This window comes from Streptomyces sp. NPDC053474 (assembly GCF_044544845.1).
Lineage (GTDB): Bacteria > Actinomycetota > Actinomycetes > Streptomycetales > Streptomycetaceae > Streptomyces.
The window spans coordinates 626,584-684,254 of the sequence record NZ_JBITXV010000003.1 but is presented as its reverse complement, the minus strand read 5'-3'; the positions used below and the strand labels follow the sequence as shown (position 1 = coordinate 684,254).

The 57,671-nt window shown below is 73.0% G+C and carries 45 protein-coding genes and 1 other RNA gene (1 of these 46 running past the window's edge); 26 read left to right on the top strand and 20 right to left on the bottom strand.

What is annotated here, in order from left to right:
• The 3 genes from ACIG3E_RS09800 to ACIG3E_RS09790 all read right to left on the bottom strand — a co-directional run.
• Positions 1-314, bottom strand: the 5' end (the start) of a protein-coding gene (locus ACIG3E_RS09800) for a hypothetical protein (RefSeq protein WP_399613452.1). 373 nt of this gene lie to the left of the window's left edge; the window shows 314 of its 687 coding nt (coding positions 1-314); its start codon is at positions 312-314; its stop codon lies off the left edge, out of view.
• A gap of 276 nt (positions 315-590) precedes the next feature.
• Positions 591-1,184 carry a stage II sporulation protein M gene (locus tag ACIG3E_RS09795; RefSeq protein WP_399613450.1) on the bottom strand — a complete coding sequence of 198 codons (594 nt, stop codon included), beginning with the start codon at positions 1,182-1,184 and terminating at the stop codon, positions 591-593.
• Between the two features lie 94 nt (positions 1,185-1,278).
• Positions 1,279-1,560, bottom strand: coding sequence for a hypothetical protein (locus tag ACIG3E_RS09790; RefSeq protein ID WP_399613448.1), 282 nt, complete (start codon positions 1,558-1,560; stop codon positions 1,279-1,281).
• Between the two features lie 327 nt (positions 1,561-1,887).
• On the opposite strand from ACIG3E_RS09790, the gene ACIG3E_RS09785 reads away from it, so the two are divergent.
• Positions 1,888-2,523 (top strand): LuxR C-terminal-related transcriptional regulator, encoded by a 636-nt coding sequence (locus ACIG3E_RS09785; RefSeq protein WP_399613445.1) that lies wholly within the window; start codon positions 1,888-1,890, stop codon positions 2,521-2,523.
• Here the strand turns inward: ACIG3E_RS09785 and ACIG3E_RS09780 are convergent.
• The 8 genes from ACIG3E_RS09780 to ACIG3E_RS09745 form a co-directional block, all read right to left on the bottom strand.
• On the bottom strand, positions 2,520-5,360 hold the full coding sequence (locus tag ACIG3E_RS09780) for a stealth conserved region 3 domain-containing protein (protein WP_399613443.1): 2,841 nt from the start codon (positions 5,358-5,360) through the stop codon (positions 2,520-2,522). The genes ACIG3E_RS09785 and ACIG3E_RS09780 overlap by 4 nt on opposite strands.
• Entirely contained in the window at positions 5,357-6,340 is a 984-nt protein-coding gene (locus ACIG3E_RS09775) for a hypothetical protein (protein WP_399613441.1), read from the bottom strand. Before ACIG3E_RS09775 ends, ACIG3E_RS09780 begins: the two co-directional genes overlap by 4 nt.
• 1,877 nt (positions 6,341-8,217) lie before the next feature.
• Complete coding sequence (locus ACIG3E_RS09770) at positions 8,218-9,123, bottom strand: class I SAM-dependent methyltransferase (protein ID WP_399613439.1); 906 nt, start codon at positions 9,121-9,123, stop codon at positions 8,218-8,220.
• 1 nt (position 9,124) lies between these two features.
• Positions 9,125-11,416: a CDP-glycerol glycerophosphotransferase family protein gene (locus tag ACIG3E_RS09765; RefSeq protein ID WP_399613436.1), complete on the bottom strand. Its 2,292-nt coding sequence runs from the start codon at positions 11,414-11,416 to the stop codon at positions 9,125-9,127.
• Positions 11,417-11,654: 238 nt separating this feature from the next.
• Positions 11,655-12,554, bottom strand: coding sequence for a carbohydrate ABC transporter permease (locus ACIG3E_RS09760; protein ID WP_399613433.1), 900 nt, complete (start codon positions 12,552-12,554; stop codon positions 11,655-11,657).
• Entirely contained in the window at positions 12,551-13,831 is a 1,281-nt protein-coding gene (locus ACIG3E_RS09755) for a carbohydrate ABC transporter permease (RefSeq protein WP_399613541.1), read from the bottom strand. Before ACIG3E_RS09755 ends, ACIG3E_RS09760 begins: the two co-directional genes overlap by 4 nt.
• Positions 13,832-13,940: 109 nt before the next feature.
• Complete coding sequence (locus ACIG3E_RS09750; RefSeq protein ID WP_399613430.1) at positions 13,941-15,320, bottom strand: ABC transporter substrate-binding protein; 1,380 nt, start codon at positions 15,318-15,320, stop codon at positions 13,941-13,943.
• 216 nt (positions 15,321-15,536) lie between these two features.
• On the bottom strand, positions 15,537-18,803 hold the full coding sequence (locus ACIG3E_RS09745) for an FHA domain-containing protein (RefSeq protein WP_399613426.1): 3,267 nt from the start codon (positions 18,801-18,803) through the stop codon (positions 15,537-15,539).
• Between the two features lie 520 nt (positions 18,804-19,323).
• Between ACIG3E_RS09745 and ACIG3E_RS09740 the strand changes: the two genes are divergently transcribed.
• The 4 genes from ACIG3E_RS09740 to ACIG3E_RS09725 all read left to right on the top strand — a co-directional run bounded on the left by ACIG3E_RS09740 (position 19,324) and on the right by ACIG3E_RS09725 (position 25,147).
• Positions 19,324-20,946, top strand: coding sequence for a serine/threonine-protein kinase (locus ACIG3E_RS09740; protein ID WP_399613424.1), 1,623 nt, complete (start codon positions 19,324-19,326; stop codon positions 20,944-20,946).
• A gap of 155 nt (positions 20,947-21,101) precedes the next feature.
• A complete protein-coding gene (locus tag ACIG3E_RS09735) occupies positions 21,102-22,328 on the top strand; it encodes a serine/threonine-protein kinase (RefSeq protein ID WP_399613421.1) in 1,227 nt (408 codons plus the stop codon).
• A gap of 674 nt (positions 22,329-23,002) precedes the next feature.
• The gene (gene prfB, locus ACIG3E_RS09730) at positions 23,003-24,109 is read left to right on the top strand and encodes a peptide chain release factor 2 (protein ID WP_242718657.1); all 1,107 of its coding nucleotides are present in this window, start codon (positions 23,003-23,005) and stop codon (positions 24,107-24,109) included.
• Between the two features lie 360 nt (positions 24,110-24,469).
• A complete protein-coding gene (locus ACIG3E_RS09725) occupies positions 24,470-25,147 on the top strand; it encodes a hypothetical protein (protein ID WP_399613417.1) in 678 nt (225 codons plus the stop codon).
• Between the two features lie 228 nt (positions 25,148-25,375).
• Here ACIG3E_RS09725 and ACIG3E_RS09720 read toward each other — a convergent pair whose 3' ends face one another.
• Complete coding sequence (locus ACIG3E_RS09720) at positions 25,376-25,567, bottom strand: hypothetical protein (RefSeq protein WP_138960010.1); 192 nt, start codon at positions 25,565-25,567, stop codon at positions 25,376-25,378.
• 240 nt (positions 25,568-25,807) lie between these two features.
• Here ACIG3E_RS09720 and ftsE point away from each other — a divergent pair, with 240 nt between their 5' ends.
• The 6 genes from ftsE to dacB all read left to right on the top strand — a co-directional run bounded on the left by ftsE (position 25,808) and on the right by dacB (position 31,603).
• Complete coding sequence (gene ftsE, locus ACIG3E_RS09715) at positions 25,808-26,497, top strand: cell division ATP-binding protein FtsE (protein ID WP_138960009.1); 690 nt, start codon at positions 25,808-25,810, stop codon at positions 26,495-26,497.
• A gap of 96 nt (positions 26,498-26,593) precedes the next feature.
• Entirely contained in the window at positions 26,594-27,511 is a 918-nt protein-coding gene (gene ftsX / locus ACIG3E_RS09710) for a permease-like cell division protein FtsX (protein ID WP_138960008.1), read from the top strand.
• A gap of 100 nt (positions 27,512-27,611) precedes the next feature.
• The gene (locus ACIG3E_RS09705) at positions 27,612-28,811 is read left to right on the top strand and encodes a S41 family peptidase (RefSeq protein ID WP_399613413.1); all 1,200 of its coding nucleotides are present in this window, start codon (positions 27,612-27,614) and stop codon (positions 28,809-28,811) included.
• Positions 28,812-28,829: 18 nt separating this feature from the next.
• Entirely contained in the window at positions 28,830-29,351 is a 522-nt protein-coding gene (gene smpB, locus ACIG3E_RS09700; RefSeq protein ID WP_138960006.1) for an SsrA-binding protein SmpB, read from the top strand.
• 112 nt (positions 29,352-29,463) lie between these two features.
• Positions 29,464-29,834, top strand: a transfer-messenger RNA (tmRNA) gene (ssrA, locus tag ACIG3E_RS09695).
• 167 nt (positions 29,835-30,001) lie between these two features.
• Complete coding sequence (dacB, locus tag ACIG3E_RS09690; protein WP_399613411.1) at positions 30,002-31,603, top strand: D-alanyl-D-alanine carboxypeptidase/D-alanyl-D-alanine-endopeptidase; 1,602 nt, start codon at positions 30,002-30,004, stop codon at positions 31,601-31,603.
• On the opposite strand, the gene ACIG3E_RS09685 is transcribed toward dacB, so the two are convergent.
• On the bottom strand, positions 31,584-32,960 hold the full coding sequence (locus ACIG3E_RS09685; protein ID WP_399613408.1) for an MFS transporter: 1,377 nt from the start codon (positions 32,958-32,960) through the stop codon (positions 31,584-31,586). The genes dacB and ACIG3E_RS09685 overlap by 20 nt on opposite strands.
• An 83-nt stretch (positions 32,961-33,043) precedes the next feature.
• Here ACIG3E_RS09685 and ACIG3E_RS09680 point away from each other — a divergent pair, with 83 nt between their 5' ends.
• The 6 genes from ACIG3E_RS09680 to ACIG3E_RS09655 all read left to right on the top strand — a co-directional run bounded on the left by ACIG3E_RS09680 (position 33,044) and on the right by ACIG3E_RS09655 (position 40,413).
• On the top strand, positions 33,044-34,036 hold the full coding sequence (locus ACIG3E_RS09680) for a LysR family transcriptional regulator (RefSeq protein WP_399613407.1): 993 nt from the start codon (positions 33,044-33,046) through the stop codon (positions 34,034-34,036).
• Positions 34,037-34,462: 426 nt separating this feature from the next.
• Positions 34,463-35,152, top strand: a complete 690-nt coding sequence (locus tag ACIG3E_RS09675; RefSeq protein ID WP_399613404.1) for a hypothetical protein — start codon at positions 34,463-34,465, stop codon at positions 35,150-35,152.
• A 74-nt stretch (positions 35,153-35,226) separates the two neighbouring features.
• Positions 35,227-37,350, top strand: coding sequence for a bifunctional polysaccharide deacetylase/glycosyltransferase family 2 protein (locus ACIG3E_RS09670; protein ID WP_399613539.1), 2,124 nt, complete (start codon positions 35,227-35,229; stop codon positions 37,348-37,350).
• Positions 37,347-38,552 (top strand): acyltransferase, encoded by a 1,206-nt coding sequence (locus ACIG3E_RS09665; RefSeq protein WP_399613401.1) that lies wholly within the window; start codon positions 37,347-37,349, stop codon positions 38,550-38,552. Before ACIG3E_RS09670 ends, ACIG3E_RS09665 begins: the two co-directional genes overlap by 4 nt.
• A gap of 164 nt (positions 38,553-38,716) precedes the next feature.
• The gene (locus ACIG3E_RS09660; RefSeq protein ID WP_399613398.1) at positions 38,717-39,376 is read left to right on the top strand and encodes a hypothetical protein; all 660 of its coding nucleotides are present in this window, start codon (positions 38,717-38,719) and stop codon (positions 39,374-39,376) included.
• A gap of 5 nt (positions 39,377-39,381) precedes the next feature.
• Positions 39,382-40,413 carry a hypothetical protein gene (locus ACIG3E_RS09655; protein ID WP_399613395.1) on the top strand — a complete coding sequence of 344 codons (1,032 nt, stop codon included), beginning with the start codon at positions 39,382-39,384 and terminating at the stop codon, positions 40,411-40,413.
• 76 nt (positions 40,414-40,489) lie between these two features.
• Here ACIG3E_RS09655 and ACIG3E_RS09650 read toward each other — a convergent pair whose 3' ends face one another.
• From ACIG3E_RS09650 to ACIG3E_RS09635, 4 genes are all read right to left on the bottom strand, one after another.
• Entirely contained in the window at positions 40,490-41,089 is a 600-nt protein-coding gene (locus ACIG3E_RS09650; RefSeq protein ID WP_399613392.1) for a hypothetical protein, read from the bottom strand.
• Positions 41,086-41,712: a hypothetical protein gene (locus tag ACIG3E_RS09645; RefSeq protein ID WP_399613389.1), complete on the bottom strand. Its 627-nt coding sequence runs from the start codon at positions 41,710-41,712 to the stop codon at positions 41,086-41,088. The genes ACIG3E_RS09650 and ACIG3E_RS09645 overlap by 4 nt, the downstream gene beginning before the upstream one ends.
• An 82-nt stretch (positions 41,713-41,794) precedes the next feature.
• Positions 41,795-43,060: a hypothetical protein gene (locus ACIG3E_RS09640; RefSeq protein WP_399613386.1), complete on the bottom strand. Its 1,266-nt coding sequence runs from the start codon at positions 43,058-43,060 to the stop codon at positions 41,795-41,797.
• A complete protein-coding gene (locus ACIG3E_RS09635) occupies positions 43,061-43,537 on the bottom strand; it encodes a hypothetical protein (RefSeq protein ID WP_399613383.1) in 477 nt (158 codons plus the stop codon).
• A gap of 231 nt (positions 43,538-43,768) precedes the next feature.
• Here ACIG3E_RS09635 and ACIG3E_RS09630 point away from each other — a divergent pair, with 231 nt between their 5' ends.
• Both ACIG3E_RS09630 and ACIG3E_RS09625 read left to right on the top strand, forming a co-directional pair.
• Positions 43,769-45,115, top strand: a complete 1,347-nt coding sequence (locus ACIG3E_RS09630; protein ID WP_399613381.1) for a nitrate/nitrite transporter — start codon at positions 43,769-43,771, stop codon at positions 45,113-45,115.
• 134 nt (positions 45,116-45,249) lie between these two features.
• Complete coding sequence (locus tag ACIG3E_RS09625; RefSeq protein WP_399613379.1) at positions 45,250-46,389, top strand: uroporphyrinogen-III synthase; 1,140 nt, start codon at positions 45,250-45,252, stop codon at positions 46,387-46,389.
• On the opposite strand, the gene ACIG3E_RS09620 is transcribed toward ACIG3E_RS09625, so the two are convergent.
• A complete protein-coding gene (locus tag ACIG3E_RS09620; protein ID WP_399613376.1) occupies positions 46,341-46,913 on the bottom strand; it encodes a DUF1772 domain-containing protein in 573 nt (190 codons plus the stop codon). The two genes, ACIG3E_RS09625 and ACIG3E_RS09620, sit on opposite strands and share 49 nt — an antisense overlap.
• Positions 46,914-47,166: 253 nt before the next feature.
• On the opposite strand from ACIG3E_RS09620, the gene ACIG3E_RS09615 reads away from it, so the two are divergent.
• From ACIG3E_RS09615 to ACIG3E_RS09590, 6 genes are all read left to right on the top strand, one after another.
• A complete protein-coding gene (locus ACIG3E_RS09615) occupies positions 47,167-47,790 on the top strand; it encodes a CGNR zinc finger domain-containing protein (protein WP_399613373.1) in 624 nt (207 codons plus the stop codon).
• Between the two features lie 223 nt (positions 47,791-48,013).
• The gene (locus ACIG3E_RS09610; RefSeq protein WP_138959997.1) at positions 48,014-48,583 is read left to right on the top strand and encodes a sigma-70 family RNA polymerase sigma factor; all 570 of its coding nucleotides are present in this window, start codon (positions 48,014-48,016) and stop codon (positions 48,581-48,583) included.
• Complete coding sequence (locus tag ACIG3E_RS09605) at positions 48,580-49,494, top strand: zf-HC2 domain-containing protein (protein ID WP_399613369.1); 915 nt, start codon at positions 48,580-48,582, stop codon at positions 49,492-49,494. The genes ACIG3E_RS09610 and ACIG3E_RS09605 overlap by 4 nt, the downstream gene beginning before the upstream one ends.
• A 153-nt stretch (positions 49,495-49,647) precedes the next feature.
• Positions 49,648-52,005 carry a HelD family protein gene (locus tag ACIG3E_RS09600; RefSeq protein WP_399613366.1) on the top strand — a complete coding sequence of 786 codons (2,358 nt, stop codon included), beginning with the start codon at positions 49,648-49,650 and terminating at the stop codon, positions 52,003-52,005.
• 335 nt (positions 52,006-52,340) lie between these two features.
• Positions 52,341-53,762 carry an NAD-dependent malic enzyme gene (locus ACIG3E_RS09595; protein WP_399613363.1) on the top strand — a complete coding sequence of 474 codons (1,422 nt, stop codon included), beginning with the start codon at positions 52,341-52,343 and terminating at the stop codon, positions 53,760-53,762.
• 402 nt (positions 53,763-54,164) lie between these two features.
• Positions 54,165-54,446, top strand: coding sequence for an HU family DNA-binding protein (locus tag ACIG3E_RS09590; protein WP_016645140.1), 282 nt, complete (start codon positions 54,165-54,167; stop codon positions 54,444-54,446).
• 162 nt (positions 54,447-54,608) lie between these two features.
• Here ACIG3E_RS09590 and murA read toward each other — a convergent pair whose 3' ends face one another.
• A complete protein-coding gene (murA, locus tag ACIG3E_RS09585; protein ID WP_399613359.1) occupies positions 54,609-55,946 on the bottom strand; it encodes a UDP-N-acetylglucosamine 1-carboxyvinyltransferase in 1,338 nt (445 codons plus the stop codon).
• Positions 55,947-56,198: 252 nt separating this feature from the next.
• On the opposite strand from murA, the gene ACIG3E_RS09580 reads away from it, so the two are divergent.
• On the top strand, positions 56,199-56,798 hold the full coding sequence (locus ACIG3E_RS09580; RefSeq protein WP_399613356.1) for a YqgE/AlgH family protein: 600 nt from the start codon (positions 56,199-56,201) through the stop codon (positions 56,796-56,798).
• Positions 56,799-56,805: 7 nt separating this feature from the next.
• Here ACIG3E_RS09580 and ACIG3E_RS09575 read toward each other — a convergent pair whose 3' ends face one another.
• Positions 56,806-57,663, bottom strand: a complete 858-nt coding sequence (locus ACIG3E_RS09575) for a LysR family transcriptional regulator (protein ID WP_399613354.1) — start codon at positions 57,661-57,663, stop codon at positions 56,806-56,808.
• Positions 57,664-57,671: the final 8 nt, after the last annotated feature.

The window sequence follows — 57,671 nt, the reverse complement described above, 5'->3', positions numbered from 1 at the left end:
AGGACGTTGGCGAGCAGGCTGGTGCACCAGGCGATGCTGGTGCCGATGCCGATGGCGCCCTCGGACGCGCTGTCGACGCGCTCCACGACCTTGTCGTGGATCTCGCCCCACAGCGGCACGCTGAAGGCGGCCGTGGCGACGACGAGCGCGCTCACGCCGAGGGCGTGGCCGCGCCGGGTCAGCAGGCGCTGTCCGAAGGGGCCGCGCGCGGCCGGGGGCGCGGGGGTCGCGCCGGGGGCGTCGTCCTCGAAGGCGGGCAGCCCTGCCACACCGTTCGTCCTGGTGATGCCGGTCGTCCCGGTAGTCCCGCTCATGCTCCCCATCCCGATCGTGCCGCCCGTCTCAAAAGGTCTCACTGGCACCGCGTGCCCCATCGCCCGCGGCCCCATCGCCCGCGGCCCCATCGCCCGCGGCCCCATCGCCCGCGGCCCCATCGCCCGCGGCCTCACAGGCCGCGGCAGCCCCGCCCGCCGTGGCAGCCGGAGCCTTGTCGCCCGCCGCCGGGGGAGGCCCGGTCGTCGCGAAGCCCTCGGGCATCGCGAAGGCCTCGGCCAAGGCGGAAGCCCCGGTCGTCACGGGCGCCCCCGCCCTCACGTGCTCACCCATGTCTCCACCGCCGCGGCCAGGGTCAGGCCCGCCAGGGACACGCCCCACAGCAGGCACGCGTCCTGGAAGCCGAAGCGGTCCCGTGTGCCGCGCTCTTGTGCGGGCCGTCGCCCGAGTCCGGCGCGCGCCCACGTCACGAGCGGCACCAGACCGGCCGCCGCGGCGAGCGCGAGGCAGGCCAGTTCGAGGGGCATGTGCGGCAGCAGATGGCGTACGACGCCCCGCGTGCCGAGGACCGCGCTGCCCTGGCCCCAGTAGTAGCCCGCGAGCGTGCCGGTCAGGAGCGTGAGCGGGATCGTCATGACGCCGAGCGTGGCGACGCCGAGGAAGAGGGCCGCCGAGACGCCGACGTTGCGCGCGAGGATCTCCGCGAACAGGCCCCAGTCGGCCTGCTTGGGGGCCCGGCTCACCCCGGTCGGGTCCGCGGGCGCGAACCACCAGCCCGCGCCGAACGCGGCGAGCCACAGCAGGGCGCCGCTGACCACGGCGGGCCACTGCCGCCGGAGAAGTGCCGCCCCCGCGGACTTCAAGCCGCCCAAGGCCGTGGGCCGGGCGATCGGCCCGGTCGTCGTATCCATCTGCCCCCGCGTCTCCGCGTCCTGTGGTGTCGCCGGTCGGTCCCGCCGGGACCCCGCGCGTGCGGGGTCCCGGCCGGATGCGCTGCCTCGGGACTTAGGCGATGACGGCCTTCTTGCCGCCCTTCTTGATGGCCTGCTTGACGCCCCAGATGACCACGGAGCCGACGGCCAGGCCGCCGGAGACCAGGCCGATCGCCGAGGCGACGTCCATGCCCGTCATGATCGACTGGTAGACGACGGAGGCGGAGTCCTTGCTCATGTTGAGCACGTTCTTCAGGAAGAACGGGGTGGCCGTGGCGGCCACCATGAAGGCGCCGAAGACCGTGGCGGTGACGGCGGCGGTGGTCAGGGGACGGCGGGTGGCCGAGCGGTTCATGTCGCGTGTTCCTTCGGATCGATTCATTACGATCGGACGCGTGCCCGCCCCGATTGGCGCGGGGCGGGCACGTCCGTTACCGGGCCCGGCGAGAGCGCCGGACCCGGTAACGATCTTGTGGGAGAAGCGGAGCGCGCCCTACTGCCTGTTGACGGGGCCGTTCGGCAGTTACCAATGCGTAGGGGTGTTAAATGCGGACATACGAGCAGGAGTTGATCGGGCTCTCAGGTGAGCGCATCGCCGCACGTCAACGCGGCACCGCTGGGGTAGGTTGAAGCCCGACCACATATTGACGACTTCTTGACTAATGGATCGCTCGGGGGAGCCATGCTGAACGTGACGGTCGCGCACCACCACCCGTTGATCCGCAGGGGGCTCGCGCAGTCCCTCGCGGACGGCGGGGAATTCACGGTCACCTCATACGGAGACGTCGACGGAGTGCTCGCGTGGGTGCGGGCCCAGCCGGACTCGGTCGTCCTGGCGTCGCGGATCCTGCCCGGCATCGACCGGCTGCTCGACGCGGTCAGGGGCGGCGAACTGCCCCGCGTCCCCGTCGCACTGCTCGGCGAGGCCGCCGTCACCCGCCCCACCGTCGTCGGCGTGCCGCCCGGCGTCTCCGGCTACCTCCCGGAGGACGCCGACGTCCGCGCCCTCACGCACGCCGTGCACACCCTCGCCTCCGGAGCCGCCGTGCTGCCCGCCGCGTGGATCCACCGCGCCGGCGCCACCACCGTCCGGGCCGAGTCCCGCGAGGCGTACAGCGGGGCGCCGCTCTCGCTGCGCGAGCGGGAGGTCCTCGCCCTGGTGGGCGAGGGCCTGACGAACCAGCAGATCGGCCGCCGCCTCGGCCTCAGCGCCGGGACCGTCAAGTCCTACATCAGCGCCGTGTACGCGAAGTGCGGCGTGGACAACCGCGTCCAGGCCGCACTCCTCGCCCACGGCATCGAGGTCTCCGCGGCCTAGGCCCCCGAGGCCCGCTCGTACGGCGACGGCACCGGGAAGTACGCCGTGAGGAACGCCCGCAGGGCGAGGGCCGACTCCTCGTCCGACACGTCGCCGCCGGGCGTCTCGCCGATGCAGAACGCGGTCTTGGCGCGGGACTGGAGCAGCTGCCCGAGGCGGGCGTGGTCGGCGCGCTCGGCGATGTCCACGAAGTCGTACGCGAGGGAGCCCGGCACGGCCCGGCCCGTCAGATACGCGTAGTGCTGGAACAGCGACGAGACGACGGAGTGGTCGCCCGCGCCCCGGAAGGGGTTGCGGGCGGTCGCCGCGAGCTCGTCGTCGTACCGCTCGGCCAGCTCCGCGAGGACGTCGCGCCGCAGCGCGTACGGCACGTGCAGCAGGCAGTGCGTCGCGGTGCGGCCGAAGTCGCGGCGCAGCAGCTCCCGGTTGTTCTTCGCGGCGGCCAGATAGCCCTCGTCGGCGGCGGACACCGGCAGGTCGGGCACGGACACCGACGACCAGAAGAACCGGGCGAGCCCCGACGGCAGGAAGAACGTGTCCGGACTCGTGGGGCGGCCCAGGAACATGTCGTCGTTGAAGTACAGGAAGTGCTCCGACAGGCCCTCGATCCGGTGCAGCTGGGTCTCGATGGCGTGCGAGTTGAACGTCGGCAGACAGCCGTCCGGGTCCGCGAACAGGTCGCGGTGGTCCACCACCGTCAGACCCGGGTGGTCCGCGTCCAGCCACGCCGGGACCTGGCCCGCCGTGACCAGGTACACGTGCCGCACCCAGGGCGCGTACATCGCGAGGGACCGCAGGGAGTACCGGAGTTCGTCGCGGTTGCGGAAGCGGACCGCGCCGGTGTCGGCCGACGCGCCGTCGGCCCCGCCGCCCAGGGCGGCGGCGCGGGCCGCGCGCCAGGCCGGGTCGGAGTCGTCGACCCAGGTGTAGACGGCGTCGACGGGGAAGTCGACGTCCTTCATGAGCAGCCGCGCGAACACGTCGAGGCTCGGGTACTCCCGCGCCCCGACCCGCAGCCGTGCCGTGGGCGTCAGGGACGGCAGCTCGGCCCCGGCGAGCGTGCTCCCGAACGGCGCCCGCCACACCCGCCCGCTCCCCTCCGGCTCGCCGGTGCGCGTCCAGAACGCCACCGTGCACGCCTGCTGCACGCCGTGGCGCAGCGAGAGCGTCGTCGTGGTGACCGGCTTGAAGACCTTGACCCCCGCCATCTCGCCGACGCTGTCGAGGCGTTCGGCGAGCACCACGCCGGGCGCGGCGTCACGCGGCGCCACCAGCTCGGCGTACACCGCCCGGCCGTGCAGCGCCTCGGTGAGCGCCTTCAGGGTGGCGTCGCGGTGGTCGTCGGCGACGGCGAGGGTGTACGCGGTCGCGCCGCCGCCCGTCCGCACCAGGACGTACGGCACGTCCCGCGCGTCGAGGGCGGCCGCGGTCAGGTCCAGGTTCCAGGCGGCCATGTCGGCGGTGCGGACGTCGTCGCGCCGTTCGGCGAGCCGCCCCACCGAACGGATCAGACCGTCGTCGGCCGCCAGGATCTCCTCCTCGCGGGCCCGCTCGTCGGCGGGCGCGGGCGCGTCGAGGGTGTGCGGCGTGGTCGGCCGGAAGCCCGGGCCGCCGGACGCGACGCCGAGCGCCACCCGGTCCGCGCGCTCCGCGAGCCGCTCGGGCCGGTCGCGGCCCGCGACGAGCCGCGCGTACAGCTCCTCCCACATCGCGGTCACGCGCTGGGACGAGAAGCGGGCGTACACGCCCTCGCGGGCGGCCCGCGCGTACCCGAGCCGGGTGGCGTCGTCGGACATCAACTCGTCCATGGCGGCGGCGAGGCGCTCGATCTCGCCGGGCGGCACGAGAAGGCCGTCCACGCGGTGCCGCACGATCTCGGCGGGCCCCGTCAGCACGTCGTACGCCACCACCGGCACGCCCGCCGCGAGGGCTTCGAGCAGGACGAGCGGGAACGCCTCGTTGTGGCCCGCCGTCATCAGGGTCAGGCCCGCCTTGGCCCACTCGGCGGCCATGTCCTGGCAGGGGCCGAGGAGTTCGATCCGGTCCTGGAGGCCGAAGGCGTCCACCAGGCGGCGCAGGCTCGGCTCGCGGTGCCCGCCGCCGAAGATCCGCAAGGTCCAGTCCGGGTGCGCGTCCGCGAGCCGCGCGAAGGCGCGGACCGCGTGGTCGACCCGCTTCTCGCCGGTGAGCCGCGCGGCCATCACGATGACCTTGCTGCCGCCGTCGGCGCGCGGCCTGAAGCCGTCGGGGACCGCGTTGGGGATCACCGCGAGCTCCGGCGCCGTCGCGCCCAGGGACTCCGCGATCCACTCCCGGGTCCGCTCCGTCAGCGTCACCAGGGCGTCCAGGCGCGGCGCGAAGAGCAGCAGCGGCTCACCGGACGGGCCGCGGCGCTGGGTCGGCCGGTGCTCCTGGTGCACGGTCACCACGCGCCCCGGCACCAGCCGCACGGCCGCGGCGAGCAGCGCGGGCGTCGTGGTGACCAGGACGTCCGTGTCCAGCTCGGTCAGCGCCGCCGTCAGCTCCACGTCCGCGAGCCGGTCGAACGCCGACTCCCAGGAGCGCGCGATCAGTTCGCTGGGCAGCGCGGCGAGCGCCCGGCAGGCCGCCTCGTCGAGCCGCGAGCCGCGCACCGGCCGCTCCGGCGTCACCGTGCGGTCCACCAGATAGCGCACGGCCAGGCCCCGCGCCTCGGGGAAGAACGGCTCGGTCCGGGTGCGGAAGACCGAGAGGACCTCCACGTCGTGCCGCTCGGCCAGGTGCAGCGCCTGGGTGTACGTGGCGAGTTCGGTGCCGCCCATCTCGTCTCCCCAGCCGAGGAGGTACGTGATCTTCATGAGGTCTCCTTCTGCTCCAGGTCCCGCCCCAGGTCCAGACAGGTCACGGCGAACGCGCCGGACGCGGTGACATGCGGATGGGCCCGCACCAGACCGCCGCCCTCCAGCGCGACGAGCCGGAACGGCGTCGGGAACGCCGACGGCAGATCCCGTACGTCGGTCAGCCAGCGCCCCAGCGGCAGGTCGCCCACGCGGAAGTCCCACACCCACTGGCCGGGCCCCGCCCCGGCCATCGCCGCCAGCGGCAGCGCGAAGCGGAACCGGTCGCCGTCCCACTCGGGCCGCACCGGCACGGCCAGGCCGTCCCGCCGCCGCACCGCACTGACCTGCTGCGCCGCTCGTGCCTTTGGGGCCGCTCGTGCCGTTGGGGTCGCTCGTACCGCGACCATCCGGCCGTGCACCGTGATGCCGTCCCCGCGCGGCTCGAACCGCACCAGCTCCGCGCGCGGCCGCGACCGCGTGACCTGCACCGCGGCCCGCCCGCCCCGGCAGCGCACGAGCCGCAGGAGCGTGCCGGTGCGCGGGTGCGGGGCGTGGGGGAGCGTCGGGCCCGGCGGCCCCGGTACGTCGGCCAGGGCCAGCCCCTGACGGCGTACGCGGCCGTCGGCGCCGGCCGTCTCCACCGTCAGGCGCCACACGCCCTCGCCCAGGACGGGCCCGGCGCCGCCCTCGCCCGCGGTGGCGTCCCGCAGGCTGACGGTCGCCGTGAGCAGCGCCGCCTCCGCTTCGTACGCGAGCGGTACGCGGAAGCGGCGGGGGCCTCGGCTGATCAGGAGCCGCGCGGGGGCCGGGGGCGGGGTCGGGGCGGGTAGGGCGAGGTTGAGGGTGCGGCTGTCCCTGAGCGACAGGTGGACAGGGGCGAGCGGGGCGTCGCCGCCCCGGCGCTGGCGGCCCGCGGTGGCTCGCTCCGCCCGGAACCTGGCCCGGCGTGCGGCCCCCCGCGCCCTCCGGGCAAGCCCCCCGACAAAAAAGGTCTGCATCGCCCCACTTTGCCCCCTCCCCACCCTCCCCCCACGGACCGCCGCGCCTACCCCGGCCCCACGGGCCCGGCCCGCCGCGCTTCCCCTGGCCTCACGGGCCCGGCCCGCCGCGCTTCCCCTGGCTTCACGGGCCCGGCCCGCCGCACTTCCCTCGGCCTCACGGACCCGGCCCGATGTCCCTTCCCCGGCCTCACGGGCCCGGCCCGCTGCGCTTCCCCCGGCCGCACTGGCCCGGGCCGCCCCCCTCCCCGCTGCCGCAGCGGGCTTTCCCACCCGCCCACCCATGCCTGCCCTGCCTTGCCGGGCTCGGCCCCGACGCGTGGCGCTGCGGCCCGCCGGGTGCCACCACCGCTGCCGCGGCGGGTCCTCCCACCCGCCCACCCGGATCTCCCCGGCCTTGGGGGGCCGGACCCCGACGCGTGGCGCTGCGGCCCGCCGGGTGCCACCACCGCTACCGCGGCGGGTCCTCCCACCCGCCCACCCGGATCTCCCCGGCCTTGCGGGGTTGGGCCCCGACGCGTGGCGCTGCGGCCCGGCACCCGCCACTACCGCGGCGGGTTTGCCCACCGGCCCCCCGCCCCTCCCCGGCTTCGCGGGGCAGAACCCCGACGCGTGGCGCCCACGGATCCCCACCGTCGACGGGCCTTTCCCACCCGCCCACCCGAATCTCCCCGGCCTTGCGGAGCCGGACCCCGACGCGTGGCGCTGTGGCCCGGCGCGCCCGCCACCCACCGCTACCGCGGCGGGTTTTCCCACCCGCCCACCCGGATCTCCCCGGCTTCGCGGAGCCGGACCCCGACGCGTGGCGCTTGCGGGTGGCGCCCCACGGATCCCCACCCCCAACCCGGGCGGGGGCGGGTGGCGGGTCCACCCCGCGCTGAGGGGCGTTGCCGTCTCTCGGCCATGCCGGTGCGGGCCCGGTGCCTCAGGGGCGGGGGCCGCCTCGCGTGTTCGGGCGCCCGGAGGTGGGCGGCTGCCGCTCCCCGCTGTGGGCAATCGTCCCGCAGGGTGAGTGGGGCATCCTCTGCTCGGGCGAAGCCGGGAGCTTGGGGCAGGGTGGGCACAGGCATCAGTCGCCGCCCAGCCGTTGTGCCGGGCAGGGCCGTGCCTGTGCCTTGGCTTGCACCGGTGCGGGCCCGGTGCCCCCGGGGCGGGGGCGGGGCACGCCCCGCGCGTTCGGGCGTCGGGCGGTAGGCGGCCGCCCCTCCCCGCTGTGGGCAATCGTCCCGCAGGGCGAGTGGGGCATCCCCTGCTCGAGCGGAGCCGAGAGCTTGGGGAAGGGTGGGTACAGCACCAGGTGCCGCCAGGCCGTTCAACCGGGGCGCAAGCCCAGCTGCCGCGCAGCCATAGCGCAGGGTGCGGCCAGCCCAGCAGATGGGCCTCGGCAGCACCCGCGGCCCCAGCCCCAGCGCATGAGCCAACCCTCACCCGCCGCCCAAGCCCGGAGCGGGGGCCAGCCCTCCCTCCCCCCCCCGGCCCCGGAGCAGGGCCAGCCCTCACCCCCCCGGCCCCAGCCCGGGAGCAGGCGCCGCGCAACTATTCGCGCAGGGCCGAGGCAGGTGCCACGTAGCCATCGCGCAGGGCCGCAACAGATGCCGCGCAACCACCGCACAGGGCCCCACCAGGCGCCGCGCAACTATTCGCGCAGGGCCGGGGGAAGCGCCGCGTAGCCATCGCGCAGGACCGGGGGGAAGGCGCCGCGCAACCATCGCGCAAAGCCGCACCAGGGCGCCCCACGGCCAGAGCGCAAGCCCGCGCCAAGTGGGCCCCGGCCGTGTGCCCGCCCCGCCCCGCCCCGGCGCAGGGGCGCCCGGAAGGGCCACCCCGCCCCAGCCCGGAAGCAGGAGCCAGCCCCCACCCGCGGCCCGCCCCGGGCCTCAGCGCCCGCGCCCCGGCAGGAGCGCCGCCAGGCCCAGGCCCCGGCTGCGGGGGCGGCGGGTGCGGTGGGGGCCCGGGTCGGGCTTGCGAGGCGGGGCCGTGGGGGCGTGCCGGGACCGGGGCTGGGCCGGGGTGCGGGCCTTGCGGCCGCTGATGCGGATCATCGGATGCCCGGCCACGTCCTCCGCCCCGTGCCACATGTCGTCCCGCCCCTTCAGGAGCCGCCTCAACTCCCCGTGCACGGCCTCGTACCGCCCCCACGTCCCGTAGAACTTCGTCGCCGTGATGCACAGCGGCTTCAGCCCCGTCGTGGCGACGGCCCCCCACGTGGCGGCGGCCACGCCGGGACAGTGCTCGGCCCGGAAGTCGTCGAGGACGACGATCCCGTCGGGCGTGAGCAGCTCGCGCGCCGCCGCGATGTCGGCGTGCACGTGCTCGTACAGGTGCGAGGCGTCGATGTGGACGAAGCGGCAGCTCCCCCGGGGCACGTGCGCGGCGATTCCGGCCGAGGGGGCCTGCACGACCTGGGGCAGCTCGTCGTGGAAGGAGCGGTAGTTGGCCTCGAAGGCGCGCCGGGTCAGCGTCGCGTACGAGCGGCCCATCTCCTTGGAGTTCGCGTCGTCGGGCGCGGGCGAGTCGAACAGGTCGCAGACCGTGAAGGTCTCGTCGGGCCGCAGATAGGACCCCATGAAGATCGCGCTCTTGCCCAGGTAGGCGCCGAGTTCGAGCAGGTCGCCCGTTTCGCCGAGGTCCAGCTGACGGCTGAGGAACCAGTCGAAGAGCACTTGGTCGGCCGGGTGGAACCAGCCCTTCACATCGGAGAAGGCGGTGGGCAGGGGAAGGTCGTCCGTCTCCTCGGCGGACGCGGGCGCGGACGTGGGCACGGAAGCGGAGGCTTCGGGCATCTCAGATCCTGGAGTTGGGGGGAGTGCGCTGCGACAGGAGCGCGGCGGTCTGCGCGACCCCGGAGTCCTCGGCCCCGGACACACGGGTGCCCTCGGGCCCCGCCGCCGGCGTGGGGTGCCGCTCCGGGAGCGCCACGACCGAAGGTAGTGGGATCTTCGCCCCGAACACCACCCGCCGCACGACACGCTCCGCGGCACTCCCGTCGTCGTAGGGGCAGAACCGCTCCCGGAAGGCCCGCCGCAGCTGGGCCGAGCGCGAGCCCCGCCAGTGCCCCGAAGCGAAGATGTCGGCCAGCTCGTCCTCGCCGCGCGCCACCGCGCCCGGCGGGAAGGCGCGCACGTCGAAGTAGGTGCCGCGGGCCGCCTCGTACGCCTCCCAGTCGTCGGCGTGCAGGACGATCGGCCGGTCCAGGTTGGCGTAGTCGAACATCAGCGACGAGTAGTCCGTGACCAGCGCGTCCGCGGCCAGGCACAGCCGCCCCGGGTCCGGCTCGCCGGAGGCGTCGACCCACCGCCCGGAGAGGTCGTCGGGCAGCGGCTCCGCGTCGACGTGGGGGGCGTGCACCAGGACCGTGAAGCGGGGGCCGAGGCGGCGGAGCAGCCGCTCCAGGTCGACGCCGAGCCGCTGCGTGCGCCGGTAGTCGCGGTACTCCGGCGCGTACAGGATCGCCGTCGTTCCCGGCCGTACGCCGAGGCTCTCGCGGATCCGCGCCACGTCGGTGGCGGTGGCGCGCTGGTAGCGGTCGTTGCGCGGACAGCCGTACTCCAGCGTCGTGTACGTCGCCGGGTACGCCCGCTCGCCCGCGAGGGTCGCGTGCCGGTTGGGGGACACGACGTAGTCCCAGGTGTCGGCGGAGCGCAGCCGCGCGTCGACGTCCGTGCCGCACGCGGCCGCCGGGCGCTCCAGGAGGTCGGCGCCCTCGTGCCGCAGGGGCGTGCCCGGGTGGGTCCGCACCACGAGCTGCCCGGGGCGCTTGACGAGTCGGCCGTCGAAGTCGGAGTCGCTCACCAGGTACGCGGCGCGCGCCAGGGCCGTCCAGGCCGCGGCCGTGCCGGGCGTGAGCCTGCGGGTCGCGGTCGGCAGCGTGTGGTGGTGCGCGGGCGCGGCCAGCCAGGCGGTGCGCACGTGCGGCGCGAGCTCGCGGAACGCGGCCTCGAGGGCGCCCGGGTCACCGCTGTGCCCCCGCCCGTCGCCCGCCGTGAACACCGCGAGGTCCGCGCGCACCGGCCGCCGCAGCTGGATCCGGTAGTGCAGCCGCAGCAGGGACTCCCGGGCCCGGCCGAGCGCCCCGGCACAGTACCGCGCGGCCGCCCCGCCGAACCGGCGCACCGCCCGCAGGGCCTGGTACGCGCGGTGCGAGCCGAGCCGCACCAGGGCGTGCCGCAGCCGGGCGCCCGCCCGCGGCCGGGAGCCGGGGACGTGGAAGCGGCGGTAGTGGGCGCGCGCCCGGCGCAGGAACTCGGCCCTGCTGCCGTGCGGCAGCCGCTCAGGACGGGAGTAGATGGTCAGGAAGTGGTCGACCATGCGCCGGAAGACCAGCGCCCGCCAGGCCTCCGGCAGCTGGGGGCGCGCGTCGAGGAACGCGAACACCCGCTCGTACTGGTCGAAGACGTCGAAGTGCGCGCGGCTCGCCGTGCCGAGGAGCCCGCCGCGCCGCCGCTGCCGGTAGCGCACGCACACCCGGTCGAGCGTCGCGATGGACTTCGCGGACATCATCAGCGGGTACGTCCACGGCGCGTCCTCGTAGGTGCCGGGCGGGAACGTGAGGCCGGTCCGCTCGACGAACTCGCGGCGGTGCGCCTTGTTCCACGCGACCATGAGCAGCCGCAGCAGGCCGCTCCTGTCGCCGAGTTCGAAGGGGGCGGGGCCGTCCTCGGCGAGGAGGTGCGCGAGCTGGTTGCGGACCCGCTCGCCCGTCCAGTACGTCCGCTCGTAGTCGTAGACCAGGACGTCGGGCTCGCCGGTCTCCTTCAGCCGGTCGGCGATGGCCTGGAGGGAGCCGGGCGCCATGCTGTCGTCGGCGTCGAGGAAGATCAGGTAGTCGCCGGTGGCGTGCTCCATGCCCGCGTTCCGCGCGCGGCCGAGGCCCACGTTCTCCTTCAGGTGGACGGCCCTGACCCGGGCGTCCCGGCCCGCGAACTCGTCGATGATCGCGGCGCAGCCGTCCGGCGAGCGGTCCTCGACCGCGATCAGCTCCCAGTCCGCGAAGCTCTGTTCGAGGACGGACGTGAGGCATTCGTGCAGATAGGCCTGCACCTGGTACGCGGGGACGATGACACTGAACCGGGGCACGGCACATCCATGGGTCGGCGCGGGCACTCTGCCCGGGAACGCCCGGTGGGGTGATCTGGTTACGCTCCGCTCTCCCCATCGGGGGACGCCCGTCAAGCGGACAGAAAGGGGACGGTCCGGTGCCGGACCGCCCCCTTTCGCTCAAGTCACGCCATGCGTAAGGCAGTTGATCATTTCTGCGCCGCCGGGCGCGCGGGCGCGTACGCGTCCTCACTTGACGGCGCCCGCGCTGCCCTCGTTACTTGACCGCGCCCGCCATCACGCCCGACACGAACTGCCGCTGGAACGCGAAGAACACCGCCAGCGGGATCACCATCGAGATGAACGCGCCGGGCGCGAGGATCTGCACGTTGTCCCCGAAGAACCGCACCTGCTGCTGGAGCGCCACCGTGATCGGCGGGCTGCCCGCGTCCGCGAAGATCAGCGCGATCAGCATGTCGTTCCACACCCACAGGAACTGGAAGATGCCGAGCGAGGCGATCGCCGGAGCGCCGAGCGGCATCACCACACGGATGAAGAGCCGCAGCTCACCGGCGCCGTCCAGGCGCGCCGCCTCCAGGAGTTCGCGGGGGATCTCCGCGAAGAAGTTCCGCAGCAGGAAGATCGCGAACGGCAGCCCGAAGGCGGTGTGGAAGAGCACCACGCCCGTCGTCGTCTCGAAGATCCCGATCTTGCCGAAGAGGTCGGAGACCGGGACGAGCGCCACCTGCACCGGCACCACGAGCAGCCCCACCACGCCGAGGAACCACCAGTCGCGGCCCGGGAACTCCATCCACGCGAACGCGTACCCGGCGAGCGAGCCGATCACCACGACCAGCAGCGTCGCCGGGACGGTGATGGACACGCTCGTCAGGATCGAGTCGGTGATCGTCTCGTCCTTCAGGAGGCTGGAGTAGTTCTCGAACGTCAGCTGCGACGGCGCCCCGAAGACCTTCCACCAGCCCGTCGCGCTCATGTCCTCCTTGGTGCGCAGCGAGCCGAGCAGCAGGCCGAGCGTGGGCACCAGCCAGAACAGGCCGACGAGGATCAGGAAGACCCGCACCGCCGTGCCGCCGAGCAGCCCCGCGATCCGCCCGCCGAGCGACTGCCGGGCCTTCACCACGCCCGCCTCCGCGGCGGGCCGCGTGTGCGCGCTCATCGCTTCGCCTCCCGCCGCAGCCGCCGCAAGTTGAACCACATCACCGGGAGTACGAGGACGAAGAGCAGCACCGCGATCGCGCTCGCCACGCCGTCGTTCTGGTCCCCGAAGGCCGAGTTGTAGAGCTGGACGGCGAGGACGTTCGCCTCGTCCTTGGAGGAGCCCGGCGGGATCACGAAGACCAGGTCGAAGATCTTCATCACGTTGATCATCAGCGTGACCAGGACGACCGCGAGGACGGGCGCGAGCAGCGGCACCGTGACCCGGCGGAACACCTGCCACTCGTTGGCGCCGTCCACGCGCGCGGCCTCCAGGAGCTCGCGCGGCACGCTCGCGAGCCCCGCCGCGATGAGGACCATCGCGAACCCGGCCCACATCCACACGTAACTGCCGATGACGGCGGGCGTGATGAGCGAGGGGCCGAGCCAGTTCACGCCGTCGTACGGCTCGCGGAAGTTCGAGGCGGGGTAGCGCAGGAGCGCCCCGTCGGCCTCCTTCGGCAGGGCGAAGGTGCCGTCGTCCGCCGCCGTCGTCGAGGCCACCACCTCGCCGTCCTTGACCGCCTCGATCCTGATGCCCGGGTAGCCGAGCTCGACGGCGTCCGGGGCGTTGACCTCGCCGCGGCCCTTGCCGCGGGTGAAGTCCTGCCAGGCCGTGCCGGTGACCTTGCCGGGGTCGGCCTCGGCGCGCTTCGCCGACGCGGCGTCGTCGGGCATCTTGTTGGGCGGTACGCCGGTCAGGGGCAGGGCCACCGGATGCCCGGCGCGCACGGGTTCACGGGTCACGAAGGCGCCGTCGCCCGCCTCCTTCATGGGGGACCTCGCGGCCGGGTGCCCGCTCGGGAAGTGCGAGGACTCCACGAACGTGTCGTGCACGCCCACCCACACGGCGTTGGCCACCCCGCGGTCGGGGTTCGCCTCGTACACCAGCCGGAAGATGATGCCCGCCGCCAGCATCGAGATCGCCATCGGCATGAAGATCACGATCTTGAACGCCGTGCCCCAGCGCACCCGTTCGGTCAGCACGGCGAAGATCAGACCGAGCGCGGTCGCCACCGCGGGCGCGAACACCACCCAGATCGCCGTGTTCTTGACGGCGGTGCGGATCCCGGAGTCCTCGAACATCGTCTCGTAGTTGTCGACGCCCGCGAAGTCCCCGCTCTTGTCGAAGAAGCTGCGCAGGACCGAGAACCCGATCGGATACAGCACGAGCGCGCCGAGCAGGACCAGGGCGGGCAGCAGGAACAGGGCCGCCACCGCCTTGCGGGTCCCGGTCACGCTCCTGCGGGGACCGGCGCCGCGCGGGCCGGTCGTGGACGTGCGCGCCGTCGGCCTGGCCGGGGGCACCGCGGCGGTGCCCCCGGCGTCCGGAGTCGTCATCGCCCTGTCAGCTCTTCGGGTACGCCTTGGCCGCCGCGTCCTCCAGCGTCCGCTGGGTGCCCGCGACGTCCTTCGGGTTCTTCAGGAAGTCCTGGAGCGCCTTCCACTCGCCCTTGCCCGGCGTGCCGCCGAAGGCCGGGGGCGCCTGGTCGGACATGTCGAAGCGGATGTCGTCACCGGCCGCGATGAGCGCCTTGGCGATGCCGCGCTGCACGTCGTTGGGGTACGCGGCCAGGTCCAGGCTCTTGTTCGGCGACACGAAGCCGCCCGCCTCCGCCCAGATCCGCGCCGCGTCCGGCGAGGCCAGGAACGTGAGCAGGGCCTGCGCGCCTTTGCCGTCCTTCAGCGCGACCGCGGCGTCACCGCCGACGACCGCGGGGGACTCGTCCCCGACCGCCGGGAACGGGAACACCTTCGCGTCCGTGCCGATCTCCGCCTTCGTCTCGGAGATCGAGAGCGACACCATGTCGCCCTCGAAGACCATGCCCGCCTTCGGCTGCTCGCCGCCGACGAACGTCTGCTTCACCGACGCCGGGAACTCCGTCTGCAGCGCGCCGTCCGCGCCCCCGGCGACGAACCCCTTCTTCCCGAAGAGCCCGCCGAGCGTCGTCAGCGCCTTCTTGACGGAGGGGTCCGTCCACTTGATCTTGTGCTGGGCCAGCTGGTCGTACTTCTCGGGGCCCGCCTGCGAGAGGTAGACGTTCTCGAACCAGTCGGTGAGCGTCCAGGCCTCCGCGCCGCCCACGGACACGGGCGCGACCCCGGAGTCGTACACCGTCTGGGCGGTCTTCATGAACGCGTCCCAGGTCTTGGGCTCGTCGACGCCCGCGTTCTCGAAGACCTTGGTGTTGTACCAGACCAACGACTTGTTGGCCGCCTTGAAGTACACGCCGTACTGCTTGCCGTCGACCGTCCCGAGGTCCTTCCAGCCCTGCGCGTAGTTCTTGTCCAGCTCCTTCTGCGCCGCCGCGCCAAGGGGCTTGGCCCACTTCTTCTCCACGGCCTGCTGCACCGCGCCGACCTGCGGCAGCATCGCCACGTCCGGGGGTTGGCCGCCCGCCACCTTCGACGCGAGGAAGCTGATGATCGGCTCCTGCGCGGGCACGAACGACACGTCGGCGCCCGTCCGCTTCTCGAACTCGTCCAGGACCCTGAGGAACACCTTGCGCTCCGCGCCGCCCCACACCGCCGAGACCGACAGCTTCTGCCCGTCCAGCTTGGGCAGGTGAACGGTGGCCGCGGTCTCCTCCTTGCCGCCGCCCTTGCCGTTGCCGTCGTCGTCCTTGTCGTCGTCACCGCCGCACGCGGTGAGGCCAAGGGCGAGGGCGCCCACCGCCGTGGCGGCGACCATCCTGCCGGTCGTGCGTGTACGAAGAGTGCTGCGCATCACTGCCCCGTTCTCTTCCCTGACAGTCCCGTTCCGGCCTGTCTACGCCCGGGGGCGTGGGGCGGCAAGACGGTCTACGGTGTCAACCCGCCGATCGTGATGCCGTTGTAACGGCCCATCACCTCCCCTGACCCCAGTCGTCCCTCACTGGGGGCAATCGTCCCGAAGGGGCCGCGCGAGGCAGGGCGGGCCGCGGCCCCGGGCGCCGCCCGACTGTCAGAGCAGGGACGGCACCTGGTCGGCCGAGACCTCGCGGGCCGCGCGGTCCAGGGCGCTGGCGAGGAGGGCCAAGTCCGTGGGCCCATTGCCCAGTTCGCGGACAGGGCGGCGGGTGGGGGGATCCCCCATGCGGTCCCACTCCAGGGGGACCACGGTGGGCCGCAGCGTCGCCGTACGAGGGATGCGCCCCGTGACCCGCCCCGCCTGGAAGGCGGTGACCCGCCCGTCAGCCCCGCACAACACCCCCCGCCCGGGCGCCGGATCCTCCACCCCGCCCCCAGGCGCGTCCAGCGTGACCCGGAGCCCGGCCCGCCGCCCCACCTCCGTCTCGGCCACGCGCTCCGCCCCCCGCACCGCGGCCACCAGATGCACCCCGAGCCGCTCCCCGTCCCGGGCCACCGCGTCGAGCGCCCGGACGACGGACCCGGCGGCGGGCCGCCCGGGCGAGCCGAGCGCGGGCGCCAGCAAGGAGTCGTAGTCGTCGACGACCACGACGAGCCGCGCGAGCGGCGGCCCCGGCTCGGTCCGTGCCCCGGCCCCGGGCGGCCGCAGCCGCAGCGTGGAGCTGCTCGGCACCTCGATGTCCCCGGCCCCCGCGCCCCCGCCCGCCTCGGCGTCCGGCGCCCCGCGCGGCGCCACGATCCGCCCGGCCACCACCCGCCCCGCGTGCCACTCGGCGAACCCCTGCCGCCCAAGCAGCTCGGCCCGCCGCTTCAGCTCCGCGGTGAGGGACTGCGCGAACTCCCGCATCCGTACGGGGTCGTTGGCGGCGAGGTGGGTGCCGACGTGGGGGAGGTCCGTACAGGCCCGCAGCCCTTCGCCGGGCCGCTCGCCCGCGCCGCCGCCCCCCGTGCCCCCGTCCCGCCCGTCGACCCCGCCGTCGACGAGGACGACGCCGAGCCGGTCGGGCCGCTCGGCGGCGGCGAGGGACGCGGTGACGGACCGCAGCAGCTCCGTGCGCCCGCTGCCGGGCGGCCCCGCCACCAGCAGGTGCGGCCCGTCCGCTGCGAGGTCCACCACGACGGGCCCGCGCGCCCCCGCGCCGAGCACCGCCCAGGCCCGCCCGCCCAGGGCGCCCGCGTCGTCCCCGGCGGCCGCCCACCGCGCCATCAGCGAGGCGGGCGTGGCCCGGGCGAGCCCCAACTCGTCCAGAAGCCGGGCGGCTTGCGGCAGCGGCGCCGCCACGCGCGCGTGGCCGCCGCCCGCGCCGTCGGGCCGCAGCGGGGCGAGCGCCCGCGCGAAGCGCTGCGCCCAGGCCGCCGACACGGCGTCCACCACGGCGACCGTGCCGTGCCCCGCGGGCTGCCCGTCCGCCGTGCGCAGCACCCGCAGGGCCGTCGCCACATCGCCGCTGAGCAGCGCGACCGCCCCGCACGCGCGGAAGGCGGGCGACACCGAACACGCCGCCTCATACGTCTGAGTCACCGGCGACGCGGGCGAGGCCGCGGCCGTCTCGGCCAGGCACACGACGTGGATCCCGGCCCTGCCGCCGTCCCGCGCGAGCCGCACGGCGGCCTCCCGCAGCGCGGCGGAACCGGGGTCGCCGTCGACGACCACCACCGTGCGCGGCCCGGACGCCTCCCGGGCCGTCCGCTCCCGAGCGGGCCCCGGCCCGCCGGGACCCGCGTCGGCGGTCTCCGGCTCGTCCAGGCGGCGCAGCAGCTCGGCCGTGCGCGCCGCCGCCTGCTCGCGGTCGTACGCGAGCAGCAGACGGCAGTCCTGGCCGTGCGCGGGCCGCAGATGCGGCAGCCAGCCGAGCCAGGCCCACTCCGCGGCCCGCTCGCCCGGCGTACGCGCCCGGTCCGTGCTGATCAGCACGATCTCCAGGTCCGCGGGGGAGTGCAGCGCGGCCAGCTGGGCGAGCACCGACCGGGCGAGCCCCGCGAGCCGCTCGCGCGGCCCGGCGAGACCGAGCGCCCCGGTCTCCCCGAGGCTCACCGTCACCGGCACGGCGGGCAGCAGCGCGCTCTGCCCGGGCGCCGCCCGGTCGACCGTGCCGAGGCGCACCGCGAGCGCCTCCGGGTGCCCGGGCCCGCGCTCCCACAGCCGCGTCCCCGGCCCGAGCGCCGTCAGGAGCAGCGCCGCCGCGTCGGGCCACACCTCGGGCACCGGCTCCGGGAGCGGCCCGCCGCCGCCCCACTCCTCGATCGCCTCGGGCCCCCGCGGGCCTTCGTACACCTCGTCGTACGCACCGTGCTCGCGTGCCGTCTCCTCGCCGCGCCCGCCGGTCAGCCGCCGCGCCCACGCGGACAGGCCGCCCCGCTTGCGCACGCCGCGCGGCAGGGGCGTCCCGCGCGCGGGGGTGCCGGTCCGCTGCCGCTCGGCCTCGGGCGCGCCGCCCTGCCGGGGCACCACGGGGGACTCCGCGACCCCGCTCTCCCCGTGCCCGCTGCCTCCGGAGGCACCCCACTCGGCCGTGCCGTACGCGTGCTGCGTCACGCCCTCTGCGGGGGCGACGGGGACGGACGTACCGGACGACGATTCAGGGAAGCCGGGTGCGCCCGAGGGGGGTGCGGAGCCGGGTGCTCCGGGGCCTTCCGCGGCCGGGGTGCCCCAGGCGCCGCGCAGCTCCCCGACGCCCCTCGCCGTGGCCCCGCCCCCGCCTTCCGCGGTGACCCGCACGCGCACGTGCCCCTCGCCGTCCGCCGCGGTGGCGAGCACGCCGCCCATGCCGCTGCCCGTGGTCAGCCGGAGCACGGACTCGCCGATGCGCAGGAGCGAGCCGGAGGCGAGCCGCACCGGCCGGTCGGTGAGCACGCGGCCGTCCACCGCCGTGCCGTTCGTCGAGCCGAGGTCCGTGACCGTGACCCGGCCGTCCTGGTCGAGCGTGACCGCGCAGTGCAGCCGGGACACGTCCGGGTCGTCCAGGGGGACGTCGGCCTGCGCGGAGCGGCCGACGCGGATCTGGCCGCCGTGCAGCAGGTGCACACCGCCCGCGTCGGGCCCGGCGACGACATGGAGCTGGGCGGCGGCGTCCGCGAGCTCGGGCCCCGGCTCGGCCGGGGTGCCCACGCACAGCACCGCGCCGTCGACCAGCGGCGGCTCGCCGAGCGTGCAGCGCTGGAGGTCGAGCCGCTCCGACTCCGCGTACAGGACGGCGGGGCCCTCGCCCGCGGCGACGGCGGCGGCGAGGCCGGAGGCGACGGCGGCGAGCGCGGTCCCGGCGGGCGCGGTGACCAGCACGTCGCAGGACGTCGCGGGGCGTCCCCCCGGCTCTGCGGTCTGGCCGCCACGCGGCCCGAGGACGGTCAGCCGGATCTGCATGCCGTCAGCGGTCCCTTCTGCGCTGGGCGCCCGGCACGGGGACTCGCGCTGTGATTCCCCCCACCGCACACGGGCACGTCGGCCAGTACGGAAGCATCCTCGCACCTGCCACTGACAACACGCCCGCCCCCCACCCGTAAGTGATCTTGATTGGTCGCCTCTGTACGGAAACGTGCCCGGAAAAGTGCGGGAAGCGGGCCAGAAGGAAAATCGTCACCCCCGGAGGGCGCGCGCCCCCGCCGAGCCCCTACGAGAGCCCCCTCCGGAGCCCCTTTCGCACCCTGGTCCGCGGGCGTCGGCAACCAACGGCCCTGGTAGCGCGTCTTCCCTGCGAACAAAGGTCCGCACGAGCGGCCACCACTGGCAAGATCGTCGTCCGGTGGCCCGTCCGGCGGCACTACAGTGGGTCGGAACGCCCATCGCGGCGAGGGCCGACCGGGATCCCCGGGTCACCGGGAGCCCAGGACCACGGATCCACCCGATCCACCAGACCAGTCAGATCCAGCAGGGAGCGCATGACGTGCGGCCGGTAGGCAGCAAGTACCTGCTCGAGGAGCCGCTCGGGCGCGGCGCCACGGGCACCGTCTGGCGAGCCCGCCAGCGGGAGACCGCGGGTGCCGAGGCGGCCGTCCCCGGCCAGCCCGGCGAGACCGTCGCGATCAAGGTCCTCAAGGAGGAGCTCGCGAACGACGCGGACGTCGTGATGCGCTTCCTCAGGGAGCGCTCCGTCCTGCTCCGCCTGACGCACCCGAACATCGTCCGCACCCGCGACCTCGTCGTCGAGGGCGATCTGCTCGCCCTGGTCATGGACCTCATCGAGGGCCCGGACCTGCACAAGTACCTGCGCGAGAACGGCCCGTTCAGCCCGGCCGCCGCCGCCCTGCTCACCGCGCAGATCGCCGACGCGCTGGCCGCGAGCCACGCCGACGGCGTCGTCCACCGCGACCTGAAGCCCGCGAACGTCCTGGTCAAGCAGGACGCCGACGGCATGCACCCGATGCTCACGGACTTCGGCATCGCCCGCCTCGCCGACTCCCCGGGCCTCACCCGCACCCAGGAGTTCGTCGGCACGCCCGCGTACGTCGCGCCGGAGTCCGCCGAGGGCCGCCCGCAGACCAGCGCGGTCGACATCTACGGGGCAGGCATCCTGCTGTACGAGCTGGTCACCGGGCGCCCGCCGTTCGCCGGCGGCTCCGCGCTCGAAGTCCTGCACCAGCACCTGAGCGCCGAACCGCGCCGCCCCTCCACCGTCCCCGACCCCCTGTGGACGGTCATCGAGCGCTGCCTGAGCAAGGACCCGGACCGCCGCCCCAGCGCCGAGAACCTGGCGCGCGCCCTGCGCACCGTCGCCGACGGCATCGGCGTGCACGCCTCCGCCGCGCAGATCGCCGCCGCCGAGGGCGTCGCCGCCCTGCTCGCGCCCGACCCGGCGCCCGCGCCGGTGCCGGGCACCCCCGGCGCGGCCGACCCCACCCAGGTCCTGCCGAACACCTCGGGCGCCCCGGGCGGCTACGACCCGGCCGCGCCCACCAGCGTCATGCCGCACACCGGCGGCCCCCAGGGCGCCGACCCCACGGCCGTCATGCCGCCCGTGGGCCCCGGCCAGGGCCCGGACGACCCGCACCCCTGGCAGAGCCAGATGCGCGCCGCCCGCGACCGCAACGACCAGACGCAGGTGCAGTACCTGGACCCCAGCCAGGACCCGCTGCGCCGCCGTCCGCAGCGCCAGGTCGCCCGCCCCCAGCAGCAGCGACCGCCGCAGCAGCCGCAGCCGTACGCCCCCCAGCACCAGCCGCAGCCGTACCCCCCGCAGCAGCAGTACGCGCCGCAGCACCAGCCCCAGCCCTACGCGCCGCAGCAGCCGCAGCCGTACGCGCCCCCCGCGCCCGCTCCGGCTCCCCAGCCGCCGCAGCCCGAGCCGCCCCGGCAGCGCCGTCAGCGCGGCGCGAACCCGACGAAGATCCCGGGCCTCGGCTGCCTCAAGGGCTGCCTGGTCGTCCTCGTCATCCTGTTCGTCGCGAGCTGGCTGGTCTGGGAGCTGAGCCCGCTCCAGGACTGGATCGGCACGACGAAGGGGTACTGGGACCAGCTCCAGGACGTGTGGGACAAGCTCTCGGAGTGGAGCTCGAAGATCAACGGCTGAGCCCGCGGCCCGGACCCCGTCCGGGCCGCCGTACGGCAACATCCTCGTGACCTAGGGGATTTGTCGACATCTGAGGGGTGATTTCCGCTCCCGGAGTGAAGGTTGGTGTCGCGGACGCGTACTTTTGACGCCAACACACATCCGTAGGAGCAGTCTTGGCACGCAAGATCGGCAGCCGGTACACCGCCCATCAGATCCTGGGCCGTGGCAGCGCCGGCACGGTGTGGCTGGGCGAGGGGCCCGAGGGGCCCGTCGCCATCAAGCTGTTGCGCGAGGACCTGGCCTCCGACCAGGAGCTCGTCGGCCGCTTCGTCCAGGAGCGCACGGCCCTGCTGAGCCTCGACCACGCGCGCGTGGTGGGCGTCCACGACCTGGTGGTCGACGGCAACGACCTCGCCCTCGTCATGGACCTCGTCCGCGGCACGGACCTGCGCACCCGCCTCGAACGCGAGCGCCGCCTCGCCCCCGAGGCCGCCGTGGCCATCGTCGCGGACGTCGCCGACGCCCTGGCCGCCGCGCACGCCGCCGGAATCGTGCACCGCGACGTCAAGCCCGAGAACGTCCTCCTGGACATGCAGGGCCCCCTCGGCCCCGGCGGCTCCCACCCCGCCCTCCTGACGGACTTCGGCGTCGCCAAACTCATCGACACCCCGCGCCGGACCCGCGCCACGAAGATCATCGGTACGCCGGACTATCTGGCGCCCGAGATCATCGAGGGCCTGCCCCCGCGCGCGGCCGTCGACATCTACGCCCTCGCGACCGTCCTCTACGAGCTCCTCGCGGGCTTCACCCCCTTCGGCGGCGGCCACCCCGGCGCGATCCTGCGCCGCCACGTCACCGAGACCGTCGTGCCCCTGCCCGGCATCCCCGAAGAGCTCTGGCAGCTCATGGTCCAGTGCCTGGCCAAGGCGCCCGCGTCCCGGCTGCGCGCCTCCGAGCTCGCCGCCCGCCTGCGCGAGCAGCTCCCCCTGCTCGCGGGCATCCCGCCCCTGGACGTCGACGAGCCCGACGCGGAGCCCCAGGGCGCCGAGGCGCGCGAGGACGCGCCCCCGGAGCCCCGGCCGCGCGCCCCCCGACGCGGCGCCGTCCCCCTGGTCCCCGGCGCCACCCCCGACGCCAACCGCGACACCCACACCTCCATGCGCGTCCCCGGCCCCGAGGAGCTGGCCGGAGGCGCCCTGGGCACCGCCCGCGCCCCCCGCGCGACCGGCACCGCCCGGCCCGGCTCGGCCCGCCACCGCTCCACGACGCGGCGCCGCCGGATCGCCCTCGGGGTGGCGGGGGCGGCCCTGGCCGCCGCGATAGGCGCGGGCGCCTGGTACGCCACCACGGACGACCCCCCACCCCCCACCCCCCAAACCACAGCTCCCCCGGCCCCCTAACGACACCGGCCCCCGGGTCCCCCGCCCCCGCATCTGCGAGCGCCCCAGCACAGCAGCTCCACGCAGCCCCGCGTGCCTGAACCCGGGCCCACGCGCCCGCGCGGCCTGGTCCCACCCACCCGCCCCCACCCGAGGCGACCACAGGCCGCCGCGCCCCACAGCGGCACCTCACACCGCGCCCGACCACGCCACCCCGCCCCCCGCCCACGGCCACGCCGCCCCACCCACAGCCCCCAGCCACCCGCCCCACACCAGCCCCTGCACCCCGCGCGCCCCGGTCCCGCCACCCGCCCCCGCCCCGGGCACCCACGAGGGCACCCCCACCGGCTCCGCCGAAAGCTCCAAAGCCAAGGAGATTCGGGTGGGAGGGTGGGCAAGTCCGCCGCGGTAGCGGCGGGGCACGGGACGTGGCAGCCGCGGCGCTCCGCGTCGGGGCCGGGCGGGCGAAGCCGGGGAGTGACGGGTGGGAGGGCGGGAAGCACCGCCGCGGTAGCGGCGGAACGGCACCAGGGGCCGAGGGCACCAGCGCCCCGAGCGAAGGGCCCGCCCCACCGCCCCCGGCCGGGCGGGAGGGCCGGGGGCAGCGGGGCGGGCCGGGCCCAGGCAGGGCCGGAGCAGGGGCGTCCCGCCCCCACAGGGGGAGGGACGCCAGCCGCAGCCGTTACGCTGGTGTCGTGGCAGTCGTCGACGTATCCGAAGAGCTCAAGTCCCTCTCCTCGACCATGGAGTCGATCGAGGCCGTCCTGGACCTCGACAAGCTGAGGGCAGACATCGCCGTGCTCGAGGAGCAGGCGGCCGCGCCGTCCCTCTGGGACGACCCGGACGAGGCGCAGAAGATCACCAGCAAGCTGAGCCACCTCCAGGCGGAGGTGCGCAAGGCGGAGACCCTGCGCGGGCGCATCGACGACCTGGGCGTTCTCTTCGAGATGGCCGAGGAGGAGGACGACCCGGACACCCGCGCGGAGGCCGAGTCGGAGCTCACGGCCGTCAGGAAGGCCCTGGACGAGATGGAGGTCCGCACCCTCCTCTCCGGTGAGTACGACGCCCGTGAGGCCCTGGTCACGATCCGCGCGGAGGCGGGCGGCGTCGACGCCTCGGACTTCGCCGAGAAGCTCCAGCGGATGTACCTGCGCTGGGCGGAGCGCCACGGCTACAAGACGGAGCTGTACGAGACGTCGTACGCGGAAGAGGCCGGCATCAAGTCGACCACCTTCGCCGTCCAGGCGCCGTACGCGTACGGGACGCTCTCCGTGGAGCAGGGCACGCACCGCCTGGTGCGCATCTCGCCGTTCGACAACCAGGGCCGCCGTCAGACGTCCTTCGCGGGTGTCGAGATCCTGCCCGTGGTCGAGCAGACCGACCACATCGAGATCGACGAGAGCGAGCTGCGCATCGACGTGTACCGCTCGTCGGGCCCCGGCGGCCAGGGCGTCAACACGACGGACTCCGCGGTCCGCCTGACCCACCTCCCCACCGGCATCGTCGTCTCCTGTCAGAACGAGCGCTCGCAGATCCAGAACAAGGCGACCGCGATGAACGTCCTCCAGGCGAAGCTGCTCGAGCGCCGCCGCCAGGAGGAGCAGGAGAAGATGAACGCCCTCAAGGGCGACGGCGGCAATTCCTGGGGCAACCAGATGCGGTCGTACGTCCTGCACCCGTACCAGATGGTGAAGGACCTGCGTACGGAGCACGAGGTCGGCAATCCGGAAGCGGTGTTCAACGGCGAGATCGACGGCTTCCTGGAGGCCGGAATTCGCTGGCGCAAGCAGCAGGAGAAGTAATTTCAGCGCTTTGTCGACAGGGCGGGGTCCCCGCCGGGTCGTCGGGCGCCCCGCGAAATTCACGGCGACCGCGGCCCCCCAGGGCCGTGGTCGCCGTGTTCTGTGGGGTAGTTGTGGGCCCCTCGCGTCTTTCCCGCGCCCTTACGTCACAGTCGCATGTCCGCTCGACGGTCAACTGAGCGCATAACGGGCATCGCGCGCGCAACGTCCTTGACGGTGCTCAGGAAAGTGGAAAAGCTAGCGGGCGGCATGCGTATCTCTGGGGCGCGTGTGATCCGGGGGGCCGATCGAGAACCACCCCGTGACCCGGGCCCCGGGCGCTGCCTCACTGACGATTCAGCTACTGGGGGTAGCAGCCTGATGACCAAGAAGACGCGGATCCGCATCGCGCGGATAGCCGCCGGTGCGGTGATCGCCGCCGGTGCGTCGCTCACCGCCGCCGGCGCCGCCTCGGCCCTGGACGTGGGCGTCGACCTGGGCGGCACGGGCGCGAGCGCCTCCGCCGACGAGAACGGCATCGGCGTCGACACGGACCTCCCGGGTGACGACGACGACCCGCCGGAGCCCACCAACCCGCCGGAGCCGACCGACGAGCCGACCGAGCCGACGGACCCGCCGGAGCCCACCAACCCGCCGGAGCCGACGGACCAGCCGACCGAGCCGACGGACCCGCCGGAGCCCACCGACCCGCCCACGGAGCCGACGAACCCGCCCAAGCCCACCAGCGACCCGGGCGACCCGGGCCACGGCGGCACGGGCGGCGGCAACGGCGGCGGCAACGGCGCCGACCCCGCCGGTGGCGGCGAGCGGCCCGTCGAGCAGGGCCAGGGCAAGGACAGCCTGACCGACACCGGCACCGCCCCGCAGCAGGTCGATCAGGTGGCCGACAAGGGGCAGGGCAAGAACGACGGCGAGCTGGCCGAGACCGGCGCCACCGAGGTGACCTTCCTGGTCATCGGGGCCGCGACGATGATCGCGGGCGGCATCGGCTTCCGCCTCCTGCCGCGCCTGGTCGGCAACCGCGGCGCGGCGGCGTAACCCTCCCGGGGCGCCCCACCGCGAAGAGGCCCGGAGCCCCACGGCTCCGGGCCTCTTCGCGTGCGCGGCGGACGATCACCAGTAGCCACGGAAACTCACCAGCAGCAACGGCCGATCACCAAAAGCCACGGACGAGCTCGGCCGACCAGCCACCGGGTCCGTCGGTCACGCCGGGCAACCACCGGTCACGGCCATCCGCGGGCGCCCGCGCCCAGCGCGGCTACGCGCTCACGCGGTCTGGTGCGCGAGCAGCGCCACCGCCGCGATCAGCACGACGAGCAGCCCTATCAGGGTCGCGGGGCTGAGGCCGCCGAAGGGGCCTTCCTGCTGCATACGGTCCCGGTTGGCCCGGCACACGGGGCAGCGGCCCTCGCTCACAGGCGCCGCGCAGTTCGCGCACACCAACCTGTCAAAGGTCATGCGCTTCTCCTCCCGCACAGTCTCAGCCTGCCCAACGCTCTGGGAACCTCAACCGTTCCCCCTACCACTGTGCCAGCTTCCGCGGATTTCGGCGCGGCCCGCCCTGCCCGGCCGGTTTCCGGCCGATCCGTTCCTGCCGCCGACGGCGACAAATCGCGCAACTCAGGACGCCGACTGCGCTCGCGCACCGCATTCGCGTAGGGTCACGCTCACCTACCCCCGGCTAACCGTGGTGCACCCGTGATCCGATTCGACAACGTCTCCAAGGCCTATCCGAAGCAGAACCGCCCGGCGCTCCGCGATGTGTCGCTGGAGATCGAAAAGGGCGAGTTCGTCTTCCTGGTGGGGTCATCCGGCTCCGGAAAGTCCACCTTCCTGCGGCTGATCCTCCGCGAGGAGCGCACCAGCCACGGCCAGGTGCACGTCCTGGGCAAGGACCTGGCCCGGCTCTCCCACTGGAAGGTGCCGCACATGCGCCGCCAGCTGGGCACCGTCTTCCAGGACTTCCGGCTCCTGCCGAACAAGACCGTCGCCGAGAACGTGGCCTTCGCCCAGGAGGTCATCGGCAAGTCGCGCGGCGAGATCCGCAAGTCCGTGCCCCAGGTGCTCGACCTCGTCGGGCTCGGCGGCAAGGAGGACCGGATGCCCGGCGAGCTCTCCGGTGGTGAGCAGCAGCGCGTGGCGATCGCCCGTGCCTTCGTCAACCGGCCGAAGCTCCTGATCGCCGACGAACCGACGGGCAACCTCGACCCGCAGACCTCCGTCGGCATCATGAAGCTGCTCGACCGCATCAACCGGACGGGCACCACTGTCGTGATGGCCACCCACGACCAGCAGATCGTGGACCAGATGCGCAAGCGCGTCATTGAGCTGGAGAAGGGCCGTCTCGTCCGCGACCAGTCCCGCGGCGTCTACGGCTACCAGCACTGACACGTCTGCCCCCGTCGGCCGCCGGTCCTTCCGCCCGGCCCTGACGTTCCCGCCTGCCGGAACCATCTGTTCCACCTGATCCACCGAAAGGCCGCCATGCGCGCCCAGTTCGTCCTGTCGGAGATCGGCGTCGGTCTCCGCCGCAATCTCACGATGACGTTCGCCGTCGTCGTGTCCGTCGCCCTCTCGCTCGCCCTGTTCGGCGGCTCGCTGCTCATGCGCGACCAGGTGAGCACGATGAAGGGCTACTGGTACGACAAGGTCAACGTCTCGATCTTCCTGTGCAACAAGGCGGACGCCGAGCAGGACCCCAAGTGCGCCAAGGGCGCCGTCACGAACGAGCAGAAGGACCGGATCCTCACCGACCTCAAGAAGATGTCGGTCGTGGACACCGTCCAGCACGAGTCGGCGGACGAGGCGTACAAGCACTACAAGGAGCAGTTCGGCGACTCCCCGCTGTCCAGCTCCCTGACCCCGGACCAGATGCAGGAGTCGTACCGCATCAAGCTGAAGGACCCGGAGAAGTACCAGGTGGTGGCGACCGCCTTCTCCGGGCGTGACGGCGTGCAGTCGGTGGAGGACCAGAAGGGCGTCCTGGACAACCTCTTCGAGCTGCTCAACGGCATGAACAAGGCGGCCCTCGCGGTCATGGCCCTGATGCTGGTCGTCGCCCTGATGCTGATCGTCAACACGGTGCGGGTCTCGGCGTTCAGCCGTCGTCGTGAAACCGGGATCATGCGCCTGGTGGGCGCGTCCAGCCTCTACATCCAGATGCCGTTCATCCTGGAGGCCGCCGTCTCCGGGCTCATCGGCGGCGGGCTCGCCTGCGGGTTCCTGCTGCTCGGCCGGTACTTCATCATCGACCACGGCCTGGAGCTCTCCGAGAAGCTGACGTTGATCAACTTCATCGGCTGGGACTCCGTCTTCGCGGTCCTTCCGCTGGTCCTCGTCATCGGACTGCTCATGCCCGCCCTTGCCGCTTTCCTCGCGCTGCGCAAGTACCTGAAGGTGTGAGGCGGCGGGCGGCGCGGGGTGCCGCTGATGTGAGGCGTGCCTCGGGCGCCGTGCGGTCAACCGACCGTGCGGCGCCCCTCGTTGTCCTAGACTCACCGACATGTCAGGCCCCGATTGGCTCTCCTCGCCCCGCCGCGTCCGCCGCGGGGCGGCCCTGACATTGGTGTTCGCGAGCGTCCTCGCCACCGGCGCGGCCACCGGCTCCTGGAGCGAGGACCCCCCGGAAGGCCGGAACTCTGCGGCACCCCCCACCCGTTCCGTCGCCTCCACGCGCGACAGCGACCGGGACCGGGAGCCCGAGAGGGATCCCGCCGAGGACGCGGCGGACGCCGCCGCCGAGGCCATGGCCGACGGCAAGTCCGGCACGGAGGCCGCCGAGGACGCGGTCAGCCGCAGCGGCGACCGCTGGGCGTCCGTGTACTCCCAGGGGGAGTACGAGGAGTTCGAGCAGGCCCTGGACGGCGCCTACACCGGCGTCGGCCTGTGGGCCCGGCGCGCTGCCGACGGCCGCATCGAGGTCTCGAAGGTGCGCGGCGGCGGCCCCGCCGCCCGCGCGGGCATCCGCCAGGGCGACCGGCTCACCACCGTCGACGGCCACCAGGTCAAGGGCCGTCCGGTGACCGAGGTCGTGTCCCTGCTGCGCGGCGCCCGCGAGGGCACCCCGGTCGAGCTCGGCCTGGAGCGCGGCACGCGCGCGTGGCGGACGACGCTGCACCGGGAGCGCCTGTCGACGGACTCGGTGAGCGTGAGCCGGCTGACCGGCGGCGCCGTGAAGATCAAGGTGGACGCGTTCACGAAGGGCTCCGGCGCGGCCGTGCGCGACGCGGTGCGCGGCGCCCCGCGGGGCGCCGGTGTCCTCCTCGACCTGCGGGGCAACGCGGGCGGCCTGGTCACCGAGGCCGTCACCGCCGCCTCGGCGCTCCTGGACGGCGGCTTGGTGGCGACGTACGACGTCCGCGGCCGCCAGCGCGCGCTGCACGCCCGGCCCGGCGGCGACGCGGCGAGACCCGTGGTCGCGCTCGTCGACGGCGGCACGATGAGCGCGGCCGAGCTGCTCACCGGGGCCCTCCAGGACCGCGGGCGCGCGGTCGTCGTGGGCTCCAGGACGTTCGGCAAGGGCTCGGTGCAGATGCCGAGCCGCCTGCCCGACGGCTCCGTCGCCGAGCTGACCGTGGGGCACTACCGCACCCCTTCGGGGCGGGGCGTCGACCGCCGGGGCATCACCCCGGACCTGGAGGTCGACGGAGGTGCCCAGGAGCGGGCCGAGAGAGTATTGACTGGCCTCGGACCCCCCTCGTAGTGCGAAAATGGCCGCACTATGGCGAAGGAAAAGGTAAAGCGCAAGGCGGCGAAGGCGGAGAGCAAGGCCGCCCGTCCCAAGATGATCGCGCAGAACAAGAAGGCGCGGCACGACTACCACATCCTGGACACGTACGAGTGCGGCGTGGTCCTGATGGGCACCGAGGTCAAGTCCCTCAGGCTCGGCCGGGCCTCCCTCGTGGACGGCTTCGTGCAGATCGACGGCCACGAGGCCTGGCTGCACAACATCCACATCCCGGAGTACGTCCAGGGCACGTGGACCAACCACTCCGCCAAGCGCAAGCGCAAGCTGCTGCTGCACCGCGCGGAGATCGACAAGCTGGAGGCGAAGTCCCAGGAGACGGGGCACACCCTCGTGCCGCTCGCCCTGTACTTCAAGGACAGCCGCGTCAAGGTCGAGATCGCGCTCGCCAAGGGCAAGAAGGAGTACGACAAGCGGCAGACGCTGCGCGAGAAGCAGGACCTGCGCGAGACGAACCGCGCGATCTCCGCGGTCCGGCGGCGCCAGGGCATCGCCTAGGTCCTCCGTGGCGGGGAATACGCTGGCACCCGACGGCGTTGGTCACGTACGATGGACGACGTCCCGCAGGTGACGGGGCGCCCCCTCCTCGGAGGGTTTGAAAAATCAACATGGGGATGATCGGTTTCGACAGCGGATGTCGAAGCAGGGGAAGCGTGTCGAGGAAGCGGCAATGATCTCGTTAACCATATGTCGCAACCAATAATCGCCAACACCAAGCGCGATTCCTTCGCCCTCGCTGCCTAAGTAGCGACTTTGCGAAGTGTCAGCCCGGGGCTGTTCCCGACCCGGATCCTGGCATCAGCTAGGGAACTAAACTTCTAGACCCGGTCACGGGGTCTGGGAGGAAATCAAACAGTGACTGAGCCCGTCGGAGACTTGTCCACGTGATCTCCGGGGCTGAGAAAATCGCAGTGGACTGCACACGGAGAAGCCCTGATTCTGCACCGTTGGACGCGGGTTCGATTCCCGCCATCTCCACGAAGGCGACAGGCGACGTGTGCCCGCGGACAGCGCGGGCCACGTCGCCTTCGTATGTTCTGCGCGGCTTCGCCGCGCGATGCGGGGGCTCCGCCACCCGCACCCCCCTGGCCCATGTCGTGGCGCGGCCTACTGTTGCCAGGGGCCGTCATCCGGGATCCTCCAGGGTCATGAGTAGACCCGTGAGTCGCGTCAACATCCGTATGCGCCACTGGATCTGGCCCGCCGTCCTCGGCGTCGCCGCCGCCTCGCTGTCCCTCAGCGCCCCGGCCGGGGCCGACGCCGAGCGCAGCGGGCTCCCCGAAGCCATCGACACCATCCTCGGCGACCCCCGTATGGGGGGTGGCGTCGCCAGCGTCGTGGTCGCCGACGCCAAGAGCGGCGACGTCCTCTACCAGCACCGGCCGACCGGGCGGCTCATGCCCGCCTCCAACACCAAGATGCTCACCTCGGCCGCCGCCCTGGAGCTCCTCGGCCCCGACCACCGGTTCACCACCGACGTCCTCGCCGCCGGGGAGCGGCACGGGCCCGTGCTCAAGGGGGACCTGTACCTGCGCGGCACCGGCGACCCGACGACCCTCGCCAAGGACTACGACGCGCTGGCGGCGAAGGTCGCCGCGGCCGGGGTCCGGCGGGTCTCGGGGCGGCTCGTCGCCGACGACACCCGGTTCGACGACCGGCGCGTCGGCGACACCTGGGGCGCCGACGACGAGTCGTCGTACTACGCCGCCCAGATCTCGGCGCTCAGCCTCGCCCCCGACACGGACTACGACACCGGGACCGTCATCGTCGAGGTGACGCCGGGCGCCGGTGCCGGGGGCGAGCCGCGGGTGTCCCTCACCCCGAAGACCGACTACGTGGACATCGACCTGCGCGCCACCACGGGCGCCGCGGGCAGCGCGAACAGCCTCGCCGTCGAGCGGCGGCACGGCGAGAACACCATCACCGTCACGGGCTCCGTCCCGGCGGGCGCCGGGGCCGTCAAGGAATGGGTGACCGTCTGGGAGCCCACCCGGTACGCGGCCGCCGTCTTCCGGGACGCGCTCGCCGCCCACGGGGTGAAGGTCAGCGGGCCGACCAGGGCGGGGCGCGCGACCCCGAAGGGCGCGCACGAGCTCGCCTCGCACGCCTCCATGCCGCTCAAGGACTTGCTCGTCCCGTTCATGAAGCTGTCCAACAACATGCACGCCGAGTCCCTGACGAAGGCCATGGGGTACGAGGCGACCGGGCGGCCCGGCAACTGGGGCGACGGCATCGCGGCGATCGGCGGCTATCTGAAGACGGCGGGCGTCGACCCGGGCAAGCTCCGCCAGGTCGACGGCTCCGGCCTCTCCCGCAAGGACAACGTCCCCGCGGGCCAGCTCATCGCGCTGCTGCGCTCGGCCAAGGGCGAGCCCTGGTTCGCCGACTGGTACCGGTCCCTTCCGGTGGCCTGCGAGCCGGACAAGTTCGTCGGCGGCACGCTGCGCACCCGCATGTGCGGGACGCCCGCCGCCCGCAACGTGCGCGCGAAGACCGGGACGCTGACCGGCGCGTCGGCCCTCTCCGGGTACGTGACCGACGCGGGCGGGCGCGAACTGGTCTTCAGCATCGTCCTCAACAACCACCTGGCCTCCTCGGTGAAGCCCCTGGAGGACGCGATCGTCGTCACCCTCGCCAAGTCCACCGCGGACAAGGCGGTCCTGGTGGAGCCGCGCTCGCCGCGGGCCGGTTCCGGGGAGCGGGGCGGCGGCGACCTTGAGTGCTCGTGGGTCAAGCCCGCCCGGTGCTGACGGCACCCCCGGTGCCCCTGGTGGGGTCCCCGCCGAGCAGCGTGAGCAGCAGCGCGCAGCCCGCGGCGGCCAGCGGCACGGCGTAGCCGGTGGTGGTGCCCAGGTGCTCCACGGTCCAGCCGCTCGCCGCCGCGCCGCAGGCGATGCCCCCGAGGAGGCCGGTCACGGCGAGGGTCATGCCCTCGTTCGCCCGCCCCTCGGGGGTGAGCCGCTGGACCAGCGTCATGCCGGTCACCATCGTCGGCGCGGTGGCCATCCCGGCGCACAGCAGCGCCCCGGCGAGGACGACGAGCGAGCCGGTGGCGGTGGCCGCGAGCAGCGGCAGGCCCATCAGGGCCGCCATCGCCGCCGCGCACAGCAGCCTGCGGCGGTGCAGCGGGCCGCGCGGCCGCACCGCGCCGAAGACGAGCCCCGCGACGCACGAACCCGCCGCCTGGAGGGCCAGGACGGCGCCCGCGGCCGCCTTGTGGCCCCGCTCGTCGGCGTAGGCGATGGTGACGACCTCCATGGCGCCGAAGACCGCGCCGGTGGCCAGGAAGACGACGAGCAGCGCGGGCATCCCCCGTGCGCGCAGGGGCGACGCCGCCCTCGCGGCGGCGTCCGGGCGCCCGTGGGGCGGCGGTTCCGTCGCGCGCTGGGCGGCGAAGAGCAGCACGCCGGTCAGGAGCAGCGCGGCCGCCACGAGGGTGCCCGCCTGCGGGAAGAACGCCCCGCACAGGAAGGCCGCGAGCACCGGGCCGAGCATGAAGCACAGCTCGTCCGCCGCCTGTTCGAAGGAGTTGGCGGTGTGCAGGGCGCGCGCGTCGCCCTTCAGGAGGTGGGCCCAGCGGGCGCGCGACATGCCGCCGGTGTTCGGGACCGTGGCCGTGGCGGCGTACGAGGCGAACAGGGTCCAGTCGGGTGCCCCGTAGCGCACGCACAGCAGCAGGCAGAGCGAGCCGAGCACGGCGAACGCGGTGGCGGGCACGGCCACGCGCGCCTGTCCGTGGCGGTCGACGAGCCGCGCCGTCCAGGGCGCCACGACGGCGGTGGCCGCGAGCCCGGTGGCGGTGACGGCGCCCGCGAGCGCGTACGAACCGCGCGACCCGGCGATCATCGTCACCGCGCTCACGCTGAACATCCCCATGGGCAGCCGGGCGATGAGGTTGCCGACGGTGAAGGCGGTGGCTCCGGGGACGGCGAAGAGGCGGGCGTAGGGGTTGCGGCGGGTGCCCCGGCCCACGGAGGTGCCGGGGGAGGGGGACGCGGGGGCCTCGGTGGCGGGGGACGCGAGGGCCTCGGGGGAAGGGGACGCGGTCAGGTCTTTGGCGGGGGCGGTGGTGGATATGTCGGGGCAGTCGGAGGGGGCTTGCGGCATGGCTCCAGGCTGATCGCTGTCTCCAGGAGTGGTCCAACACCTACTGGAGGGCGATTAACGCGCCTGTATTGTAAGTTCCCCGGATGGTCACCTCACCGCCCGGGGCATCCCGCGATGTGGAGCCGCGGCTGCTCCGCGCCTTCGTCGCCGTCGCCGAGGAACTGCACTTCACGCGGGCGGCCGCCCGCCTGTACGTCGCCCAGCAGGCGCTGAGCCGGGATGTGCGGCGCCTGGAGCGGGAGTTGGGCGCGGACCTGTTCGCGCGGTCGACACGACAGGTCGCGCTGACGGCCGACGGCGAGCGGCTGCTGCCCCACGCCCGGCGGGTCCTGGCCGCGCAGGACGAGCTGACGGCCGCCTTCGCGCGCGGCAGTACGGCCGCCGCCCGCCCCCTCCTGGTCGACCTCAACAGCCCCGGCCTGGTCTTCGGGCGGATCCTGGAACGGGCCCGCGAACTGGCCCCGCACTGCGAGCTGATGGCCCGCTTCGAGAGCGGCCTGACGGGCGCGGCGGCCGAGATCGCCGCGGGGCGGATCGACGCGTCGTTCGGCCGGTACGCGGGGTTGTCCGCGGCCCTGCGCACCGGGCTCGCGCAGCAGCCCGTACGGTACGAGCCGATGGCGGTGCTGCTCCCGGCCGGGCATCCGCTGGCGGCCCTGGAGGAGGTGCCGCTGGCCCGGCTCGCGGGCGAGCGCGTGTACGCGGGCGCGGGCAACGAGCGCACCCTGGAGTGGACCGACCTGGCCGCACGCCTCTTCGCGGGCCGGGGCATCGAGGTCGCGCCGCCCGCCCCGCTGGCCGTCGGGCCCGAGGAATTCGCGCGGATCATGGCCAAGCACCGCAACCCCGTGCTCGCCGTGGTCGGCTTCCCCGAGCTGCCCGGATGCGTGCTGCGGCCGCTCGTCGACCCGGTGCCGCTGTCGCCGGTGTCCCTGGTGTGGCGGCGCGGTCTCGACCACCCCGGTCTCGACGCGTTGCGGCGCGCGGCGGCCGAACTCGCCGCGGCGGAAGGGTGGCTGGTCAAGCCCACGAACGCATGGATTCCAGACATCGATGCACTCATCATGGTGAGTTGAGACTGGCGGAAAAACACAGCTGTCCCCGGCGTGCGCTACATTCATCGCCCGGGTGCGGTGTGATAGTAGGGGCGCTCGGGCCGGGTGGGGGCCCGGCCCGGACGACGAGGGCCCGGGGCGTCGTACGCGCACCCGCACCGGTCCATTGGGGGGTTGCGCGTGCGCGGCGAGAAGTGGCGGGAGAACACGCTGTCGAACGATCCGACGAGCGTGCTGACAGGCGATCTACCAGGCAATTCCCCGGCGGACCCGCGCGGTCGCCCGGAGGCGGAACCGCTGGGCCCCACCCTCGCGTCGGCGGGGTACGCGCACGACCCGCACGAGGTCACCGTCCAGATCGACGGTGTGGGGCGGCACTTGGCGGGGGAGTCTCCCGGTGGCGCCGGTGACACCCGGGTCATGGGAACAGTTTCAGACACCACAGACATGGCCGACAGGCCGGTGTTCGTCGACGAGACAGGCCGCCGCGGCCGCAGATACCGCCGCATCGGCACCTTCGTCGGCCTGGCCTGCGCCGGGTATGCGGTCGTGATCGTCGCGACCCTCGCCTCCGGCAACTCCAGCGCGCCCTGGCTGCCCGTGCCCGACCCCGCCGACGAGAAGCCCGCGAGCAAGGTGGACACGCCGAACGTACCGGCGGAATCGACCAGTTCGCCCGAAGCGGCCCCCTCGTCCGGGAGGACGCCCTCGCCCGGGCCCTCGCGGACGACGAGCGGCACGGCCCCCGACCGGGTCGTCGTCCCCTCCGGCGGCCCCGGTGCGGCCGCCCCCTCCAAGGCCCGTGACGACGACGGCGAGCCGGGCGGCCCCGCGGCACCGGACCCGACCCGCCGCAGCGAGCGGCCCGCGCCCCGCCCGACGGACGGCGGCGGCGCCCCCGCCCCCGCCCCGGCCCCCACGAGCGACCCCGAACCCCCGGCGCCCGAGCCATCACAGAACCCCGAGTCCCCTGTCGCCCCGCCCGCCCCGTCACCCGAGGCCGAGAGCGGGAGCGGAAGCAGCGGCGGCGGCGACGGCGCGGAAGCGGGCGGCGCGCAGGCGGGCGGCGAGGCCTCCTCCGGAGCCGAGCCCGTGACCGGCGCGGGCGCCTCCCCACCCCAGGAGACCCAGCCATGACCCCCCGCTCCGGCGGCCGCGGCGCGGCCCACCGCGCCGACCGCGCCCCCGCCCGCGCGGGCCGCCGCCTCCCCATGCGCTATCTCCTGCCCAGCCTCCTGCTCGTGGCCCTGTCCGCGATGCTGCTGCTCCGCGGGTACGTGCACAGCGAGATCCTCGCCGACCACCGCGTCCGCCCGCCCGCCGCCACCGACCGCGTCCCCCGGGAGATCCTGCGGGGCGGCCCGGTCATCGACACGCGCGGAGACCGCCAGCAGACCCTGCGCGTGCCCGACCGCCACGTCGTGCTGACCTTCGACGACGGCCCCGACCCGAAGTGGACCCCGAAGGTCCTCGACGTCCTGGCCGCACACGACGCGCACGGCGTCTTCTTCGTCACCGGCGCGATGGCCTCGCGCCACCCCGGCCTGGTCGCGCGGATGGTCCGCGAGGGCCACGAGGTCGGCCTGCACACCTTCAACCACCCCGACCTGTCGTACCAGTCGAAGGACCGCATCGACCGGGAGCTGTCCCAGAACCAGCTGGCGCTCGCGGGCGCCGCGGGCATCCGCACCTCGCTCTTCCGCCCGCCGTACTCGTCCTTCGCCGACGCCATGGACAACGCGTCGTGGCCGGTCGCGCGGCACGTCGGGAGCCGCGGCTATCTGACCGTCGTCAACGACACCGACAGCGAGGACTGGAAGCGCCCCGGCGTCGACGAGATCATCCGCCGCGCCACGCCCGCGGACGGCAAGGGCGCCATCGTCCTCATGCACGACTCGGGCGGCGACCGCTCCCAGACGGTGGCGGCCCTCGGTCGCCTCCTGCCGAAGCTCCAGCGCGAGGGCTACGCGTTCACCAACCTCACCGAGGCCCTGCACGCCCCCAGTGCCCACGCCCAGGCGCGCGGCCTCGCGCTCTGGCAGGGCCGGATCTGGATCGCCCTGGTCACCGCGTCCGAGTACGTCACGGACATCCTGGTCGTGGGCCTCGCGGTGATCGGCTTCCTGGTCCTCGGCCGGTTCGCCCTGATGCTGGTGCTCTCCGCGCTCCACACCCGTCGCGTCCGCAAACGCGGCTTCCGGTGGGGCGCGCCCGTGACGGAGCCGGTCTCGGTGCTCGTGCCCGCGTACAACGAGGCGAAGTGCATCGAGAACACCGTCCGCTCCCTCATGGCGAGCGACCACCCCATCGAGGTCATCGTCGTCGACGACGGCTCGTCGGACGGCACCGCCCGCATCGTCGAGGGCCTCGGCCTGCCGGACGTACGCGTCGTGCGCCAGCACAACGCGGGCAAGCCTGCGGCGCTCAACAGGGGCCTGGCCAACGCGCGCCACGACCTCGTCGTGATGATGGACGGCGACACCGTCTTCGAGGCGTCGACCGTACGGGAGCTCGTGCAGCCCTTCGGTGACCCGCGCGTGGGCGCCGTGGCGGGCAACGCGAAGGTCGGCAACAGGGACTCGCTCATCGGCGCCTGGCAGCACATCGAGTACGTGATGGGCTTCAACCTCGACCGCCGCATGTACGACGTGCTGCGCTGCATGCCGACCATCCCCGGGGCCGTCGGCGCCTTCCGGCGCTCCGCCCTGGAGCGGGTCGGCGGCATGAGCGACGACACGCTCGCCGAGGACACCGACATCACGATGGCCCTGCACCGCGACGGCTGGCGCGTCGTGTACGCGGAGAGGGCCCGCGCGTGGACCGAGGCCCCCGAGACCGCGCGCCAACTGTGGTCCCAGCGCTACCGCTGGTCGTACGGCACGATGCAGGCGATCTGGAAGCACCGGCGCGCGCTCGTCGACTCCGGCCCCTCGGGCCGCTTCGGCCGCGTCGGCCTGCCCCTGGTCTCCCTGTTCATGGTCCTGGCCCCGCTCCTCGCCCCGCTGATCGACGTCTTCCTCCTCTACGGCCTGGTCTTCGGCCCCACCCAGAAGACGGTCGCCGCCTGGCTCGGTGTCCTCGCCGTCCAGGCGGTGTGCGCGGCGTACGCCTTCCGCCTCGACCGCGAGCCCCTGACCCATCTCATCTCGCTGCCGCTCCAGCAGGTCCTCTACCGGCAGTTGATGTACGTCGTCCTGCTCCAGTCCTGGATCACCGCCCTCACCGGCGGGCGGCTGCGCTGGCAGAAGCTCCGCCGCACCGGCGTGGTGGAGGCGCCGGGCGTGCCGCCGCGGCGGTGGCGGGGCGGCGGCGCGGAAGGGGGGTCGGTGGCATGACCCACCCCACGCGCGTGGGGGAGCCTCCCGTGCGGGAAGCCGCCTCGGCCCCGGCTCCCCGGGACCGCTACCTCGACCTGCTGCGCACCCTCGCCCTGGTGCGCGTCGTCGTCTACCACCTCTTCGGCTGGGCCTGGCTGACGATCCTGTTCCCCTCGATGGGCGTGATGTTCGCCCTCGCGGGCTCCCTGACGGCCCGCTCCCTGAAGCGACCGGCGCGGCAGGTCATCGCGTCCCGCCTGCGTCGCCTGCTGCCGCCCCTGTGGCTGTTCGGCGCGGCCGCCCTGTTCCTGCTCTTCGCGGCGGGCTGGAAGCCGGGCGACGACCCGGACCACGGTGGCACCTGGGGACTGCTGAGCCTCGCCAACTACGTCCTGCCGGTCGGCGCGCCGCCCTTCCCCTGGCAACTGGGCGACAAGGCGGGCCTCCTGGAGGACACCTGGGCCGTGCAGGCGGTCGGGCCGCTCTGGTACCTCCGCGCGTACCTGTGGTTCGTCCTCGCCTCCCCCCTGCTGCTGCGGGCCTTCCGCCGCGCCCCCTGGCCGACGCTCCTCGCCCCCCTGGCCCTCACGGCCCTGCTCTCCACCGACGTCGTCCGCATCCCCGGCGAAACGGGCAACGCCGTCTGCGACTTCGCGGTCTACGGAGGCTGCTGGATCCTCGGCTTCGCCCACCAGGAGGGCGTCCTCGCGCGCGTCCCGCGCTATCTGGCCGTCTCCCTCGCCGCCCTCACCATGGCCTTCGGCCTGTGGTGGGCCTCCGGCCACCTCGGCCCCGACGGCTGGGACCTGAACGACATCCCCCTCGCCCAGGCCACCTGGTCCCTCGGCTTCGTCGTCGTCCTTCTCGTCCACGCCCCTGCCTGGCACGAACTCCCCGGCCGCCTGGCCAGGTGGGACGGACTCATCACCCTCTCGAACAACCGCGCCGTCACGATCTACCTCTGGCACAACCTCTTGATCATGGCGACGGTCCCACTGATCGACATGGCGTACGACGTCCCGTTCATGACCGAGCGGACGATGGCGGCGCTCGACTCGACGTACACGATGTGGATGTTCATGCTGGTGTGGCCGCTGATCGGAGTGCTGGTGCTTGCCGTGGGCTGGGTGGAGGACCTGGCCGCGCGACGCGGCCCGCGGGTGTGGCCGGACGGGGCCGCGAAGCGGCGGCGCGGGGGGCGTCCCGCCAAGGGGGCCTGAACCGGGCTTCCGCGTTCTGCGACCGTTCCGCAACAACCCCCGCCGCGCGGCGGGGGTATGCCCCCATCTGCACCCGTCCTCGGCAAACCTCACCGTCGCGCGCCGCTTTGCCCGTGGATAGCGTGGCTTCACTCAGGTGAACCCACGTCCCATGGGAGCTGACTGTGAACCGCCGACCCACACTGCTCGCTGCCGCGTCTCTGACCGCTGCCGCAGTCCTGTCACTCTCCGCCTGCGGCGGCGGAGACGGCGGCTCCAAGAACGACGACAAGATCGACGGCGCGAGCAACGCCAAGCCCACCCCCACGCCCTCGTCCCCGAAGGCCCCGGCCCACGCGATAGCCCGCCCGCGGATCGAGCTGCCCAAGGACGTCAAGAACGTCTTCGAGGGCGGGCGAACGGGCGACGCGAAGAAGGACGCGATCCTCGCGGACAGCGAGCGGATGATCAATTCGATCGATGAGGCCGTCACGGTGGACGCGAAGGACCACCCGGCGTTGAAGTTCTACTCGAAGGGCGATGCTCTGGCGAGTGCTGCCGAGTACGTCCAGTCGTTCTACTCCGCCGGCACGACGTGGACCGGTGAGACCCGCTACTACAACCGCGAGGTCACGCTCCTCAAGGGGGGCGCAGCCGCGGTCACTTACTGCGGTGATGAGACGAAGTCGTACAGCAAGGACCGGAAGACCGGGAAGGTCAAGAGGACCGCTGGCGACTCGGACGACTACGTCTCCTACAACGCGCGGATGGAGAAGAACTCCAAGGGCGTGTGGCAGGCCACCGTCGTCACTTCACAGGAAGGTGCACAGCAGTGCCAACCGTAACGCGCGTGACTCTGCGTGCCGTCCTGGTCTCGTGCGTCGTGTTCGCCACGGGCGCCGTGTCGACTGTCGCTCATGCGGGGGACAAGCGCCCTGGCGCGAGCCTGGGCAACGCCAAAGGCGATCGGCAGGGCAAGACGATCACGGTCGAGACGAGCATCCAGACCATGGTCAACGGTGACCGCGGCTCAGGCAAGGCCGGGAAGCTCTCCACAGCGAACAGCAACTGGACGCCACCTGCGTGCTGGTACGAACCCGCGTTCTCTCCCAAGGAGATCCAGAAGAGAATCAAGACGTTGCGCTCTGTCGGCAACTCCATTCCCTTCATGGGCGGTCTCGGTGACATCCTCGGCGATTTCTTCGACTCGTACTACAAGGACGGTCATCCCTATAAGGACTACAACCTTGACAAGCAAGGCAAAGGGATGTTCTGGACGCGGGTGGTGAACCCCAACCGCAAGGACGACCCCAAAGCGATGGAGTGCAATCGGTCACCGTTCTGGGTCGATGACAACGAGACTCCGAAGGAGCCTCTCGCCGTCAACCCCAGGATTCTGGCCGAGTACGCGTATGACGAACTACCCATCCCCGGGACCAGGATTGAGATGGCGCCCAAGGCCGAGACCAAGGTCAATCTGCCCACTTGGGTCTGGCTGGACAAGGCCAAGTTCAAGAAGGTGTCGGTGACCGCGAGTCTGCCCAACACCAACCTCTCGGCGACTACGACCGCTGAGCCCGTCTCCTTGCGGATCGATCCCGGGACGAAGGACGCCGAGACGTATCCCGCATCCGGAGAATGCGCCATCGGCAAGGACGGAAGGATCGGGGAGCCCTGGGCCAGGGGCAAGTCCGAGGAGACGCCGTCCTGTGGTGTGAAGTACCTGAGGTCGTCGGGTGATGGCTCGTACAACCTGAAGGCCACGGTCAGGTGGGAAATCAGTTGGACGAGCACGAACACCGGACGTGAGGGCCTGCCGGACGGCGAGTTCGGCGCGGATCAGGCCGTCGTGGTCAAGGAGATCCAGTCAGTGAACCGCTGACGTGTCGCCATGGTGGCGAACGGCCGCCTCGGGGGAGTCCGGGGGCGGCCGTTCGACGTGGTTGGCCGCTGGGCCGCTACTCGTCGAGGTTGACGAAGAGGCTGCGCGCGAACTCGTCGAACTCGTCGATGTGAGAGGTGATCCATCCGATGTCCTCGCTCAGTGTTCGTACGATCACGTCGATGCCGAGGGATTCGAGGCGCCACGCGTAGTTGACGGAGCAGCACATCGCCTGGGCCTTGTCCGAGACGAAGTACCGGATCGAACGCATCCCGCGCCCGAGCCGTTCGGTGTCGAAGTCCATGACCTCGGGGTCCTGGACGGCTCCGGGCTCGTCCTTCTGGACGAGTGCGGCCAGTGTCGCGTCGACGTCGCCCGTACTCGGGCCCGCGTGCACGAGGAAGGTGAGGAAGTCGCGTCGCGGATCCGGTACGTAGAGGAAGACCTGGTGGACCGGAATCTTCTGCGGCACCAGCTCCGCCGTCGACTCGAGCTCGTACGCCAGCATCTTGACCTGCTTCTTCTCGAACGGTTCGTCGACCAGGGACCACAGCAGCTCCGAGGTGCGGCGCGCCCACTTCTTGCGCGCACGCGCGGCGTTCCTGCCTTCGAGAACTGGCATGGCGGGCCACACAGTGGCATCGCTGTCCGTGTCGAGGGAGAAGATGACGGTCACGTGGTCCTCCAGCGAAACGTGGTCATGACGGCATCGAAGAGTTCGACGAGGATGTCGGTGAAGTCGCTGTCGACAGCGCCGTTCCCGATCGTGCTGAAACTGACGACGATCCACTCGGCTTCCGCCCCGTGCGAGGGCAGGTGGACGATGTAGTCGACGTGCTTGGACGGCGCTTCGGCCCCGCTCGCCGGATTCGGCGTCAGTGTGCGCACACTGCGTACCGCTGCCGAGCCTGCCACCTGGACGGGCTCGGAGTTCACGGTGGTACGCAGGAACTCGGCCAATACCTCATTTGGATCAGCGCCGTCGCGAGGCGGTGTGTGAGGCTTCGCGACGATGAAGGAGGCAGCGATGAGATGGCCGTGCATGGGCTCGACGGGAAGGTAGAGATCCACCCCGTGGCGGCGCTGCGCCCCCTTCACCGCGGAGTTCAGCCGCCGGTACAACTCAAGGCGCGCCTCGGCGACCTTCTCTTTGGGGAGGTCACGCGACAGCCGCTCGGCTGCCCCGTCGACAATGCCTTTGACGACCTCCTGAGTGCCTTCCTTCAGGGGGATTCTCGTCCAGCCGGGAGGCATGACGAGGGTATAGCCGTAAGCACTCCTGGCCTCAGCCGGTGACATTGCTAGGGCTCCTTCCTCGAACACTCTGGCTGCTGCGCATGCGGCTCCTGGTCCCGTACATCGGGTTCGTCGACGCGCATGCTCACCACGTGGACGAGGCCTGGGTCGATCCGTGGCTCGCCTTGAAGTCGTTGTAGGCATTCCAGCTGGGTTTGTGCGGGGCCCCGAGCCCGTCGCTCGCGTAGTTCATGGTGTCGTTGTCGCCCAGCAGCTTGTCTCCCCAGTCGACGGCCGTGCCGCCGTACGTGGAACCCACAGCTGCTCCGTACGCCGTGTCTCCGCCCAGCTTCGTGCCGTGCGGGATGCCGTCGCCGTACAGCTGCTTGTTGGCCTTGATTCCCTGGCGGAGGGAGGCGAGTTCGCTGTCTCCGAGGTGTACGGCCGTGGCCCACCTGCCAGGTGGCGGAGACTCCTCGGCCACTCGGCCGGCGCGCCCCGCGATGCCCTTGCGCAGCGCCGTCATCTCGTGCCGGACGGCAGCCTTCGCGGTGTCATCGGTGGCACCGGCGAGTCGGTTGGCGAGTTGATTGCGCACGGACTTCGTGGCTAGCAGGCCGTCCTTGAGCTTGCTGACGCGATGCACGGTGGAGGCTGCCCGAGTGGACTTGCCCGCAGCCTTGAGCCCGAGCATCGCTCCCCGGCCGAGCCCCATGGTGAGCAGGCCGAAAGCGTCGAAGGCCAGGTCTGCCCAGGTGGCCTCCCCCGCTTTCACAAGCAGATAGCGGCCTGCCACGACCACGGCCCCCAGGCCTATGACGAGGAAGTTGAGGCCGGGAATGAAGATCGCCGCGATCGCCGCCGCCGTACCGATCCAACTGAGCACGTCCAGGAACAGTTTGAAGCCGTCCGCGTGCTTCTTGGCCCAGCCGATCAGGTCGTCCCAGGCGCTGTCCTCCACCGCGTCGTCGATCGCTTCCAGGATGTGCTCACGTGCGATGGCCGCATGGGTGCCGTAGTAGGAAACCGCGGTGGACAACTGTTTCTTGGCCGCTTCGACGGCGCCTTCATCCTTCTCATCGGCCTGTGCCTTCTTGCGCGCCTTGTCGGCCAATTCTTGGGCGTGTTCCATTTTGTCCGCCCACGTACGCAGACGGCCTGAGACCTTCTCATAGCGCCCTCTGGTCTTGTCGAGGCGGCCGCCCAGGTCATCGGCCTCGTCCCGCAGGGAATTCGCGTACTTTCCCTCGATGTTGTCGTCGCTGCCGAGCTGCCGGAGCTTCGTCACCTGTCGTGCCAGCGTCTCCGCGATGCTCGACAGCCGCTTGGCCTCGGTGCGAATCGCTTCGGGGTCTCCCGGCGTCGGGTCTGATTCGGCGAGCGGGGACCAGTCAACGGGCCGGCGGGGCACTCAGGCCCTCCCTAACTTCTTCTTGCCGGGTTTCGTCAGCTCTTGGTCGACCTTCTCGAAGCTCTCGATGGAGCGTTCGACGAGCTTGCCGACCTTCTCGATGCTCTGGAGCAGTTCCTTGCGATGGTCGTCCCAGTTGGAGGTGAACTCTTCCATGGCGCCTGACACGTCGGGGGATCCGTAAGCGTTGCTCAGGTCGCTTTGGTGAGCAGAGCACCCCTTGAACTCTCTGCGGACTGTTCTCAGGTCGTTCTTGATGGTGTACAGGTAGGTGTAGTCCACGCCGAGATCGGCCATGCCTGCTCCTCGCGCCGCGATTGTTCCAAGGGGCGTCCGCACTGATGAAGATTCGATGCGGCTCAACGCTATCGGTGGGCCGCTGTTACGACCAGGATCGATGCTGGAGAGGCCGACGTATGCCGCCTTTTCGATTCTGGCGTTTTCGCGTGTGGGAAGAGGCGTGACGAATTTCGTCATGCGCATGAGAGCGGCAAGCACAGCCTCTCACCGGCCCGGATCGGTAATTCCGCAGGCAGCGGCCCGGATCCGTGCGGGCGTGCCCGCGGGAAGGAAGCTCTCGCCAGCCCCCTCACCACCCCCCACCCCCCATAGTGAGCCCAACGTTCCCCCGTGGTCATCCCTCGGCACAGGGCTGAAACGCGTCGTCCCTAGCTTCGGGGGCACCGTCGTTGGCCGGGGAGGCTGGGCATGAGGAGTAGGTGGATCACGCGGTGGGAGCCGGAGGACGCGGGGTTCTGGGCGCGGGAGGGGGAGCGGGTCGCCCGGCGGAACCTGGTGTTCTCGGTGTTGTCGGAGCACGTGGGGTTCTCGGTGTGGACCCTGTGGTCGGTGCTCGTGCTGTTCATGGGGCCGGAGTACGGCATCGATCCGGCGGGGAAGTTCTTCCTCGTGTCGATGGCGACGCTCGTGGGCGCCGTCGTGCGCGTGCCGTACACCTTCGCCGTGGCCCGGTTCGGGGGGCGGAACTGGACGGTGATCGCGGCGGGGCTGCTCCTGGCGCCCACCGTGGCCGCGTTCGTCGTCATGGAGCCCGGCACGTCGTACGGCACGTTCATGGCGTGTGCGCTGCTCACCGGCATCGGCGGGGGGAACTTCGCCTCGTCCATGACGAACATCAACTCCTTCTTCCCGCTGCGCAAGAAGGGCTGGGCCCTCGGCCTCAACGCGGGCGGCGGCAACATCGGCGTGCCCGTGGTGCAGCTGGTCGCGCTCGCCGTCATCGGGGCCGGTGGCGGGCCGCGGCTGCTGCTCGGCGTCTACATCCCGCTGGTCGTCGTCTCCGCCGTCTGCGCCGCGCTGTTCATGGACAACATCGCCTCCGTGCGCAACGACACGGGCGCCGTGCGGGAGGCCGCGCGCGACCCGCACACCTGGATCATGGCGTTCCTGTACGTGGGGACCTTCGGGTCGTTCATCGGCTACAGCTTCGCCTTCGGCCTCGTGCTCCAGACCCAGTTCGGGCGCACCCCGCTGGAGGCCGCGCAGCTCACCTTCGTCGGGCCGCTGCTCGGCTCGCTCGTGCGGCCCGTGGGCGGGCGGCTCGCCGACCGCTACGGCGGGGCCCGGATCACGCTGGGGACCTTCGTCGCCATGGCGGCGGCCACCGGCGTCGTCGTGCTGGCCTCCGAGCGGGCGTCGCTCGGGCTCTTCACCGGCGCGTTCGTGGTGCTCTTCGTGCTCAGCGGCCTCGGCAACGGCTCCACGTACAAGATGATCCCGGGCATCTTCCAGGCCAAGGCCCTGCGCGAGGGGCTCACCGGGGACGACGCCGACCGGTACGGGCGGCGGCTCTCGGGCGCCGCCATGGGGCTCATCGGGGCCGTCGGCGCGCTCGGCGGGCTCGGGATCAACCTCGCCTTCCGGCAGTCGTTCCTGAGCGTCGGCTCGGGGACCGGGGCCTATGTCTCCTTCCTCGCGTTCTACGCCCTGTGCTTCGGGGTCACCTGGGCCGTGTACCTGCGCGGGGCCGCGGCCCGTACGCGGTCCGTGGCCGCCGCGGGCGCCGAGCGGAGGCCGACGTACGCCGAGGTGTGACGTAACACGGCGGACATCAAGGTGATCCACACCCGTCACCGGGCGTTGGCAGGCTCGATGGCCCGTGGGCCCGCGCAGACGGCCACGGCGGGGCGGCGGGCAGACGGGCCACTACGACGAGCGGGACGCCAGACATGAACGTGAGCCACGACCACGGACCCCTCGCGGGGTTCACCGTCGGCGTCACCGCCGCCCGCCGCGCCGACGAGCTCGGCGCGCTGCTCCAGCGCCGCGGCGCCACCGTGCTGCACGCGCCCGCGCTCCGCATCCTGCCGCTGTCCGACGACGGGCGGCTCCTCGCCGCCACCAAGGAGCTGATCGACCACGCCCCGGACGTCGTCGTCGCCACCACCGCCATCGGCTTCCGCGGCTGGGTGGAGGCCGCCGACGGCTGGGGCCACGGCGAGGCGCTCCTCGCGCGGCTGCGCGGCGTCGAACTGCTCGCGCGCGGGCCGAAGGTGAAGGGCGCCGTGCGGGCGGCGGGACTCGTCGAGCACTGGTCGCCGTCGTCGGAGTCGATGGCGGAGGTCCTGGACCGGCTGCTCGCCGAGGGCGTCGCGGGGCGGCGCGTCGCGCTCCAGCTGCACGGCGAGCCGCTGCCGGGGTTCGTGGAGGCGCTGCGGGCCGGGGGAGCGGACGTCGTCCTCGTACCGGTGTACCGGTGGCTGCCGCCCACCGACCTCGCGCCCGTGGACCGGCTGCTCGACGCGGCCGTGGCGCGCGGCGTCGACGCGCTCACCTTCACCAGCGCGCCCGCCGCCGCCTCGCTGCTCGCGCGGGCCGAGGACCGGGGGATGGCGGGGGAGCTGCGCGCCGCCCTGGCGCACGACGTGCTCGCGGCCTGCGTGGGCCCGGTGACCGCGCTGCCGCTCCAGGGCCTGGGCGTGGACACCGTCCAGCCGGAACGGTTCAGGCTCGGCCCCCTCGTCCAGCTGCTGTGCCAGGAACTGCCCGCGCGGGCACGGGCGTTGCCGGTCGCCGGGCACCGCCTGGAGATCCGCGGGCACGCGGTCCTCGTGGACGGCGAGCTGCGGGCCGTGCCGCCCGCGGGGATGGCGCTGCTGCGCTCGCTCGCGCGGCGGCCCGGGTGGGTGGTCGCGCGCGCCGAGCTGCTGCGGGCACTGCCCGGCGCGGGCCGCGACGAGCACGCCGTGGAGACCGCGATGGCCCGCCTGCGCACGGCACTCGGCGTGCCCAAGCTCATCCAGACCGTCGTCAAGCGGGGCTACCGGCTCGCGCTCGACCCCGCGGCCGGGTCCAAGTACGGGGCCTGAGCCGGGGCCCCCGCGAGCCTGCCGCGCAGCACGAGCGCCCGGCCGAGCAGGCCGGACGCGAGCGTGCACAGGGCCGCCCGCACGATGTTCCACGCCACCCACGGGCCCTCGAAGTCCGCGCGCACGGCGGCCGGGTCGGCGATCCGCGCCGGGTCGCCCGCCGCGGCGAGGTCGTCGTTCAGGGGCACGTTCACCACGGCGGTGAGCACGAAGGCGAGCGCGTACGCGGCAAGCGCGCCGCACACCCACCAGCGCAGCGGCGTGCGCCGCAGCCGCCACGCGGCGAGCCCGGTGCTCAGCAGCGCCCCGAAGAAGCCGAAGAAGAACACCGGGTTCTGGATGACGTCGTTGATGTGCTGCATGACCTCGATGTACGCGCGGTCCGAGGCGCGCGCGAGGCCGGGCATCACCGCGCACGCGAAGACGTAGAAGGAACCGGCCATCAGGCCCGTGGTGAGCGCCGCCGCGCCCAGGGCGACGCCGCTGGTGGGCCGGTCGGGGCGGGGTGTGCCGTGGTTCGTCATGCCGTCGAGTCAAGCCGCGCGCCGCCGCCGGGGCCATGGCCGACGAGCGCACCCGCATAAGCGCGCGTCTCCCGCCTCCGGTGCGCCCGTCTTGCCACGAGCGTGTCCGCTCGCGGTGGCAGGGGTTCCAGAGCCGCCCCGGGACGGGCACTGTAGGAGTACGGACGGGCGTACGGCCGGTACGCGCGCGTACGTCGGCACGCACCGGAACGGCCCCCGAACTCACCGGCGACCCCGAGGCGGTGACACCCGCATGGCGTTGAGTGCGGCCCCCCAGGAGGCCCCGCACAAGCCCCCGCACAAGGTCGCGTACGGCGAGCTGCGCTTCGACTCCGGACGGATCTGCCTCGACCTCCTCGCGACGGACCACCCCGTGGAGCGGCTCGACGACGTGGCCCGGCTGTGCGCCTGGCTGGCCGGGGCGGGCCTGCTCCCGCCGGGCACGCCGCTGCCGGACGCCGACCAGGCCTGGCTCGCCGGGTTCCGCGAACTGCGCGGCCACATCGGCCGGTTGGTCGGCGGCGAGCTGGCGGGACGGCCCGCCGACACCGCCCTCGCCCGGGTGAACGCGCTGGCCGCCGCGGCCCCGCCCGCGCCGTGCGCCGTCCGGCACGCCGACGGCAGCCTCGTCCGCGCGCTGCACGGCACCCCGGGGCGCGCCGCGCTGCTCGCGGCCGTCGCCCGGGACGCCGTCGACCTGCTCACCGACCCGGTGGCGCGCTCGCTGCTGCGCCGGTGCGCGGGCGACAGCTGCCCGCTGGTCTACCTCGACACGTCACGGGGGCACCGCCGCCGCTGGTGCTCCAGCGAGGTGTGCGGCAACCGGGAGCGGGTGGCCCGGCACCGGCGGCGGGCGGCGGGACTCGCGCCCGCGTGAGCGAGGAAAACCTCGCCGCTGCCTGAACACATCCCCCGCTCTGTCCGTACGTCCCTGATGACCAGCCAGCGCGCGGTTCGGCAGCGCCCCGAAGGGGCGCGGGGCGGTGTCCACATGCGGCTCCGCCGCGTGGGCGCGACCAGCCCAAGTCGGCCCGCAGACAAACGGCAACTCAGCGAAGCGCCCGGCCAGCCGGGCCGAAGCGCGGACAGCGGAGGCAGACGTGCGCAAGGATTCCGCCGTGGCCGATGAACGCCCGCACCGACATCGTGCGGCGCCCGCGCCGGAGCCGGACGAGGAGCTGATGCGCGCGCTGTACCGCGAGCACGCCGGTCCGCTTCTCGCCTATGTGCTCCGGCTTGTGGCGGGAGACCGGCAGCGCGCCGAGGATGTCGTGCAGGAGACGCTCATCCGTGCCTGGAAGAACGCCGGTCAGCTCAACCGTGCGACCGGTTCGGTACGCCCCTGGCTGGTGACGGTCGCGCGCCGCATCGTCATCGACGGCCACCGCAGTCGGCAGGCCCGGCCGCAGGAGGTCGACCCGTCGCCGCTGGAGGTCATCCCCGCGGAGGACGAGATCGATAAGGCGCTGTGGCTGATGACGCTGTCGGACGCGCTGGAGGACCTGACTCCCGCGCACCGTGAGGTACTTGTCGAGACCTACTTCAAAGGGCGTACGGTCAATGAGGCGGCCGAGACGCTGGGCATACCCAGTGGGACGGTGCGCTCGCGGGTCTTCTACGCGCTGCGCTCGATGAAGCTGGCTCTGGAGGAGCGGGGGGTGACGGCATGAGTACGCCGTACGACGCACACGGCCCTGACCGAGGGGGCCACGGCCCGCGGGGCCCCGAGGCGGTGCACGAGACCGTCGGCGCCTACGCCCTCGGCATCCTGGACGACGCGGAGGCCACCGAGTTCGAGGCGCACCTGGCGGGCTGCGAGATCTGCGCCCGGCAGCTGGAGGAGTTCTCCGGCATGGAGCCGATGCTGGCCGCCCTGGCGGACCTCCCCGGGGCGCAAGGGGCGCAAGGGGCGCAAGGACCGCTCGGGTCGCCAGGGGCGCACGGGTCGCCCGGCGCGCCCGAGGCTCCGGACGCGGCCGTGCCCCGCCCGCGCGCACGGCCCGCCGTCGGCGAGCAGCTCGCCGCCCGGCCGGGCCCGCGCCTGGCCGAACGCCTCGTGGACGAGGTCGCGGCGCGGCGCGCGCGGCGGCGCAGGCGCGGTCTGTTCCTGGCCGCGGCGGCGGCCGCGCTGATCGTCGGCGGGCCGCTCGCGGTCGTCGCGGTGGACGGTGACGACGGCTCGAAGGGGCAGGTGGCGATCGACCCGCACCCGACCTCGCCCGCCGAGGACGCCTTCTTCCACCACATGGAGGAGAAGAAGTCCGCCACCGACCCGAAGACCAAGGTCACCGCCACGGTCGGCACCGAGCGGAAGGCCTGGGGCACCCACGCGGTCCTGGAGTTGAAGAACGTCAAGGGCCCGCTCAAGTGCTCCCTCGTCGCCGTCGGCAAGGACGGCAAGCGGGAGACCGTCTCGTCCTGGTCGGTGCCCAAGTGGGGCTACGGCATCAAGGACAGCTCCAACACATGGGCCCGCAACCCGCTGTACGTGCACGGCGGCGCCGCCTTCGACCGCGACGACATCGACCGCTTCGAGGTCACCACGTTCGGCGGCGAACGCCTCGTGTCGGTGGACGTCTGAGGCCCCGAAGACCCCCGCCACCGCCCTGACCAGCGAAGCCCCGGGTCACGGCCCGGCGACGGACGGCGCATGAGACTGCACAAGCGGGGCCCCTTTCGCGTACGGTGGACGGCTGCTCAGCACGAGCAGCAGCACGTCAGGAAAGGGGCCCCGGTGGCCGACGTACGCGACCGCGAGATCAGCGTCGAACAGGAACACCTCGACCAGGTCTACCGCCGCCTGGAGGAGAAGATCCACGAGGCCGAGTTCCTGATGAACGACGCCGCCCAGCGTTCTCAGGTCGGTACGCCGGGCGCGCTCGCCGAGCGCGACGCGCAGGTCTTCCGCGCGGGCATCCACCTCAACCGTCTCAACAACGAGTTCGAGGACTTCCTCTTCGGCCGCATCGACCTGCTCCTTGGCAAGGACGGCAAGAAGGGCCCGGACGGCGCCTACACGGCGGTCGAACCCGCCGAGGGCGTGGTCCGCCAGGACGCGTCGGGGCCGTGCGCCGACATCGCCGAGACCCTGCACATCGGCCGCATCGGCGTCCTCGACGCGGACTACTCGCCGCTGGTCATCGACTGGCGCGCGCCCGCCGCCGCCCCCTTCTACCGCTCCACCCCGGTGGATCCGGGGCGGGTCGTGCGCCGCCGCGTCATCCGCTCCAAGGGCCGCAAGGTGCTCGGCGTCGAGGACGACCTGATGCGCCCCGAGCTGACGGCGTACCTGGACGGCGAGGCGCTGCCCGTCGTCGGCGACGGCGCGCTCATGGCCGCGCTCGGGCAGGCCCGCAGCCACACCATGCGCGACATCGTGGCGTCCATCCAGGCCGAGCAGGACCAGGTCATCCGCGCGCCCGCCGCGTCCGTGACGTACGTGGAGGGCGGCCCGGGCACCGGCAAGACGGCGGTCGCGCTGCACCGCGCCGCCTACCTGCTCTACCAGGACCGCCGCCGCTACTCGGGCGGCATCCTCATCGTCTCGCCGACGCCCCTGCTCGTCGCGTACACGGAGGGCGTCCTGCCGTCCCTGGGCGAGGAGGGCCAGGTCGCCATCCGCGCGGTCGGCTCCCTCGTCGACGGCGTGGACGCCACGGTCTACGACAGCCCGGCGGTGGCCCGCGTCAAGGGCTCGTCCCGGATGCTGAAGGTCCTGCGCAAGGCGGCCAGGGGCGCGCTCGACACCGCGGACGGCGGTTCTGCCGCCTCCTCTGTGGGCGGCTGGTCCGCCCAGGGGGCGGAACGGGCGGGCACAGAGGACCCGCACCCGCCAACGGCGAGCACCCCCACCAAGCTCCGCGTAGTCGCCTTCGGCCGCCGCCTGGAACTGGAGGCCAACGACCTCGCCCGCGTCAGACGCACCGCGCTCGGCGGCACCGCCCCCGTCAACCTGCTGCGCCCCCGGGCCCGCAAGCTCCTCCTGGACGCCCTCTGGGACAAGTCCGGCGCGGCCACCCGGCACAGCGACCCCGAACTCGCCGCCGAACTCCGCTCGTCCTTCGACGAGGACATCACCACCGAGGACGCCTTCATCGCGTTCCTGGACGCGTGGTGGCCCGTGCTCACGCCGCGCGGCGTGCTGAGCGCGATGGCCGACGAGAAGCGCCTCGGGCGCTGGGCGCGCCGGGTGCTCAACCCGGGCGAGGTCCGCAAGGTGGCCCGCTCCCTGCGCCGCGAGGCGTACTCCGTGCACGACATCGCGCTCCTCGACGAGCTCCAGGCGATCCTCGGCACCCCCGCGCGGCCGAAGAAGAAGCGCGACCTCGACCCGCTGGACCAGCTCACCGGGCTCGACGAGCTGATGCCGGTGCGCGAGGAGTCCCAGCGCGAGCGCGCCGAGCGGCTCGCCGCCGAGCGCACCGAGTACGCGCACGTCATCGTCGACGAGGCCCAGGACCTGACCCCGATGCAGTGGCGCATGGTGGGCCGCCGCGGGCGCCACGCGACCTGGACGGTCGTGGGCGACCCGGCGCAGTCCTCCTGGTCCGACCCGGACGAGGCCGCCGCGGCGCGCGACGAGGCGCTCGGCACCCGCCCGCGCCGCCGCTTCACGCTGACCGTCAACTACCGCAACCCCGCCGAGATCGCCGACCTCGCCGCCAAGGTCCTGGCCCTGGCCATGCCCGGCTCCGAGTCCCCGTCCGCCGTCCGCTCCACGGGGGTCGAACCGCGCTTCGCCGTCGTACGGGGCAAGGACCTCGGCCGGTCCGTGCGCGAGGAGGCGGCCCGGCTGCTCGACGAGGTCGAGGGGACCGTCGGCGTCGTCGTCGCCATGCACCGCCGCGACCAGGCGGCCCGCTGGCTCGCCGGGCTCGGCGAGCGCGTCGTGGCGCTCGGCAGCCTGGAGGCCAAGGGCCTGGAGTACGACGCGACGGTCGTCGTGTCGCCCGCGGAGATCGCCGACGAGTCCCCGGCGGGCCTGCGCGTGCTGTACGTCGCGCTGACCCGGGCCACCCAGCAGCTCACGGTCCTGTCGGGCGAGCGCGACGAGCCGGACGCGGACGGCGTGCCGGACCTGCTCAGGGAATGACCCCCTGCTACGGGAATTGCCTTACGGGATTCGTTTGTTACCGTTGATGTGACACCGGCTCGATCCAAGCCCCCGGGCCCAACCTTCGTCGCTACGAGCGACCACTTGCCGCGAGGCGAGCATGGCGGGTCGGTGTCACTTCGCGTAGGAGAGGTCCACGTCACCCGGTGACGTGGACCTCTTTTCGTTTCCCCGCACTTCTCGTATGGTGGAAACTGTTTTCCGAAATGCATGTGAACAAAACGTTCTCAATCCGGGGCGGCTACCACGTACTCAGGGGTAGGTGCGACCATCGGACGGCAACAGCTACAAGGTGAAAGCAGAGGAAGTCCGCCATGGCAACGGCGCCCAGCGTCTCCTACTCGATGACGGTCAGGCTGGAGGTGCCCGCGAGCGGAACCGCGGTCTCCCAGCTCACCACGGCCGTGGAGTCCTCCGGCGGCTCCGTCACCGGCCTCGACGTCACGGCGTCCGGCCACGAGAAGCTGCGCATCGACGTCACGATCGCCGCGACGTCCACCGCGCACGCCGACGAGATCGTCGAGAAGCTGCGCGGCATCGAGGGCGTCACGCTCGGAAAGGTCTCCGACCGTACGTTCCTGATGCACCTCGGCGGCAAGATCGAGATGGCGTCCAAGCACCCCATCCGCAACCGCGACGACCTCTCCATGGTCTACACCCCGGGTGTGGCCCGCGTGTGCATGGCGATCGCCGAGAACCCCGAGGACGCCCGCCGCCTCACCATCAAGCGCAACTCCGTCGCGGTCGTCACGGACGGCTCGGCCGTCCTCGGCCTCGGCAACATCGGCCCCAAGGCCGCGCTGCCCGTCATGGAGGGCAAGGCCGCCCTCTTCAAGCGCTTCGCGGGCATCGACGCCTGGCCGATCTGCCTGGACACCCAGGACTCCGACGCGATCGTCGAGATCGTCAAGGCCATCGCCCCGGGCTTCGCGGGCATCAACCTGGAGGACATCTCCGCGCCCCGCTGCTTCGAGATCGAGGCCCGGCTCCGCGAGGCCCTCGACATCCCCGTCTTCCACGACGACCAGCACGGCACCGCGATCGTCGTGCTCGCCGCGCTGACCAACGCCCTGCGCGTGGTGGGCAAGAGCATCGGTGACGTACGCGTCGTCATGTCCGGCGCCGGCGCGGCCGGTACGGCCATCCTGAAGCTGCTGCTCGCCGCAGGTGTCAAGCACGCCGTCGTCGCCGACATCCACGGCGTCGTGCACGCCGACCGCGCGGACCTGGTGGACGCCGCGGCCGATTCGCCACTGCGCTGGATCGCCGACAACACCAACCCCGAGGGCATCACCGGCACCCTCAAGGAGGCCGTGCGCGGCGCCGACGTGTTCATCGGCGTCTCGGCGCCGAACGTGCTCGGCGGCGAGGACGTCGCGGCCATGGCCGACGGCGCCATCGTGTTCGCGCTCGCGAACCCGGACCCGGAGGTCGACCCGGCCATCGCCCGCCAGACGGCGGCGGTCGTGGCCACGGGCCGCTCGGACTTCCCGAACCAGATCAACAACGTCCTGGTCTTCCCCGGCGTCTTCCGCGGCCTGCTCGACGCCCAGTCGCGCACGGTCAACACCGAGATGATGCTGGCCGCGGCCACCGCCCTCGCGGACGTGGTGACCGAGGACGAGCTCAACCCGAACTACATCATTCCGAGCGTCTTCAACGACAAGGTCGCCGGAGCGGTCGCCGGGGCGGTGCGCACCGCCGCCAAGGCCGCGGGCGCGAGCGCGGCGGGCTGAGCCGCCCCCGCGGCCTGTGACAGGTGCCACGGCCCGTCGGCACGGCGCGTCGTGGAACACCGCCCTCAGCGGGCCTCTAGGGTGGCTGGGCGCGGACCTGCGGGTCCGTGCCGCCCCTGACCAGGCCCGCACGGCCTGCGGCACGGCACCGGGACCGGACGGAGCGTCACCATTTCGAGGCACCTTGGCGAAATGGGCGCTTTTCGTGTGACTCCCAGGGGTGCCGGATTGGCTTTCCCGCCGCAGGTGGGGGCAGGATGCGTCTCTGGGCGCGAGGGTCTGACCACGGACCCGGGTCCTGGGACTGACCGAGACCCTGGCAGCATCGGCTTCGCTGTTGCCTCACATGCGGCTCCGCCGCGTGGCACGCCTCAACGGCAAGAAGAACACGGGAGTACAAACATGAACCGCAGTGAGCTGGTGGCCGCGCTGGCCGACCGCGCCGAGGTGACCCGCAAGGACGCCGACGCCGTGCTGGCCGCGTTCGCCGAGACCGTCGGCGAGATCGTTGCCAAGGGCGACGAGAAGGTCACCATCCCCGGCTTCCTGACCTTCGAGCGCACCCACCGTGCCGCTCGCACCGCCCGCAACCCGCAGACCGGCGAGCCGATCAACATCCCGGCCGGTTACAGCGTCAAGGTCTCCGCGGGCAGCAAGCTCAAGGAAGCGGCTAAGGGCAAGTAGCCTCAAAGCAGCGAGGGGCGGCCACCCGGTTCGGGTGGCCGCCCCTTTGGCGTTGTGCTGAGGTGTTTCTGCCCGCGGCGCCGTCGTGGCTGGGCGCGCAGTTCCCCGCGCCCCCTTCGGGGCCCTTGGCTAGGAGTTCCCCGTGCCCCTTCGGGCGCTTGGCTAGCTGCCCGGCAGTTCGACCTTCGCGCCCAGTTCCACGAGCTTGTCCATGAAGTTCTCGTAGCCGCGGTTGATTAGGTCGATGCCGTGCACCCGGGACGTGCCCTGGGCGGCGAGCGCCGCGATCAGGTACGAGAAGCCGCCGCGCAGGTCGGGGATGACCAGGTCGGCGCCCTGGAGCTTCGTGGGGCCGCTGACGACCGCGGAGTGCAGGAAGTTGCGCTGGCCGAAGCGGCAGTCGGAGCCGCCGAGGCACTCGCGGTAGAGCTGGATGTGGGCGCCCATCTGGTTCAGCGCCGAGGTGAAGCCGAGGCGGGACTCGTACACCGTCTCGTGGACGATGGACAGGCCCGTGGCCTGCGTCAGGGCGACGACGAGCGGCTGCTGCCAGTCGGTCTGGAAGCCGGGGTGGACGTCCGTCTCCAGGGCGATGGACTTCAGCTGGCCGCCGGGGTGCCAGAAGCGGATGCCCTCGTCGTCGATCTCGAAGGCGCCGCCGACCTTCCGGTACGTGTTCAGGAAGGTCATCATCGAGCGCTGCTGGGCGCCGCGGACGTAGATGTTGCCTTCGGTCGCCAGGGCCGCGGAAGCCCAGGAGGCGGCCTCCAGGCGGTCCGAGAGGGCGTGGTGGTTGTAGCCGCCGAGGCTGTCCACACCGGTGATCCGTATGGTCCGGTCCGTGTCCATGGCGATGATCGCGCCCATTTTCTGCAGGACGCAGATCAGGTCCTCGATCTCCGGCTCGACCGCCGCGTTCGAGAGCTCCGTCACACCCTCGGCGAGCACGGCGGTGAGCAGCACCTGCTCGGTGGCGCCCACGGAGGGGTACGGCAGGCGGATCTTGGTGCCGCGCAGGCGCTGCGGCGCCTCCAGGTACTGGCCGCCCTCGCGCTTCTCGATGGTCGCGCCGAACTGGCGGAGCACCTCGAAGTGGAAGTCGATGGGGCGGCCGCCGATGTCGCAGCCGCCGAGGCCCGGGATGAACGCGTGGCCGAGGCGGTGCAGGAGCGGGCCGCAGAACAGGATCGGAATCCGCGAGGAACCCGCGTGCGCGTCGATGTCGGCGACGTTCGCACTTTCCACATGCGAGGGGTCGAGCACCAGCTCGCCCGGCTCCTCACCGGGGCGGACCGTCACGCCGTGCAGCTGCAGCAGGCCGCGTACGACCCGGACGTCGCGGATGTCGGGAACGTTGCGCAGACGGCTCGGAGCGCTGCCGAGCAGCGCGGCGACCATGGCCTTGGGCACGAGGTTCTTCGCGCCGCGGACACGGATCTCACCCTCCAGCGGGGTTCCGCCGTGGACAAGCAGTACGTCTTGGGTGCCGGTGACGGTCATGAATCTCGCGTTCCGAAGAGGTGGACGGGGGGATCAAAGGGAAAGCGTAATGGCCCCCCACCCCCCGTCCGTAGGCCTGAGGGGGCCCAAGCACGTCATGAGTCGGCTACAACACGAACCGTACGGAACCGGACGCTCAGGGTCACCTTTCCCGCGCGCCGCCCGAACCGCCCGCGTACGCCCTGAACTGGGCGCACTTCCGTGCGGCCATTGCCTCCCCGGACGAGCCCAAGATGCGGGATCATGTCTGGCATGACCGAGGTGTCCTCGCTCACAGGGCGGCTGCTCGTGGCCACGCCGGCCCTGTCGGACCCCAATTTCGACCGTGCGGTGGTGCTGCTCCTCGACCACGACGAGGAGGGCTCGCTGGGCGTGGTCCTCAACCGCCCGACCCCGGTGGGCGTCGGCGACATCCTGGAGGGCTGGGGCGAGCTCGCGGGCGCGCCCGGCGTCGTCTTCCAGGGCGGCCCGGTCTCCCTGGACTCGGCGCTCGGCGTCGCGGTGATCCCCGGCGACGAGGGGGCCGTCGCGCGCTCCCGGCGCCGCCCGGGCCGCGACGACCCCGTGGGCTTCCGGCGGGTGCACGGCGCGATCGGCCTGGTCGACCTGGAGGCCCCGCCGGAGCTGCTCGCCGCCGCGCTCGGCTCCCTGCGGATCTTCGCGGGGTACGCGGGCTGGGGCCCGGGCCAGCTGGAGGACGAACTGGTCGAGGGCGCGTGGTACGTGGTCGAGTCCGAGCCGGGCGACGTCTCCTCGCCCGACCCGGAGCGGCTGTGGCGCTCCGTGCTGCGGCGCCAGCGCAGCGAGCTCGCGATGGTGGCGACGTATCCGGACGACCCGTCGCTGAACTGACGTCCGGTCAGCCGGTCGCCGTCCGCAGATACCGGTCCGCCAGCGGGTGCGGATCCTGCGTCGGGACGGCCAGGTGGACGGTGACCGGGGGCGCGTTCTTCAGGCGTACGTAGCGCAGTCCGGAGTGGGCGTACCGGCGGGCGACCGGCTCCGGCGCGACGCCGACGCCGTGGTCCGCGGCGACGGCCTCCAGCCACTCGTCGACGTTGCCGGCGGTGCAGGCGAGGTCGGGGCGGCGGCCCGCGGGCCACAGCTCGGGTCGGGTCGTGCCGGTGACGGTGTTCACCACCAGCGGGTACGCGGCCAGCTCCGCCCAGTCGACGACGCGGCGCCCCGCGAGCGCCCGGGAGCCGCGGGCGAGCACGGCGACGCGCGGCTCGTCGAGCAGCTTCCGGCCCCGTACCCCTTCCGGCAGTTCACCGCGTACGACCGCCACGTCGCAGGCGCCCGACGTGAGCCCCGCCAGCGGCTCGTCGCGGCGCACCAGGCGCACGAGCGCCCCGGTCGCCTCCTTGAACGCGGTGGTGAGCGGCCCGCAGGCCTCCGGGAGCATGGAGGTGAAGCCGAGCCGCAGCTCCGGCCGCCCGGCGCCCGGTGCGCGCAGCGCGGCGTCGAGGCGCGTGAGCAGCGGCGCGAGGTCGTCGCGCAGGCGGCGCCCGGCGTCGGTGAGGTCCACGTGGCGCGTGGTGCGGTCGACGAGGCGGGTGCTGACGGCCTCCTCAAGGGCCCGCACGGTCCGCGTGAGCGCGGGCTGGCCGATGCCGAGCGCGGCGGCCGCGTGCGTGAAGCTCAGCTCGTCGGCGACGGCGAGGAAGCCGCGCAGGTGCCGTAGTTCCACGGCGTCGACGGTGCTCGAAGGATCCATGCCTGCCG

Excerpts from the sequence above, each read along its gene's own strand:
- ACIG3E_RS09720 (WP_138960010.1), bottom strand. The coding sequence starts at position 25,567 with ATGACCTTTGACAGGTTGGTGTGCGCGAACTGCGCGGCGCCTGTGAGC.
- ACIG3E_RS09590 (WP_016645140.1), top strand. The coding sequence starts at position 54,165 with ATGAACCGCAGTGAGCTGGTGGCCGCGCTGGCCGACCGCGCCGAGGTG.
- dacB (WP_399613411.1), top strand. The coding sequence starts at position 30,002 with ATGAGTAGACCCGTGAGTCGCGTCAACATCCGTATGCGCCACTGGATC.
- ACIG3E_RS09785 (WP_399613445.1), top strand. The coding sequence starts at position 1,888 with ATGCTGAACGTGACGGTCGCGCACCACCACCCGTTGATCCGCAGGGGG.
- ACIG3E_RS09750 (WP_399613430.1), bottom strand. The coding sequence starts at position 15,320 with ATGCGCAGCACTCTTCGTACACGCACGACCGGCAGGATGGTCGCCGCC.
- ACIG3E_RS09725 (WP_399613417.1), top strand. The coding sequence starts at position 24,470 with ATGACCAAGAAGACGCGGATCCGCATCGCGCGGATAGCCGCCGGTGCG.
- ACIG3E_RS09605 (WP_399613369.1), top strand. The coding sequence starts at position 48,580 with ATGAGTACGCCGTACGACGCACACGGCCCTGACCGAGGGGGCCACGGC.
- ACIG3E_RS09780 (WP_399613443.1), bottom strand. The coding sequence starts at position 5,360 with ATGAAGATCACGTACCTCCTCGGCTGGGGAGACGAGATGGGCGGCACC.
- ACIG3E_RS09630 (WP_399613381.1), top strand. The coding sequence starts at position 43,769 with ATGAGGAGTAGGTGGATCACGCGGTGGGAGCCGGAGGACGCGGGGTTC.
- ACIG3E_RS09645 (WP_399613389.1), bottom strand. The coding sequence starts at position 41,712 with ATGTCACCGGCTGAGGCCAGGAGTGCTTACGGCTATACCCTCGTCATG.
- ACIG3E_RS09635 (WP_399613383.1), bottom strand. The coding sequence starts at position 43,537 with ATGACGAAATTCGTCACGCCTCTTCCCACACGCGAAAACGCCAGAATC.
- ACIG3E_RS09685 (WP_399613408.1), bottom strand. The coding sequence starts at position 32,960 with ATGCCGCAAGCCCCCTCCGACTGCCCCGACATATCCACCACCGCCCCC.
- ACIG3E_RS09665 (WP_399613401.1), top strand. The coding sequence starts at position 37,347 with ATGACCCACCCCACGCGCGTGGGGGAGCCTCCCGTGCGGGAAGCCGCC.
- ACIG3E_RS09790 (WP_399613448.1), bottom strand. The coding sequence starts at position 1,560 with ATGAACCGCTCGGCCACCCGCCGTCCCCTGACCACCGCCGCCGTCACC.
- ACIG3E_RS09745 (WP_399613426.1), bottom strand. The coding sequence starts at position 18,803 with ATGCAGATCCGGCTGACCGTCCTCGGGCCGCGTGGCGGCCAGACCGCA.
- ACIG3E_RS09575 (WP_399613354.1), bottom strand. The coding sequence starts at position 57,663 with ATGGATCCTTCGAGCACCGTCGACGCCGTGGAACTACGGCACCTGCGC.
- ACIG3E_RS09795 (WP_399613450.1), bottom strand. The coding sequence starts at position 1,184 with ATGGATACGACGACCGGGCCGATCGCCCGGCCCACGGCCTTGGGCGGC.
- ACIG3E_RS09615 (WP_399613373.1), top strand. The coding sequence starts at position 47,167 with ATGGCGTTGAGTGCGGCCCCCCAGGAGGCCCCGCACAAGCCCCCGCAC.
- ftsX (WP_138960008.1), top strand. The coding sequence starts at position 26,594 with ATGCGCGCCCAGTTCGTCCTGTCGGAGATCGGCGTCGGTCTCCGCCGC.
- smpB (WP_138960006.1), top strand. The coding sequence starts at position 28,830 with ATGGCGAAGGAAAAGGTAAAGCGCAAGGCGGCGAAGGCGGAGAGCAAG.
- murA (WP_399613359.1), bottom strand. The coding sequence starts at position 55,946 with ATGACCGTCACCGGCACCCAAGACGTACTGCTTGTCCACGGCGGAACC.
- ACIG3E_RS09775 (WP_399613441.1), bottom strand. The coding sequence starts at position 6,340 with ATGCAGACCTTTTTTGTCGGGGGGCTTGCCCGGAGGGCGCGGGGGGCC.
- ACIG3E_RS09670 (WP_399613539.1), top strand. The coding sequence starts at position 35,227 with ATGCGCTATCTCCTGCCCAGCCTCCTGCTCGTGGCCCTGTCCGCGATG.
- ACIG3E_RS09620 (WP_399613376.1), bottom strand. The coding sequence starts at position 46,913 with ATGACGAACCACGGCACACCCCGCCCCGACCGGCCCACCAGCGGCGTC.
- ACIG3E_RS09625 (WP_399613379.1), top strand. The coding sequence starts at position 45,250 with ATGAACGTGAGCCACGACCACGGACCCCTCGCGGGGTTCACCGTCGGC.
- ACIG3E_RS09580 (WP_399613356.1), top strand. The coding sequence starts at position 56,199 with ATGACCGAGGTGTCCTCGCTCACAGGGCGGCTGCTCGTGGCCACGCCG.
- ACIG3E_RS09675 (WP_399613404.1), top strand. The coding sequence starts at position 34,463 with ATGGCCGACAGGCCGGTGTTCGTCGACGAGACAGGCCGCCGCGGCCGC.
- ACIG3E_RS09770 (WP_399613439.1), bottom strand. The coding sequence starts at position 9,123 with ATGCCCGAAGCCTCCGCTTCCGTGCCCACGTCCGCGCCCGCGTCCGCC.
- ACIG3E_RS09680 (WP_399613407.1), top strand. The coding sequence starts at position 33,044 with ATGGTCACCTCACCGCCCGGGGCATCCCGCGATGTGGAGCCGCGGCTG.
- ACIG3E_RS09705 (WP_399613413.1), top strand. The coding sequence starts at position 27,612 with ATGTCAGGCCCCGATTGGCTCTCCTCGCCCCGCCGCGTCCGCCGCGGG.
- ACIG3E_RS09595 (WP_399613363.1), top strand. The coding sequence starts at position 52,341 with ATGGCAACGGCGCCCAGCGTCTCCTACTCGATGACGGTCAGGCTGGAG.
- ACIG3E_RS09760 (WP_399613433.1), bottom strand. The coding sequence starts at position 12,554 with ATGAGCGCGCACACGCGGCCCGCCGCGGAGGCGGGCGTGGTGAAGGCC.